Genomic DNA, 55,758 nt, shown 5'->3' with positions numbered 1-55,758 from the left:
AAGCAGATCTTTCCGCAAGCGGTGCTCGACCGCATCGAGCAGGCGATCAAGCGCGGCGAAGCCACCCATTCCGGCCAGGTCCGCTTCGTCGTCGAAGGGGCGCTCGACGGCGGCCCGCTGTTCCGCAACCAGCCGGCCCGCGAGCGCGCGCTCGACGTGTTCTCGCATCTGCGTGTCTGGGACACCGCCCACAACAATGGCGTTCTAATCTATCTCCTGCTCGCGGACCGCGACGTCGAGATCATCGCCGATCGCGGCATCGACGCGAAGGTCGGCGCGGAGGGTTGGGAGACGATCTGTCGCGCGATAGAGGCCGAGTTCAGATCGGGCCGGTTCGAACGCGGCGTGATCAGTGGCATCGAGGCCGTCTCGCGCGAAATGGCAAAGCATTTTCCTAAGCAAGGGCCGCATGCGAACGAGCTGCCGGATGCTCCCGTCGTGATGTGACGGATAGTGATTTGATCGGAGCGCGCGCGGCGCGCTCCGTCATTGCGAGGAGCCCTTGCGACGAAGCAATCCAGACTGCCTCCGCGGAGAGACTCTGGATCGCTTCCGCCCTCGCCAAGGCTTCGGCGGACCAGTCCTGCGCTCGCAATGACGCCATGGGGAGCCATTCCGCCCCCGTTCATCTTCCCCCGATTACGAACTGTTTCACGCCCGCCACACCGGTTCCACTTTCCCGGCCCAATTCGGCCCCGGATGAATTCCTAAAATTTCGGTAAGCGGGTCCCGAGGTAAGGATTTCGCAAGCAATGAAAGTTACCAAAAGGTCAACCGAGACTGGAGTATTTGAGCCGTGAGCGAACCAATGCCCGAGCAGGCTGCCCAGGATTCCGCTGCCATCGACGCGGCAGCGCCGCAGGCCATCGAGGCTGCCGCGGGTATCGAGGCCCCCTCGATCGCCCCCGACCACGAAGCGCCGCCCAAGCCCGATCCGGTCAAGGCGGACGCCCCGAAGATTGAGCCGCCGCGGATCGAAGTGCCGAAGTTTGAAGCCAAGACTGACGCCAAAGCTGAGGCCAAGCCTGAGCCGAAGCACGGCAAGCTCATCGTCATGCCGCCCGCCGACCGCGCCTGGGAGCGCGAGGAGTTCGCCCCGCATGGGAAGGCCGACGAGCCGCGCGAGTCCGGCAGCAAGCGCCGGCTGTCGGCGATGGCCGCGGTGGTGGCGATTGCCGCCAGCGTCGGCGCGATCAGCGGCGCGCTTGCGACCGCCGGCATGATGCGTTTCGCCGCACCCGCCCCGGCTCCGGTCCAGGTCGCCGATACCAGCGCGCTGGATGCGTCCGTGGCGCGGATCGACGCCGACCTCGTCGCCCTGAAGGCCAATGTCGAGCAGAGCTCGAAGACCGGCCTCACCCAGTTCAACCGGGCCAACGACCGCCTGGACAAGCTCGAAAAGGCGCAGGCCGAGCCGTTGGCCAGGATCGCAAAGCTGTCCGAGGCCGTCGACAAGCTCCGCGCCACGCCGCCCGCCGCGCCTGCGCAGGCCGCTGCAGCGGTGCCCAAGGAGACCACCGGCTCGATCGCGCCGACGCAGGTCGCGACCGCGGCGGCCGCACCGGTCCCGGCGCCCGCAGCTCCCAAGACCGAAGTTGGGCGTCTGCCGACGATCGAAGGCTGGCGGCTGCGCAGCGCCGGCAATGGCGGCGCGCTGATCGAGGGCCGCGACGGCCTCTACGAGGTCTATCCCGGCGACCCCATCCCCGGCGTCGGCCGTGTCGATGCGATCCGCCGCCAGGATGGCCGCTGGGTGGTCGTCACCTCGAGGGGGCTGATCACCGGACGCTGAGCGTCCGATATCCGACTTTCGAAGAGGCGCTTCACTGCGATGTGAGGCGCCTTTTTGCTTGAATAGGTGTCCCTGCGCGGTGTTACCTCAGGCATGGGCCGCGCCTTGCGAATTCTCGTTGCTGCCGCCGCATTGCTGGGCGGTGTGGTTTCGCTGTTCGCAGCGGAGAATGCCGCGCTGACGCGCGGCACCGCGATTACCGATCCCGATCTCCTGCGCAAGCTCGACCAGAACAACACGCTGATGATCTCGCGTCTTTTGTCGCCGGAGCGGAATTCGGACGTCCCGCTCACGACCGAGCCGATGTTCGCCTCGCTGCCGCAGCTGAAAGACATTCTGCCCGCGATCGATGCGGAATTCGACCGCTATATCGCATGGTTCAGGGCGACCTATCCGGGCGAGACCATCGGCGTCGGCGAGGGTTTCGACGTACAATTGTTCGATCGGGCCAATCTGAAATCGCGCGAGGCGCGCTTCGTGCTGGCCGGCATCGTCAATCGCATGGATCGTGCCTATGTCTCGGAAGAGTCCTGTGGCGAGATCCGGCTGATCTATCGTCTGGCGCGCTTCGACAGCGGGCCGGATGGCGGCAAGACCGCAACGCGCCTGCCGATGACATTCAACCTCGTGATGAAGGCGCGCGATGGGCGCCAGACGGATGCGAACGGCAAGCCGATCAGCTGCGCCGAGATCGCGCGGCGCTGGCTCGACAATGGCGACTGGCAGGGCTTGATCGGCGGTCGCGCTCCGCCTGACGACGCCATGCTCGACAGCATCGAGACCAACATCCAGGTCTCGGTCGCGCCGAAATCGGCGCTGCACGATTTCCGCTCCGACTATCTTCTCAAGGTGTTCAAGTACAATGCCGCCACCAGGACATTCGTGGAATCGACGCTGGAGAACCAGATCGACCGCGATCGCATTCTTGCCGACGATGCGCTGCGGCGCGACTTCAAGGCGTGGCTGCTCGCGCCGGAGAACTTACGCGCGTTCGATCGCGGCACCGTGTTGATCCCGGAGAAATTTCTGGCCAGGGCCGCAATCGTGCCGACCCCCGCCGGCCTCGACGCCTCGGCGTTGCAGCCGGAGTTCGGCATGATGCAGGGGGAGGGCAAAGGCGATCCCGTCTTTACCGACAATGACGTGGTCGGCGCGCTGAAGCAGGCGGCGGCCCACGGCCTCGACATGCAGAACGTCCGCTCGGTCGCAGGCTTCCAGCGCCGTCTCAACGACGTCACCTGCACCGGCTGTCACCAGACCCGTGGCATCGGCGGCTTCCATTTCCCGGGCGTCGATTGGCTTGCGGACAGACCGTCGAATGCCGCCATCGTGGCGGCCTCGCCACACTTCTTCGGCGACCAGCTCCGCCGCCGCGACATCCTGACCGCGTTCGCGGCCGGAAAGATCCCTGATTTCTCACGCGGATTTGCCAGTCGGCCGCAGACCCGCGGCAGTCGCGAGCTCGCCGGCAGCGAATATCAGGACGGCTGGGGCGCGCATTGTTCCCTGCAAGATCCGGGATCGGGAACGCCGGACAGGAGTTTTACGTCATGGAGCTGTGCTAGCGGTCTGACCTGCCAGGCCGCCGCGGCCTCGCGCCGCATCGGCATGTGCTTCATCAAGACGCGTTAGCGCGTGATCCAGGAAAAGTGTGGAGCGGTTTTCCGAAGGATCACGCGCAAGATAAAGTCTCAAGCGATTTGGATGACCCATGACGGATGCCGGCAACGCCAACAAGGCGCGCAATCGCGAGATCGCGCGGAACGAGGAAGTCAAGCAGGTCACCGGCAGCGCCCGCGTCAGCATCTGGGCCGTTGCGGTGGCCGTCATCGTCGGCGGCATTCTGTTCACGCTCGGCTGGCTGTCGTTGAGGTGAGCTTGCTTACCTCTCCCCGCTTGCGGGGAGAGGTCGAATTCGATCGCAGATCGAATTCGGGTGAGGGGGTACAGGTCTCACGATAATCTCAGGTGTGGAGAGAAGCCCCTCACCCAACCCTCTTCCCGTAAGAACGGGAGAGGGAGAAGAGAGTGTCCTCACCTCGCGTAATTCGTCATCCGTTTTCCCGGCAGCAGCTCGTAGGCCGGCTTCCAGCCCGGCAGCGCCGCCATGCGGCCGAGCCAGGCGTGGATGGCGGGATGGCTCGATGCGAAATCGAAGCCATGCTCGTCGCTGGGATAATGCAGATAGGCCATCATCGAGATGTCCGCGACCGTCGGCCTTGCGCCGATCGCGAATGCATTGTGCTGGAGATGGCCGTCGAGGATACCGAGAAAGTCTTCGAGCCGCCGGCGAAAATGCTTCAGCACCTGCGGATCGTTCTTCTCGGTGAAGGCGCGCATGAAGCGGTAGGTCGCCATGTAGCCGGTGAGCTTGTGGTTGTCCCAGAACAGCCAGCGCAGCAGCTCGAACTTCTCGTCCTCCGTCTCGGCGCCGAAACGGCCGTATTGCTCGGCCAGTTTCAGCAGCAGCGGCGCAGTCTGCGTCATCTTCACGCCGTCGATCTCGAGCACGGGAATCTCGCCCATCTCGTTGACGGCCTTGCGCCATTCCGCCGTGCGCGTGACGCCGCCGGCAAAATCGGTCCAGACCGGCTCAAACGTCTCGCCGCAGAGCGTCAGCATCAGCGCCAGCTTGTAGCTGTTGCCGGATTCGGGGAAGTAGTGCAGGCGGTAGCTGGGCATGGGACCTCGCGGCACTGTGTGTTGCCGATTGTTATAGCGAGATAGTCCGGCATCGTCATTGCGAGCGCAGCGAAGCAATCCAGAATCTTTCCGCGGAGACAGTCTGGATTGCTTCGTCGCAAGGGCTCCTCGCAATGACGGTGTTCGGAGCAACCGACTCGGCCTTACCCCACCGCTCCCGACCCCCGCAGCTGCTTGATCGCCGCCTCGTCAAATCCCGCCTCGCGCAAAATCTCGTCACTGTGCTCGCCGACCGCTGGCGGCTTGCGCGGCTGCACCTTCTTGGCGCCGTCGATCCAGATCGGGCTGTTGATGGTCAGCATGGTGTCGTTCTCGAACGGCACCAGCACTTCATTGTCGAGCATCTGCTTGTCGTTGGGGATGTCCTCCAGGATGGCGACGACGCCGAACACGAGGCCGTTGCCGTCGAGGATTTTGCGCCATTCGGCGAGATCCCTGGTGGCGAAGGTCTCGTCCAGGATCCTGATCAGCTCGACCGAGCGGGCGTGACGGTCGGCCTTGGTGGCGAAGCGGGGATCGTTGATCAGATCCTCGCGGCCCAGGCACTTGGCCAGCGTCGGAAACTGCTTCTCTTCGTTCAGCAGCGACAGGATCAGCCAGCGGCCGTCCTTGCACTGGTAATGATTGGCCACCGCGTTAAGCGCGCGCTCGCGCGGGCGCCGCTCGCCGAACTTGGCGCCGCAGAGCTTGGCCTGCGCCAGCACGCTCGCGGCCCACACCCCGTTCGCCATCAGGTTGGAAGCGACGTGCGAGCCCTTGCCGGTCTTCTCGCGCTGATACAGTGCGGTGACGATCGCGCCGTAGAACGCCATGGCGCAGGGATGGTCGCCCATGCCCGCGACCGAGCGCGCCGGCGTGGTGTCGGTGTCGGCGCGGACGAGATCCATCAGGCCGGACCGCGCCCAATAGGCGTTGCTGTCGAAGCCGGGCTTGTTGGCTTCCTCGCCCTTCTCGCCATAGCCGGTGAAGGAGGCGTAGATCAGCCGGTCGTTGAGATGGGCGAGATGATCATAGGTGATGCCGAGCTTGGCGCGCACCGGCGGCGGCATGTTGGTGATGAAGACGTCGGCCTCCGCCACGAGCTTGTAGAGCACGGCTTGCGCCTCCGGCTTCGACAAGTCGAGCGCGATGCTCTTCTTGTTGCGCGCCTCCAGCAGCCAGGCGAAATTGTGCTCGCCTGAGGGATAGCCCGGCAGGTTCGGCAGGTTGCGATAGGGGTCGCCAGTGCCGGGCGGCTCGATCTTGATAACGTCTGCGCCGAAATCCGACAGCACGGTCGCGGCCGCGGGCGCTGCGATGAAGCTCGCGCAGTCCAGAACCTTCAGGCCTGCAAAAATGCCCTTCTCCATCGCGGCGTCGCTCCCTCGCTTCAATCGTTTCCCGCGCGCTGGAATTGGCGCGGGCGCGTGATGAGAGCATTAGACCGATGTTTTGCCGGGATGCAACGGCGCCTGGCGCAGGGCCTCACTCCTCCCCCGCAAGCAATGCGGCATTGCCGCCTGCCGCAGCCGTGTTGATCGTCACCGTCTGCTCGGTGGCAAAGCGCGCGAGGTAATGCGGGCCGCCGGCCTTGGGGCCGGTTCCGGAAAGGCCGCTGCCGCCGAACGGCTGCACGCCGACCACGGCGCCGATCATGTTGCGGTTGACGTAGATGTTGCCGACCTGGACGCGGTCGACGATGGCCTCGATGGTGTCGTCGATGCGCGAATGGATGCCGAGGGTGAGCCCGTAGCCGGTGCGCGCGATGGATTCCAGCACACGCGCCAGGTTCTCCGCGCGATAGCGCACGACATGCAGGATCGGGCCGAACACCTCTTCGGTGAGCTGACCGGCCTCCTTGAGCTCGAAGATATGCGGCGCGACGAAGCAGCCATCCGGCGCGGTGCCCGCAAAATGCAGCCGCGCCTCGCGCTTCATCCGCGCGATATGCGCATCGAGGCGCTGCTTGGCCTCCTCATCGATCACCGGACCGACATGGGTCGCGACATCCGCGGGATCGCCGATCTTCAGTTCGCGCGCGGCGCCCGCGATCATCTCGACCATGCGGTCGGCGACATCCTCCTGCGCGAACAAAAGCCGCAAGGCCGAGCAGCGCTGGCCTGCGGAGCGGAACGCAGAGGTCACGACGTCGTCGGCGACCTGCTCGGGCAGTGCGGTCGCATCCGCGATCATGGCATTGATGCCGCCGGTCTCCGCGATCAGCGGCACGATCGGCCCGTCCTTGGCGGCCAGCGTCCGGTTGATCTGGCGCGCGACGTCGGTCGAGCCGGTGAAGACTACTCCGGCGACATCAGGATGCGCGGTGAGGACGCCGCCGATGCGGCCGTCGCCGGTGACGAGATGCAGCGCGCTTCTGGGGATGCCGGCCTCGTGCAGCAGGGCTACGGCCTCGCGCGCGATGCGCGGCGTCTGCTCGGCGGGTTTCGCCACCACGCTATTGCCGGCCATCAGCGCCGCGGTCACCTGGCCAAGGAAGATTGCGAGCGGAAAATTCCACGGCGAGATCGCGACGAACACGCCGCGGCCGCGCAGGCTAAGCACATTGCTCTCGCCGGTCGGGCCGGGCATGGCGGCATCGTTTCCGAACAGCTTGCGGCCCTGCGCGGCATAGTAGCGGCAGAAGTCGGCGGCTTCGCGCAGCTCGGACAGAGCGTCGTCGAGCGTCTTGCCGCCCTCGGCTTGCAGCAGCGCGATGAAACGGGCGCCGCGGGTTTCCAGAAGATGCGCGGCCTGCTCCAGCGCCGCCGCGCGCGTGCCTGCAGGCGTCCGGCTCCAGCTGCCAAAGCCGGCGCGCGCAGCCGTCACCGCCGCGTTGGCCTGATCCGGTGTTGCGTCAGCGACAGGCTTAAGCTCGGCCGCCGCGGCCTTCACGTCCGTCAGGAGCCCGTCGAGTGCGGCACGCTCACCGAATTCGACGCCGCGCGAATTGCGCCGATCCGGCGCGAACAGATCTGCCGGCAACGGAATCTTGGCATGAGGTGCCTGTTGCGCCCGGCCGATGGCATCTGCCGGGCGCTGCAGCAGCGCCGAAACCGGCACGCGATAATCGGCCGCCTGCGCCACGAACGAGGAATTGGCGCCGTTCTCCAGAAGCCGCCGCACCAGATAAGCGAGCAGGTCGCGATGGCTGCCGACCGGCGCGTAGGTGCGGTAGGCGATGTCAGGACGATCCTTTGCGAGTTGCTCGTAGAGCGCTTCGCCCATGCCATGCAGGCGCTGGAACTCGAAGCCGCCGCCATCTGCTGCGAGCTCCAGCACGGTCGCGACCGTCAGCGCGTTGTGGGTGGCGAATTGCGGGAAGATGCGCGGCCGCAAGGCGAGAAGCTTCGTCGCGCAGGCGACGAAGTTCAGATCGGTCATCGCCTTGCGCGTGAACACGGGATAGCCGTCGAGCCCGCGCTCCTGGGCGCGCTTGATCTCGGTGTCCCAATAGGCGCCCTTGACCAGGCGCACCATCAGCTTGCGGTCATGCGCGCGGGCGAGTTCATCGACATAGTCGATCACCGCGCTAGCACGCTTCTGATAGGCCTGGATCGCGAGGCCAAATCCGTCCCAGCCGGAAAGCGATGGATCGGCGAGTGTCGCCGCGATCACGTCGAGCGACAGCTCCAGCCGGTCGGCTTCCTCGGCATCGACGGTGAAGTTGAGGTCATGCGCCTTGGCGCGCTGCGCAAGGTCCAGCAATAGCGGCACCAGCTCGGCCATCACGCGGCCGCGGCTGATCGCCTCGAAGCGCGGATGCAGCGCCGAAAGCTTGACCGAGATGCCGGGCCGGTCGGGCAGGGGATGGTTGCCTGCCGCCTTGCCGATCGTGTCAATCGCGCTGGCATAGGCGTCGAAATAGCGCTTGGCATCGGCGGCCGTGCGCGCGCCTTCGCCGAGCATGTCGAAGGAATAGCGCGGCTTCTGGCCCGAGCGCGGCCGAGCCCGCTCCAGCGCCTGCTCGATCGTCTCCCCTAACACGAAATGATTGCCCATCAACCGCATCGCCTGGCGCGTCGCGGTGCGCACCGCCGGTGCGCCGAGCCGCTTCACCAGCCGGCCGATAGTGCCGTCGGGCGTCTCGCCCGGCTGGATCACCCGCGCCGACAGGCCGAGCGCCCAGGCCGAGGCGTTGACCAGGAACGCGGTGGACTTGGTCTCGTGATGGATGAAATCGCCCTCGCCGAGCTTGTCCTCGATGAACTGGTCGGCCGTGCGCGCATCGGGCACGCGCAGCAGCGCCTCAGCCAGCACCATCAGCGCCAGCCCCTCCTTGGTCGAGAGCGCGAACTCCCGCAGCATGTCCTCGACCCCGCCGAGCCGATCGTCGCGCTTGCGGATCGCCTCGATCAGCCGCGTCGCGATGCGGTCGATCCGGGCCTCCCGTGCCGGGATGAGATGCGAGGCCGGCAGAACCTTTGCGGCGATCTCGGAATCATCGGGGGCGTAGGGCGCGGAGAAGGGGGGCGGGATGTTCGGCATGGCGTGTCCTGTGGCTGAAATCCAGGATAAGGCCCGCGTGACCGTAGTTCGATAGACAATTTAGCCAGTTTGCCTTAGAAAATGAAGAGAGTTAGCCATTTGGCCAGATAAGATATGGAACTCGATCGAACAGACCGGAAAATCCTCTCGATCCTGCAGGAGGATGGGCGCATCGCCAATGTCGAGCTCGCCGAGCGCATCGGGCTGTCGCCGACCTCGATCGGCGAGCGGTTGAAGCGCCTGCAGCGCGAGGGCTTTGTCGAAGGCTATGGCGCGCGGCTCAACCCGCACCGGCTCGGCCTTGGGCTCCTGGTGTTCGTCGAGGTGCTGCTCGACAAGACCACGCCCGACAATTTCGAGCGGTTCGCCCGAGCCGTGAGGCTCGCCCCTGAAGTGCTGGAGTGTCACATGGTTGCCGGCGGCTTCGACTATCTTGTGAAGGCGCGGCTTGCAGACATGACCGCCTATCGGCGCTTTCTCGGCGAGACCCTGCTGTCGATGCCGGGCGTGCGCGAGACGCGAACTTATGCGGTGATGGAGGAGATCAAGCGCGACGCACCGCTGCCGGTGGGTTAGCGAAGTGCAGTCGCGATTGTCATTGCTGTGGTTCGATGAGCGGTCTTCGCAAGGAAAAAATAGCTATCCTCGTGCAATCGCAACGCCTGTCGTCGAATGCACCGGCCGTCTTCTTAAATTTTTCTTGGCCCGCTCCCGGACAAATCCGGGAGGCAGCAAAGGCTGGCGCGGGCTTATACTTTGAGGTTTTCCGCGGAGGTCTTGCCCCGGTTTGCGATCTCTTCGTATTCCACCGTCTGTCCCTCGTTGAGGGTCGACAGACCGGCCTTCTGCACCGCCGAGATATGCACGAACACATCCTTGCCACCCGACGCAGGCTGGATGAATCCATAACCCTTCGTCGGGTTGAACCACTTGACCGTACCTTTAGCCATCACGACTTCTCCGCGGGTCTTCCTCCGAGATCTCGAACCGCCAGTCCCCGCCAACCGGCCGGTTCGGTCCTAACAGGATACGCGGAATGTGGCAGGCTTGGTAGCTCAAACCACATCGCCATTTCGCCGAATTCCGCTCAACTTCGCGGCGTTTTTGCCGGTTTTGCCCGTTTCGCGGTCAAATGGCAGGAGCGCGTGATGCCATCCCTCAGTAGGTCGCGGTCAGATAATCGACGATCTTGCCGACATCGGCATCGTCGATCGGTGCGCCATAGACCTTGATCATCTTGGTCACCTCGGCCTGCCAGAACGCCCTCTTGTCCTTCATCGGCGGCTGCGTGGCGACGTAGTCGGACGAATGGCAGGCGCTGCAATTGCCCTGCACGACCTCGAGATTGGGACCGGGCTTGAAGGCGGCGACTTCGTCCGGGGTCTTGTAATTGACGGGCGCTGCAAGTGACGAGCCCATCAATGCGGCGACGGCGAGCGTGATGGCGAGGAGAACGATGCGCTGCATGATCAGTCTCCTTCAGGCCACGCTGACGCGAACGGTTTCGACGACGTTGCGCAAGTAACCCGCCGGGTTCCAGCGCGGCATGTCCGGCTGGGTCTCGCCGCCATTGCCGGTGGCGCGGACCTTGAGCTCGTGGCTGCCGGCCGCGAGCTTCACCGGCAGCTTCCAATTGCGGAAGGCGTACTTGCCGAGGTCCTTGCCGAGCTTGGCGCCGACCCAGGTCTTGCCGCCGTCGGTGGAGACCTCGACCTGCTTGATGCCCTTGCCGCCATCGAACGCGATGCCGCGCAGGGTCACGGCTCCCGCCTTCAGCTTGGCGCCATCGGGGACGCTGGTGATGAAGGAGCGGATGGTGAAGCGGTTGATCGGGATCGTCGCCTTTGGCGCGGTGCCCGGCTCGACCGCATTGTTCGGCGTGTCGGGGATGCGGTAGGCCGACTTCATCCAGAAGCCGTCATAAACGTCGTCGATGACGGTGATCTCGTTGAGGTGCTTGACCCAGTAGGTGCCGAAATAGCCGGGCACGATCAGGCGCAGCGGAAAGCCGTTGAGGAACGGCAGGTCCTCGCCGTTCATGGCATAGGCCAGCATCACCTCGCCGTCGGTGGCGTGATCGATGTCGAGTGCCTTGATGAAATCCGGCGTCTTGTCGTTGACCGGTCCGTCCATGCCGTTGAAGGTGACCTGCCTGGCGCCGCTGTGCACGCCGGCCATCTCCAGCACGTTCTTCAGCGGCACGCCGCGCCAGCGCGCGCAACCCATCGCGCCGTTGGCGAGCTGACCGCCGGCGACGCGCGGCTCGAAGAAGCCGCGGCTGTTGCCGGAGCACTGGTTGACGGCGACGATCTCCGTCGCCTTCATCTTGCGGATGTCCTTCAGCGACAATTTCAGCGGCTTGTCGACCTTGCCCTTGACCTCCAGCGTGAACTTGTCGGGGTTGAGATCGTAGGGCAGGTCGGAGAGGTGGTAGCGCACGAAGAACGCGTTGTTCGGCGTGATCGGGCCGTCGTTGAACACCGCAAACGGGGTCTCGAGCTGCGGCGGCCGGCTGGTCAGGCCGATCATCGGCCGCTTCTGCGGATATTTCACCAGCGGCCGTTCGCCATTGGCGAAGGGCAGGGTCACCGTGTCGAGGGCCAGCGCCTTGGTGGAATTCAGTGTGGCCGCCATGGCGGCAAGGCCTGCTCCCTTGAGCAGGTCGCGTCGATCGAACATTCTTTCTCCTCCCGGAGCTTCTCGTTGGATCGGCGGTCATCACCACGATCCTGCGCTCATCTGTCGCAACCATTTGCGTGAAGTCAATTCGCGCTTTCGCAGCAAGCCCATGCCGCTGCGTTGCAGCAGGCCGGTGTTGTGCTCGTAACGAGATTGACGAGCAGTAGGCCGCGACGACGGTGCGCTCCCTCGCCCCGTTCTTACGGGGAGAGGTAAAGAATCACGCCGCCACGCGCTTGCTGCGATCGACCAGCGCCGCCAGCTCCCTCGCATTCGCCACCACGCGCACTGCGAGCGGCTGGTCGCGGCCGCGGATGGCGACCTCCTGCTGCGGCAGTGCGTCGTCGGAAATATCAGCTGTACGGCGGACTTCATCCGAGACGACGGCCTCGCAGGCCAGCGTCTTGGTCATGTCCTGCAAGCGGGCGGCGACGTTGACGGCATCGCCGAGCGCGGTGAAGACGATGTGATCGCGATAGCCGATGTCGCCGATGATGACCTCGCCGCCGTGGATGCCGATGCCGAAGCGGATCGGCTGGCGCAGATCGTGGCTCAGGAGATCGTTGAGCTCGTCGATATGCGCAGCGATTCCCGCGGCTGCCTTCATCGCCTGCCGGCAGGCGGTTTGCGGGTCGGCCGCGAGTCCGAACAGCGCCAGCATGCCGTCGCCGACGAACTGGTTCGGCTGGCCGCCGTTCTCGATTACCGCTTGCGACACCGCGCCGAGGAAGCGGTTGACGATGAAGACCGTGTCGAACGGCAGGCGCTTCTCGGCCAGCTGCGTCGAGCCGCGCATGTCCACGAACAGGCTGACGAGATAGCGCTCCTGGCCGATACTGGCCGATGTCGAGGCTCCGTCCGTTGCATGCGTGTGAGCTGCGAAGAGTTGGAAGAACGAGAGATCGGAGGTCGGACGCAGCTGACAGGCCAATCTGATCGAGGGATCGGCGGTGCCGACGCGGGTGAGCACGAAAGCCTCGCGCTGCGACGGAGTGGGCAGGGCATCATGATCGCCGATGATACGGATGCGGCAGGTCGAGCAGCGGGCGCGGCCGCCGCAGACGCTGGCGTGCGGCACGTTGTGGCGCAGGCTCGCCTCCAGCACCGACAGGCCCTTGGGGACCCGCACCGTCTTGCCGTTGCCGTAGGACAGCGCGATCATGCCGCCGCGCCGTTCGCGCAGGGCGCGCACGCCGCGCGCCGCCAGCACCAGTCCCAACAGACCGAAATAGCCCATGGTGAGACCGCCCGCGATGCGCTCGAGCGTGTTGCCTTCCGCAACCGTGCCGACCTTGCTGCGGGTGAGATGCTGCTTACGCCATTCGCCGTCGTCACTGTCGGCGGCGACGCTGCGGCCGCCCTGGTAGATGCCGAGCAGCGATAGCGTCGGGATCAGCACGGCGGCCGCGAGCAGATAGGGCGCCGCGCGCGTGAAGAACGGCTTCAGCCGAAGCCAGAAATAGACGCCGATGCAGCCGTGCACCCAGGCGATGAGAAGCAGGATCGTCATCTGCCAGAGCAGGCCCGGCGCCGCGACGAAGAACAAATAGAGCTCCTGCGGATACAGCTTCTCGTGTCCGTACAGCGTCTGCGCGAGCCGCACGCCGATGACATGGCCCATGACGAGGACGGGGATGCTCAAGCCGAGCACGAGCTGGAGCGGCTCGATCGTTCGCCAGCGGAACTGGCGGCGCTGATACAGCGCGTAGACGCCGAGGCCCATATGGGTGAGGGCGGCCGTGTAGAACACGATCGCGACCGGGAGGAACTGCCAGAACAGCGTGTGGTAGTAGACCCCGGTCTCCATGGCATCGACCGAGATGTTGCCGAGCGCGTGGTTGAGGAAATGACTGACCACAAAGGCGAACAGGATGATGCCGCAAACGAGTCGCACCTGCCGCACCCCGGCGGCGCGGACGACTGACATCTGTGTGGGAGCGGTGGCCATGATTCGGTTGTGTCAGGTCCTGGAGGAGACCAGCCAGCGTAACCTTTAATTTCCGATATGGACAGCCAGCAGGATCACAGGGACGACGGCCCCACATTGACTCCCCCTTCCAAGTCGGGGAAAAGCGCCGCCGTGACGATCGCTCCCGACATCTCTGCAAAGCCTGACGGCGCCGAACGGCGTCTGATCCTCATGGCCGCAGCGATCATCGCCGCGATGACGCTGCTCCGCATCGTCTATGCCTCGGCCATCGAGCTGCGCACCGACGAAGCCTATTACTGGACCTGGTCGAAGGAGGCTGCGCTCAGCTTCCTCGATCATCCGCCCGGCATCGCCTGGCTGATCCGCTTCGGAACCGCGATCTTCGGCGACACCAATCTCGGCGTCCGCTTCGGCGGCATCGTCGCGATGCTGGTGACGCAGCTATTGCTCGCTGACATCGTCCGCCGCCTCACCCATGATGCGCGCGCGATCGTGTTCGCGGTGCTGATGCCGGAGGCCGCGCTTTATTACGGCCTGTTGATGGCCAAGGTTGCGCCCGATGTCGCGATGATCCCGTTCGCGGTCGCGATGATGTGGTCGCTGGTGCGGCTGGCGCAAAGCGGCGATGGCCGCTGGTGGTTGGCGGCCGGTCTGTTCGCGGGCCTCGCGATGCTGTCGAAATTTACTGTGATCATGTTCGCGCCGGCCGTTGCCGCCTTTCTGCTGGTGCCGGATTGGCGCTGGCGCTGGCTGCGCAGTCCGTACCCCTATCTCGCCGTCCTGGTCGCGATAGCGGTGTTCTCGCCGGTGCTGATCTGGAACGTGCAGCACGACTGGGCCTCGTTCCGTTTCCAGGGCGTGCGCGCCACCGCCAATTACGGCGTCTCGCTGCGTACGATCGGCGATTACATCGGCCTGCAATTCGGCCTGGTCGGTTTCGTCTTGCTGCCGGTGGTGCTGACGGGCCTGGTGCTGACGGCGTGGCGCGGCTATCGCACGCGCGAGCCAGTCGCGATCCTTTTGTCGACGGCGGTGCTGGTGCCGTTCGCCTACTTCCTCTTCAAGTCGCTGACGCTGCGCGTCGGCGACACCTGGCCGATGTTCATGTGGCCAGTCGGTTTTGCCGCCACCGCGGTCAATCTCGTCACGATGAGGAAAGAGGGATGGTCCGCCCGAATGCTGAGGTCCTCGCTGTTCTGGGCCAGGACAGCGATCGTCTTAGGCATTCCCTTCGTCATCATCGTGTTCCTCTACTACGTTGCCGCGCCCTGGAATCTGCTCGGCAAGATCGACCCGATCGGCGCCGAGGCCGGCTACGAGCAGGTCGCCGCGCGGGCGCAAGCCGCCCTCGACGCGACAGGCGCGACCTGGATCGCAACCACGGACTACCGCACCTACGCCATGATGCGCTGGCTGTTCCGGGGCCGCGTGCCCGTGATCGAGATCAACGAGCGCGGCCGTTTCCAGGATTTCCGCGACCCCGGCATGGACAGGATCAAGGGTCATGCCGGCATCTATGTCGGGCGCGAGCCGGACAACCGCGCATCGCTGTGGGAGCACATTCCGGCGCAGCGCGAGCAACTCGCCACGGTCGAACGCCGCTGGCGCGGCGTCGTGACGGACACCTATGTGATCGAAAAGCTCACCGGCTGGACCCCGCAGCTCTCGCCGCCAAAGGACTCGCCGCTGTTCCAGTGGAAGGTGCTGGCGGACGCCGGCGGGCGCTCGCGTTCTCTCTCCAAGCCTCTCCAGGAGCCTGGAGCGGGAGGGTAAGCGCGAGCCTACTGCACGAGATCGGCGACGGTGGTTGCGGCCTTGAGGCCGGTGCCGGTGAGAACGGCCACCGTGGTCTCGTTCGCATTGATGGCGCCGGTTGCGGCGAGCTTGTCGAGCGCCGCAGCCGCGCTGGCGCTGGTCGGCTCGGCAAACAGGCCCTGGCGCGCGAGGCGGCGCAGGGCGGCGACGATCTCGTCCTCGGTGAGCGCGATGGTGCCGCCGCCGCTCTCGCGCAGGGCGGCGATGATCTCACGCAGGCGGAGGGGAGTCTTGATCGCGGTGCCCTCGGCAACGGTCTTGCTCACCTCGCGCGCGACCGGCGTATCGACACCGGCCTTGAAGCTTGCATCGATCGGCGAGCAATTGAGCGGCTGCGCCGCGAACAGGCGCGGCAGTTTCGAGATCTGCCCGGCCTTCAACAGCTCGCGGAAGCCGAAGGCGCAACCCAGCAGACTGCTGCCGGCGCCGACGGGAACGATGATGTTGTCGGGCGCGCGGAATCCCAGATCTTCCCAGATCTCGTAGGCCAGCGACTTGGTGCCTTCGAGGAAGAATGGCTGCCAATTGTGGCTGGCGTAGAAGGTCTGGTTCGACTGGCGGATGGCCTCGGCTTCGGATTCCTCGCGCGGGCCCTCCACGAGCTGCACGGTCGCGCCGTAGGCGCGCACCTGCGCGATCTTGGCCGGCGACGTCGAGGCCGGCGCCAGAATCTTGACGCGCATGCCGCCGGCCGCACCCAGCCCCGCCATGGATGAGCCGCCGTTGCCGGAGGAATCCTCCAGAATGGCGTCGACGCCGATCTGTCGCAGGAACGACAGCATCACCGCCGAGCCGCGGTCCTTGAAGCTGCCTGTCGGGTTGAACCATTCGAGCTTGAACAGCGGGCGCAACGCGCCCCAGTCCTGCTGGACCAGCGGCGTGCAGCCCTCGCCGAGCGTAATCGGGTTCTCGATCTCGACCGGCAGCGCCGCCCGGTAGCGCCAGAGCGACCGCGTCCGGCCATCGATGTCCTCGCGTGAGATGCCCGCCCCCGGCGTCACCAGCAGCGGCGTGCGCTCGTCCGAGCACCAGCGCGGCTGGTCCAAGGGATAGAGCTTTCCGTTGCGGGGATCGATGTAGCTGGCGGCAGGCATAGCAGTCTCCAGGGCGGGGGCGGCGCAGTGCACCGGACTTGAAGCCGGCCGCACGAAGCAACGCCTCCTTGAAAACACGAAAAACGAAACTATTTCAATTCTTTAAACCGGCCTCACCGGCAGGCGGCGAACGCGATGAGCGGCGTCGGCAGGCCCGATGACGGGAATTTGGCCCCGAACGGCCCCTGCGCCCGGCCACGATTAACTTGTCTGTCGTCGCGGGCCGCTACAATATGTTGGATTGAGCTTGCGCCGCCGGTTCGGCGTCGCAAGTGAGCCAGGCCCGTCCGAGCGGCGGGCCGTTGGCTTTTTGGGAGCCTGGACATGAGCCGTGCCAACCGTACCGACCACATCCGCCTGACCTCCCATCCGGAGCCGGGCAGGAAGGCCGCCTTTCCCATCCATTGGGGCGCCGCTGATGCGCGCGCGCGCGGGCCGATCATCGGTACGGTGTCGCGCGCCGGGGATCGCAACGTGATCGGCAGCCATGGCGGGTCCTACGCGATGTACCGCGCGCTCGCGGTCTCCGCCGGGGCGCTGGACCCGATCAGGCGTCCTGACCTCACCAATACCTTTCCGGCCGCCACCATCGGTCCGTTCGAGCAATGGACCGATCCCACAAAAATCGTCGCGCTCGATCCCTGGGGGCATCTGGTCGCCGAGAATTTTCGCCAGGAGATCGCCGAGGGCGCGGACATCCGCCCGAGCATCGCGGTGACTCGGGCGCGGCTCGACCTGCCGGAGATTCGCGATGCGCTTGCCGCAAAGCGGCTGCGCGCCGATGGCGAGGTCGTGCACGCCAATGGCAGCGTGTCGGTGGTGAAGATCGCGATCGATCCGGTGTGGTACCTGCCGGGCCTTGCGGCGCGCTTCGGCACCGGCGAGACCGAGCTGCGGCGCACGCTGTTCGAGCAGACCGCCGGCATGTTCCCGGAGCTGGTGACGCGCCCGGACATGAAGGTGTTCCTGCCGCCGATCGGCGGCACCACGGTCTACCTGTTCGGCGACGTGACGAAACTGCCGGACCATCGCACCAGGATCACCTGCCGCGTGCATGACGAGTGCAACGGGTCCGATGTGTTCGGCTCCGACATCTGCACCTGCCGGCCCTATCTGATCCACGGCATCGAGGAATCCGCGCGCGGCGCGCAGGAGGGCGGGCTCGGGCTGGTCGTCTACAACCGCAAAGAAGGCCGCGCGCTCGGTGAGGTCACCAAATTCCTGGTCTACAATGCGCGCAAGCGGCAGGAGGACGGCGATGCGGCCGCCGCTTATTTCGAGCGCACCGAGTGCGTGGCTGGCGTCCAGGACGCGCGCTTCCAGCAATTGATGCCGGATACGATCCACTGGCTCGGCCTCAAGCGCATTGACCGCTTCCTGTCGATGAGCGACATGAAATACGACGCGTTGACCTCGCAAGGCATCGACATCGTCGAGCGTGTGCCGATCCCGCTGGAGCTGATTCCCGCCGACGCCCATGTCGAGATCGCCGCCAAGAAGGCCGCGGGCTACTACTCGACCGACATCGCACCGGAAAAGGACGTGAACGGCGTGGTCGGGCGTTCGCTGGAAAAATACTGATCGCGATGGCGGACGCTTTGGAATCGCAGGCACGCGCGCTGCTCACCGCAAAGGCGGTGCGCGCGCGCGCCGGACAGATGCTCGAGCTCGGCCTTGCCGGCGGGCTCACCCATTTCACGGTCGATCTCGACCGCATCGATGGCGTTGCCGATGCCGTGCTCGCGGTGACCCGTAAAGCCTATCCGACACTCGACATTCCCTTTCATGCGCGCTGGCGGCACTTCGTGCTCGGCGGCATCGACCGCTGGTCGTCCTTAGAGGAAGTGGAAGTCGCGTCTTGGCCGGATCGCGCCGCGCGTGCGCGCGCCGAATTCGATCTTGCGATCGTCAGCGTGCTGCTGGATGCCGGCGCCGGCGCTACCTGGCGCTACCGGGACGCCAAGACGAGGATGGATTTCGGTCGATCCGAGGGACTTGCGCTTGCCAGTCTCAACATGTTTGTGGAGGGCGCGTTTTCCGGCGATCCACGCTCTCCCTTCCGCGTCGATGCGGATGTGATCGCGCAGTTGTCCATCGATCGGCTCCGATCAGGGTTTCGTGTAACTGACAACAATCCGCTGCTCGGCCTCGAGGGGCGCACCGATCTGCTGCGTCGCCTGGGCAAGCAAGTTGCAGCGCGCCCTGAAATCTTCGGCCTGCACGATACGCCGCGGCCGGGCGGGCTGTTCGATCATATCGCGGCGCAAGCGAGTGGCGGCGCCATTGCCGCGCCCGCGATTCTGTCGGCCGTCCTGAACCGGCTTGGACCGATCTGGCCCTCGCGACTCGAACTCGGCGGCATTCCGCTCGGCGATTGCTGGCGGCATCCGGCGATCAAGGCGGACGACGGCACGGCAGGCCTCGTGCCGCTGCACAAGCTGTCGCAATGGCTGAGCTATTCGCTGATCGAGCCGCTGCAGCGCGCCGGCTTTGAGGTGACCGATATCGATGGCCTGACCGGGCTCGCCGAATACCGCAACGGCGGTCTGTTCGTCGATCATGACGTGCTGCGCCTGCGCGATGCCGCCGATGCCGCGCGTGCGCATGAAGTGGATTCGCTGCTCGTCGTGGAGTGGCGCGCGCTGACGATTGCATTGCTCGACAGGTTGGCGGAGCGCATTCGCTCCAAGCTCGGCCGCACCCCTCGGACCTTGCCGCTTGCGAGCATCCTCGAAGGCGGCACGTGGGCGGCGGGCCGCGCCATCGCATTTGCACGCCGTCCCGATGGATCGCCGCCGCTCAAGGTGATCAGCGACGGCACGGTGTTTTAAACCCTCTCCCCTAGTGGGAGAGGGTGGCTTCGCGAAGCGAAGCCGGGTGAGGGGTTGTCGCCGCGGGCACATCTCTCAGTTGGAGTTCGCGGAGAGATACCCCTCATCCGGCGCTTCGCGCCACCTTCTCCCACAAGGGGAGAAGGGAAAAGCAAGAGCATCTCATCATGGAAGGCGTCACGATCGTCGATCATCCGCTGGTGCAGCACAAGCTGACGCTGGTGCGGGACAAGTCCATCTCGACCAAGTCGTTCCGCGAGCTGATCAAGGAGATCGGCATGCTGCTGTGCTACGAGGTGACGCGCGACCTGCCGCTCACCGACACCGTGATCGAGACGCCGCTGGCGACGATGCACTCGGCCAAGATCGCCGGCAAGAAGCTGGTATTCGTGCCGATGCTGCGCGCCGGCACCACCTTCGTCGACGGCATGATGGATCTGGTGCCGACCGCGCGCGTCGCCCATATCGGGCTCTACCGCGAGCCGCACAGCTTTGCCGCGGTGGAGTATTTCTTCAAATCGCCGTCTGACCTCAGCGAGCGCCTCGCCATCGTGGTGACGCCGGTGGTCGCCACCGCCAACACCGCCGTCGCCGCCATCGACCGGCTGAAGGAGCGCGGCGCCAGGGACATCCGCCTCGCCTGCCTGATCGCCGCCCCGGAGGGGCTCGAACGGCTGCGCGGATTGCATCCGGACGTGCCGATCTGGACGGCCGCCGTGGATGAAGGGCTCGACGACAACGGGTTCATCCTGCCTGGCCTCGGCGATGCCGGCGACCGCGCCTACGGAACGCGGTAAGTGCTGGGCGCGTTTTAGGAACAGCTTCCACCGCGCGAGGTTCTCCTGCACCAACAGGGAGAGCACGATGACCTATCAGAATGATGACCCCAGGACTGACCGTGCGCGCCGCAACAGCCCGGTGGGCTGGGCGGTCGGCGCGATCTTCGTGATCGCCGTGGTCGCGGCCGTCTTCTTCTACAATGGTCGCGAGTTCGGTCCCCAGACCACGACCTCGAATCCGAACACGGCGCCGAACGTCACCACCGGATCGAATCCCCCTGCTGCGCCGGCGAAGTGATGCGCTAGGAGCGGGCCGTCACACCTTCCCGCTGCCGCAAATGCCCTTCAGTGCCTGCCACTCCTTGTCGGTCAGCAGCGGCGGGCCGCTGGCGGGCCGGTCCTCCTTCGTCATGCGCGCGAGGCGGTCCTCGGTCAGCGGATGGCTGGCGAGGATATTCGTCAGGCCGGAGCCGCCCTCTTTGCCGGTGATGCGGAACATCAGCTGGGCCGCGGGCTTCGGCGACCGGCCGAGCGCATGCATGATCTCGATCGCGAAAGTGTCGGCGCCGGTCTCGGCTTCGCGCGAATAGGACGCTTCGACCAGGCTGCGCGAGGCGAAGATCACGGCCGAGGAGCCGGTGATGTCGCCGAACAAGAGGCCGATCAGGAACGAGGTGCCGCCGTTGTAGATCAGGCCGCGCATGTTGTCGTAATGCTTGAGATGGCCGAGCTCGTGGGCGAGGATGCCGGCGAGCTCGTCGGGACTTTCGGCCTTGTCGAGCAGGCCCTTCAGCACGAACACCTTGCCGCCGGGCAGCGCGAAGGCATTCGGTATCGAGCTCGGCAGCACGCCGGCCGTCATTGTGTCGTCGAGGCCGGCCGCATCGCGCAGGCGGTTGACGAGCTTCGTGAACGCGGCCTTGCCCGCGGGGTCTTCGCACACGCCGCGGCCGAAGATGGTCTTCATCTGCACTTCGGCGGCATCGCCGATGCGCCGTTCCACGGGCTTCGGCACCAGCGGCGCGAGCCGGTCGGCGGCGAGCGGAACGCCGAACAGGACGACGCAGACGATGGAGACGGCGGCGGCAACCGACCAGCCCACGATTTTCGCGACGCCGCTGCGCGTCGTCCGGTGCTCGTCGAGCCGCGTGCAGCGGGCCGCCACCTCCGCGGCAAGCGCGGCATCGCGGATCTCCAGCCGCGCCAGAGGCGGTGCGGACGTCGCAGCCAGGCGCAGGATTCCGGGCGGACTGTCGGCACGGCGAATGTCGGCATAGGGCCAATGAAGGAGCGTTCCGCCCTCTTCGTGGATCTCGAGCGCATCGCCGAGGATCAGCGTCACCTGCCGCCTGCGGCTGGACACGCCGTCGAAGAAGATTGTCGGCTTGCCGGACTGCACAGGGGTATCGGCGAACACATCACTCAAGGCTCAAAATCCTGCAACATCCAGTCCATCGGCAAAGCCTTCGCCGAGCGCGCCGGCAAGCTGACCGCTGCCGCGTACGTCCGCCGCGGCCGCGATGTCGTGCACCTCGACGGTCTCCAGCACCTTGGCCCAAAGATCGCGTTGAAGATAGACCCGCATGACGATGTTGATGGCAAGAGCGAGCGCGAAATAGCCGATCACCATCATCGCCACCATCGGGATGCTCTTCGTCGCATTGTCGCCGGCGAAGATCTCCTCGGCGGAAACGCCGGTGAGCGAGACGACCAGGAAGGCGCTGCCGCCCATATAGGCTGCGAACGCGACCGTGAGCAGCATCCACCAGCCGATCACTTTCCAATACAGGCCGTAGAAGGCATCATGAGGCAATTCCGAGGACAGGCTGACGCCACCGATGCGGATGCCGTCGAGCCACCAGCGCCATTCGCGCGCCTTGAACTCGGCATAGAAGAACGGTGCGAGCGGGAAGATGATCAGCGCGATCGGGCTGAGCAGCCAGAGCCACCAGCCGCGCTTGAAGAAGGTCCAGCCGTCGGCGTCGAAATCGCCGCGGAGATCGCCGTAATGGGTGTGCCGCATCTTGTAGCGTTCGAGCGCCGCCGCGCGCCAGGGCAGCGCGAGACCGAGCGTCAGGAGCACCAGCAAGCCCCATAGCATGGCGCGAAACGCGTAAGCCCAGCCGGAGCCGTCCATCCAGAAGCGGACGCCGCGCCAGACCGTGCGGGTCAGGCGGTAGCGCCGCGCGCGAAAAATCGCGAACTGGCCGAAGGCGTAGAAGGCGATGAATAGCGGCGTCGAGGCAAAGGCCTGCCAGCGCTCGAACTCGATGCCAATGAGAAAATAGGCGAGATAGATCGGCAACAGGATCGCGAGCGCGAACAGGAAGCCGACCAGGAGCTCCTTGGCCCGTCCGGTGTATTCGGCCGCATCGCCATCGATCGCGGTGTGCGTCCACAGATGACGGCGGATGTCGGTGACGAGCCAAAACCGGTAGAAGCCGAAGGTCACGAGCTCGAGCATGGCACCCTTGGTGACCATTTTGCGGAACTCGGAGCGGCTGCCGGAGAAATCGACCCGCGTCGCCGGCAGCGGCGGGGGCAAGGGTTCGGACCCGATCGGGGTCCATTGCATGTCGTTCACGGCGGCAACCTCGGGATGCGGATCTGTTCCGGCCAAACTATAGATCAGAGGTTAGTCGATCCCCAAGATGAGCGGGTTCGATTTAGCTCGATTCCAGCGGGTTTCTCGCACGATTCTCTGTCGTTCGGCGTGCGGGAGGTCACGTTCGCGTGGCGTCGTGACGATCGTGCAACGCGCTCGTGAAGGCTGGATGTGGCAAAACTCTCCCTTGCCCCGGCGCAGACAACCGGCTGTAATTGCAAATCAAATACCGCAGCGCAGAATTCAACGACGCGCGGTTCATATCCAGGGAGAACGGTCATGCATGGGACCATCGAAAGCGCGGCCAAGCTCGACGCCTTGCGCGAGCGCGCCATGTCGCTGCCGCTGGAGCAGTTCGATCCCGGCGACCCCGAATTGTTCAGAACCGATACGTTCTGGCCCTATTTCGACCGGCTGCGCCGCGAGGATCCCGTGCATTACTGCAAGGACTCGATGTTCGGGCCGTACTGGTCGGTGACGCGCTACAACGACATCATGGAGATCGAGACCAACCATGCGGTGTTCTCCTCGGCCTCCGCGCTCGGCGGCATCACCATCCGCGACATCGATCCGGATCTGCGCCGTGAGAGTTTCATCTCGATGGACCCGCCGCGCCATGCCGCCCAGCGCAAGACCGTGGCGCCGATGTTCACGCCGACACACCTGGACAATCTCGCCATCAACATCCGCAAGCGCTCGGCCGAGTGCCTGGACAATCTTCCCCGTGGCGAGGTGTTCGACTGGGTCGATCGCGTCTCGATCGAGCTCACGACGCAGATGCTGGCGGTGCTGTTCGACTTCCCCTGGGAGGATCGCCGCAAGCTGACGCGCTGGTCCGACGTCGCCACCACGATTCCCGGCCCGGACGGTCTCGTCGCCACCGAGGACGAGCGGATGGCCGAACTCGCCGAATGCGCGGCCTATTTCTCGAGGCTGTGGAAGGAGCGCATCGAACAGCCGCCGAAGAGCGACCTATTGTCGATGATGGCGCATGGCACTGCTACGCGCGACATGGATGCGAAGAACTTCCTCGGCAATCTTATCCTCCTGATCGTCGGCGGCAACGACACCACGCGCAACACCATGTCGGGCTCGCTTCTCGCGCTGAGCCAGCATCCGGAGCAATATCGCAAGCTGCGCGAGAACCCTGACCTGCTCGACAGTTTCGTGCCGGAGGTGATCCGCTGGCAGACGCCGCTCGCGCATATGCGCCGCACGGCGCTGTCCGATTTCGAGTTCCGCGGCAAGCAGATCAAGAAGGGTGACAAGGTCGTGATGTGGTACGTCTCGGGCAACCGCGACGAGGACGTGATCGACAGGCCCTACGAGTTCATCATCGACCGCGCCCGCCCGCGTACGCACCTGTCCTTCGGCTTCGGCATCCATCGCTGCGTCGGCCTGCGGCTCGCCGAGCTCCAGCTCAAGATTATTTGGGAGGAAATTCTCAAGCGGTTCGACCATATTGATGTGGTCGGCGAACCCACTCGGGTCTATTCGAGTTTTGTAAAGGGTATCGAAACGCTGCCGGTGAAGATTGCTGCGTGAGTCGAACGCAACGGAGCCACGATCATGAACATCCAAGCGCCGGTTAAAGTGGACAAGGCCGAACGCATGCGGAAGGCGCGCGAGGAGGCCTATGCGACGCCGTTGTCGCAATTCCACCCCGGCGCGCCCCGGCTGTTCCAGGACGACACGCTGTGGCCCTGGTTCGAGCGGCTGCGTAAGGAAGAGCCGGTGCATTACTGCACCAATGCGCCGATCGAGCCGTATTGGTCGGTGGTGAAGTACAACGACATCATGCATGTCGACACCAATCACGGCATCTTCTCCTCGGATTCCAAGCTCGGCGGCATCTCGATCCGCGACGTGCCGGAAGGCTACGACTATCCGAGCTTCATCGCGATGGACCAGCCCCGGCATTCGGCGCAGCGCAAGACGGTGTCGCCGATGTTCACGCCGACACACCTGGACGAGCTGGCAAAGCTGATCCGCCAGCGCTCGCAGACCGTGCTGGACAATCTGCCGCGCAACGAGACGTTCAACTTCGTCGAGCGCGTCTCCATCGAGCTGACCACGCAGATGCTGGCGACCCTGTTCGACTTCCCCTGGGAGGAGCGGCGCAAGTTGACGCGCTGGTCCGATGTTTCCACCGCGCTGCCCAAGAGCGGCATCGTCGCCAGCGCCGAAGAGCGCCGCCGCGAGATGGACGAGTGCTACGCCTACATGTCCAAGCTCTGGAACGAGCGTGTCAACTCCGCGCCGCGCAACGACCTGTTGTCGCTGATGGCCCACAACGAGGCCACGCGCCACATGGACCCCGACAACCTCATGGGCAACATCATCCTGCTCATCGTCGGCGGCAACGACACCACGCGCAACACCATGACCGGCTCGGTGCTGGCGCTGAACGAGAACCCGGAGCAGTACGACAAGCTGCGCGAAAATCCGGAGCTGATCGATTCCATGGTGCCGGAGGTGATCCGCTGGCAGACGCCGCTGGCGCATATGCGGCGTACTGCGCTCCAGGACACCGAGATCGGCGGCAAGCACATCAGGAAGGGCGACCGGGTCGTGATGTGGTACGTCTCCGGCAATCGCGACGAGGAGATGTTCGACAAGCCGGACGAGTTCATCATCGACCGCCCCCGCCCGCGCACGCACCTCTCCTTCGGCTTCGGCATCCACCGCTGCGTCGGCATGCGGCTCGCCGAGCTGCAGCTCAAGATCGTCTGGGAGGAGATGCTGAAGCGCTTCGACCGCATCGAGGTGGTCGGCGAGCCCAAGCGGATCTATTCGAGCTTCATCAAGGGATATGAGACGCTGCCGGTGCGGATTCCGGGCTGAGCTCTCTCCTACCGTCATTGCGAGGAGCGAAGCGACGAAGCAATCCAGACTGTCACCGCGGAGGGATTTCTGGATTGCTTCGCTGCGCTCGCAATGACGGGGTCCTGGACACACCTGCTCGTCACGCCCGCACCTGCAGGCACGGCACTCCCCCGCTATAGAATTCCGGCATGACAGCTCGCGCCAGATGCGAAGGCACGACCGCGCGCGGCTGTTCTACGACACGCCATCTAACTCAACCTGATGTCCCACACGCCTTCCTTGCGGCAGGCGGCGACTTCCTCGCGCAGCAGCGCGGTGATGGCGAGCGAGGCGGTCGAGGCCGGGCGGTCGATTGGAGAGGCAAAAATGAGCTCGCGCGTCATCGGCTTGGATACCGGTGCGGTTTCCAGCCGCCCGTCCGCGACCTCGCCATGGACCGAGGACGGTGGTAGCAGCGCGAAGCCGAGGCCCTCCTCGACCAGGCTCGTCAGCACGCGGAAGGAGTCCGCTTCCAGCTGGACGTCGAGCTTGATCTTGCGCTGGGCCGCAGCGTGCTCGATCAGCGCCCGAAGGCCGTGGGAATGAGAGGGCAGCACCAGCCGTTGCCGCAGCAGCCAGCCGATGTCGACGCTCTTCTTGCGCGCCAAGCCGCAGCCGCGCGGACCGACCGCGACGATGTTGTCGCGCCCCAGGCTCTGCACGTTGAGATGCAGGTCGGCCGAGCGGCCGTAGAGGATGGCGAGATCCATCTCGCCGCGATGCAGCCATTCGACCAGATGCCCGCTGTAGCTCTCGACGATGCGCAGCGAGATGCCGGGAAATTTTTCGACACAGCGCCGTGCAAAGCGCGCCGACAGCACGCAGCTCACGGTCGGAACCAGGCCGAGCACGACCTGGCCGGACGGCGGCCCCTTGGCCGACTGGATGTCGTCGCGGATCTGGTCGATCTGCCGCACGATGCCGGAGGTGCGTGCGAGCAGCAGGCGGCCGGCCTCGGTCAGCACCATGCCGCGGCCGTTGCGCGTGAAGAGTTCGGTGCGCAGCTCGTGTTCCAGGAGCTTGATCTGCCTGGAGAGCGCCGGCTGCGCCACGCGCAAGGTGTCGGAGGCCTTGGACAGGCTGCCGAGCTCCGCCACGCAACTGAAGGTCCTGAGCTGCCGGAAATCCATGCTTGCCAATCCTGGAAGGCTACTCCATACGCTATAACAAATGAGCATAGGGGGCGGGCATTGTTTTCACAACGCCCGTGGGTTGGCCGGCGTTATCTTTAACTGCCGCTGAGAATTGGAAACGCCATGAGTCAAGAACACCACGCCGAAGATTACGCCGACATCCGCGAGGCCGTAGCCAAGCTCTGCGCGCAGTTCCCCGGCGAATATTGGCGCAAGCTCGACCGCGAGATGGCCTACCCCAAGGCGTTCGTCGATGCGCTGACCGAGGCCGGATATCTCTCGGTGCTGATCCCCGAGGAATATGGCGGCGCGGGCCTAAAGCTGTCGGCGGCCGCGGCGATCCTGGAAGAGATCCAGCGCGCGGGCTGCAACGGCGGCGGCTGCCATGCCCAGATGTACACGATGGGCACGGTGCTCAGGCACGGCAATGCCGAGCAGAAGGCAAAATACCTGCCGAAAATCGCGAGCGGCGAGTTGCGCCTGCAGGCGTTCGGCGTCACCGAGCCGACCAGCGGCACCGACACCTCCTCGCTGAAGACGTTCGCGCGCAAGGACGGCAACGACAGCTACATCGTCAACGGCCAGAAGATCTGGACCAGCCGCGCCGAGCATTCCGATCTGATGGTGCTGCTGGCGCGCACCACGCCGAAGGACCAGGTCAAGAAGCGCACCGACGGACTGTCGGTGTTCATCGTCGACATGCGCGAGGCCAAGAACAACGGTCTCGAGATCCGCCCGATCCGCACCATGATGAACCACGCCACCACCGAAGTGTTCTTCACCGACATGAGGGTGCCGGCGGAGAATCTGATCGGCGAGGAAGGCAAGGGCTTTCGCTACATCCTCTCCGGCATGAATGCCGAGCGCATCCTGATCGCGGCCGAATGCGTCGGCGACGCCAAGTGGTTCATCGCGAAGGCGACGAACTACGCCAAGGAGCGCGCCGTGTTCGGCCGGCCGATCGGCCAGAATCAAGGCATCCAGTTTCCGATCGCAAAAGCCTACGCCTCGATGCGCGCGGCCGAGCTGATGGTGAAGGAAGCCACGCGCAAATACGAGGCCGGGCTCGATTGCGGCGCCGAGGCCAACATGGCCAAGATGCTGGCGGCGGATGCGTCCTGGGAAGCGGCGAACGCCTGCATCCAGACCCATGGCGGGTTCGGCTTTGCCGAGGAATACGACGTCGAGCGCAAGTTCCGCGAGACGCGGCTCTACCAGGTGGCGCCGATCTCGACCAACCTCGTGCTGTCCTTCGTCGCCGAGCACGTGCTCGGCATGCCGCGCTCGTACTGAGGTTGCGGCCATGGGAGCATTGGACGGGATCAGGGTGATTGCGGTCGAGCAGGCGGTGGCGGCGCCGTTCTGCTCCTCGCGCCTGGCGGATGCCGGCGCGGACGTGATCAAGATCGAGCGGCCCGAGGGCGATTTCGCCCGCGGCTATGACGCGGCGGCCAAGGGCCAGAGCAGCTATTTCGTCTGGCTCAATCGCGGCAAGCAATCGGCGGTGGTCGATCTCACCACGAAGGAAGGCCGCGCCGAGCTGGAGAAGCTGATCGCGAGTGCCGACGTGCTGATCCAGAACCTGAAACCCGGCTCGATGGACAAGCTCGGCTTCTCGCGCGAGCGGCTCTTGAAGGACTATCCCAAGCTGATCTCGTGCACCATCACCGGTTATGGTGACGAAGGTCCCTACGCCCACCGCAAGGCCTATGATCTCCTGATCCAGGCCGAGAGCGGGCTCGCCTCGATCACCGGCAATCCCGATGGCGCCTCGCGCGTCGGCATGTCGATCGTGGATGTTGCGACCGGCGCCACCGCGCATGCCGCGATCCTGGAGGCGCTGATCGCGCGCGGGCGCACCGGCAAGGGCGCCGACATCCGCATCTCCATGTTCGACGTGATGGCGGATTGGTGCACCGTGCCGCTGCTCAATGCCGAAGCCGGCAATCCGCCCAAGCGCATGGGCCTGCGCCATCCCTCGATCGCGCCCTATGGCGTGTTCACCTCCAAGGACGGCAAGGACATCCTGATCTCGATCCAGAGCGAGCGCGAGTGGAAGACGCTCTGCGCGAAGGTGCTGGATCAGCCGGACCTGCCGGCCGATCCCCGCGTCGCCAACATGGTCGAGCGCGTGCGCAACCGCGACTTCACCGACACGACGGTGGCCGACATCTTCGGCAGGATGACGCGCGACGAGCTGTTGAAGCGGCTCTCGGACGCCGACATCGCATTCGCCGAGGTCAACACCATGGCCGACCTCGCCAACCATCCGCATCTGCGGCGGATCGAGGTCGACACGCCGAACGGCCGCGTCAGCTATCCCGCGCCGGCGCCGATCATCGTCGGCGAGACGCGCAGCTACGGCGCCGTGCCCGCCATTGGCGAAAAGCCCCAATCCAAGACGTGAGAGAGCGAGGCGTCATGACCGAGAAGCTCGACATCGATCATCTCAGGCAATGGATCGGCCGCAGCCAGGAGGCCACCGACATCGTCACCGCGCAGCTCGTGAAGGGCCTGCGCGCGACGCTGTTCCAGGAGATCGGCGAGCCCAAGGCGGGCGACGCTGCGCCGTTCACGGTGCACTGGTGCCTGGCGCAGCCGGTGTTTCCGATGTCGATGCTCGGTCCGGACGGCCACCCGACCCGCGGCGGCTTCCTGCCGCCGGTGCCGCTGCCGCGCCGGATGTGGGCCGGCGGCGAGATCGAGTTCTTGCAGCCCTTGCGCGTCGGCGATGAATCGACGCGGACTTCGCGCATTGCCGACGTGCAGGTGAAATCAGGATCGACCGGCACGCTGTGCTTCGTCTCGGTCGAGCACAGCATCTCCTCGCCGAGGGGCACGGCGATCCGCGAGCGGCAGGACATCGTCTATCGCGAGATGACCGGCGGCGCGCCGGCTGGCGGCAAGGCGTCGCCTCCGCCGCCGCGGGCGCAGCATCGCGAAACGCATGTGTCGGATCCCGTGCTGCTGTTTCGCTATTCCGCGCTGACCTTCAACGGCCACCGCATCCATTACGACCGCGACTACGTCACTGAGGTCGAGGGCTATCCGGGCCTGATCTTCCACGGTCCACTACAGGCAGCGCTGATCGTCGAGATGGCGGCCAAGCTTCGTGGCGGCAAGGCGCCGAAGAAGTTTTCGTATCGCGGCGTGCAGCCGCTATTCGAAGGCACGGAGTTCTCGGTCAACGCCAACGAGACTGAGGCGGGCATGGAGCTGTGGACCGCGAACGCGGAGGGGCAGCCGACGATGAAGGGCACGGCGGTGTGGTGATAGTCTCTCCTCGTCATTGCGAGGAGCGAAGCGACGAAGCAATCCAGACTGCCTCTGCGGAGAGATTCTGGATTGCTTCGCTTCGCTCGCAATGACGGGTGGGGCTGCTACGTTCAATCAATAAACGCAGGGACGGAAACCATGGCCAGGAACGGCAAGACCGGCACCAAGCCCGTCACCGTGAAGCAGGCGACGCTCAACCTTCTGCGCGCCTTCGGCATCGACAGGGTGTTCGGCAACCCTGGTTCGACCGAGCTGCCGTTCCTGAGCGACTGGCCCGACGATCTCGACTACGTGCTGGCGCTGCAGGAAGCTTCCGCCGTCGGCATGGCCGATGGTTATGCGCAGGCGACGCGCAATGCCGGCTTCGTCAACCTGCATTCGGCGGCCGGCGTCGGCAACGCGCTCGGCAACATCTACACCGCGCATCGCAACCAGACCCCGCTAGTGATCACCGCAGGCCAGCAGGCGCGCTCGATCCTGCCCTTGCAGGCGTTTCTCTATGCCGAGCGCGCCTCCGAGTTTCCGCGGCCTTATGTGAAATACAGCGTCGAGCCGGCAAGGCCGGAGGACGTGCCCGCCGCGATCGCGCGGGCCTATTACACCGCGATGCAGCCGCCGTGCGGGCCGACCTTCGTGTCGATCCCGATCGACGACTGGGCCCATGCCTGCGCACCGGTCGAGGCGCGCAGGGTCAGCCGCGAGATCGGCCCTGAGCTGGAGCCGATGAAGGCGCTGATTGCGGCGCTCGCCTCAAGCAAACACCCCGCGCTCGTCGTCGGCCCGGGCGTCGATCGCGCCGGCGCGGTGGATCTGATGGTGCGCGTCGCCGAGAAGAGCAAGGCGAGCGTCTGGGTCAGCCCGTTCTCGGCACGCTGCTCGTTCCCCGAGCGGCATCCGCAATTCGCGGGCTTTCTGCATGCCTCGCCGGCGCAACTGTCCGACGCGCTGCGCGAGCACGATGTCGTCATCGTCATCGGCGCGCCGGTGTTCACCTTCCATGTCGAGGGCCATGCCACGATCTTCGACCGCGGCGCGACCATCTTCCAGATCACGGATGACGCGGATGCCGCCGCGGTGACGCCATCAGGCACCAGCATCATCGCGACGATGGAGCCGGCGCTGAGCCTGCTGCTCGACCTGCTGCCGGAGAGCAAGCGCGCGGCGCCAAAAGGCCGCACGCTGCCGCCGGCGCCGCAGCCCGCCGATCCGCTGCCGGTCGAATTCCTGCTGCATTCGCTGTCGCAGGCAATGCCGGATGATGCATCACTTGTCGAGGAAGTGCCCTCGCACCGGCCGGCGATGCAAAAATTCCTGCCGATGCGCGGCCAGGACAGTTTCTACACCATGTCGAGCGGCGGCCTCGGCTATTCTCTGCCCGCCGCCGTCGGTATGGCGCTCGGCAAGCCGAAGCAGCGCACGGTGTGCCTGATCGGCGACGGCTCGGCGATGTATTCGATCCAGGCGCTCTGGACCGCCGTGCAGCGCAAGCTGCCGCTCACCGTCGTGGTCATCAACAATTCCGGCTACGGCGCGATGCGCTCGTTCAGCCAGGTCATGCAGGTGCGCAACGTGCCGGGGCTGGAGCTGCCGGGGATCGATTTCGTCCGGCTTGCCGAGGGCATGGGCTGCCGTGCGGTGCGGGTGACGAAGGCTGCGGAGCTGGGCGAAGCGCTGAAGCGCGGCATGGCGTATGCGGGCACGAGCCTCGTTGAGGTCGTCGTGGATTCCGCAGTGCCTGTGCTGTACGGGCAGAAGCATTGACCGTGTCGTAGCCCGGATGGAGCGCAGCGTAATCCGGGAATCCTGCCACAGGCGAGTCGGCCCTGGATTGCGCTGAGCTCCATCCAGGCTACGACATCACGACGCCAAAAAACCTCCGTCGGCCGCGAGCACATGCCCGACGACATACGACGACGCATCCGACGACAGCCACACCACGGCCTCGGCGACCTCCTCCGGGCTGCCCATCCGCCGCAGCGGCAGGCCTGCGCTGACCGTCGCCACATCGCCGACGCCGGCGCGCAGCATCATGTCTGTGACGACGCGGCCGGGCGCGATCGCATTGATGCGAATGCCGCGCGGCGCGTTCTCCATCGCCGCCGAGCGCGTCAGCGAGATCGCGGCGGCCTTTGAGGCCGAGTAGAGCGAAAAGCCTGGATTGGGATTGCGCACCCCGCTGACGGAGGTGTTGACGACGATGCTGCCGCGCCCCTGCGCCAGCATCGCCGGCAATTGATGGCGCAGGCAGAGGAACAGCGCGCGGACATTGGTGTCGAACACGCTGTCGTAGATCTCCGTGCCCTGCTCCTCCAGCGGCGCGCGGCGCTCCTGGAAGCCGGCATTGTTGAAGGCAACGTCGAGCCGGCCGCAGCGCCCGACGGCTGTGCCGACGAGGCGCGCGACCTCGTCTTCCTTCGTGATGTCGGTCTGAAGCGCGATCGCCTCCGTGCCGAGCCCGCGGCACGCGGCGGCGGTGGCCTCGATCTCGGCCTCGCGCCGGCCGGCGACGACGATCGCTTCCGCCCCTTCGGCCGCCATCCTCAGCGCCGTTGCGCGCCCGATGCCGCTGCCGCCGCCCGTGATCAGGCAGACCTTGCCGCTCATGCGCTGACCGGTCGGCAAGGCTTCGCTCATGGTCCACTCCAAACACTTGCGCGCGCCGTTGCGCCCATATAGTTGTATGATACAACTATATGGGTCGAGTCAAGCCATGGCCGAGCTTTCGCTGATTGACGACATCCGCGCCGCCTCGCGCCTGATGGTGCGCGAACTCGGCTTCATGGACGCCACGGTGGCGGCCTCGGGCTATCCGCCCTCGGCGGTCCACACCATCCTGGAGATCGGCATTCGTGGCCCCATGACGTCGGGCGAGCTCGGCGATTTCCTGCGGCTGGAGAAATCCAGCGTCAGCCGTCTGGTGCGCAAGCTGATCGATTGCGGCGAGCTCAAGGAGACGCCGGACGAGGCGGATGCGCGCAGCAAGCTGCTGTCGCTGACGGCGAAGGGCCGGCGCACGCTGGAGGCCCTCCACGCGTTCGGCCGGCAGCAGGTCCGCGGCGCGCTGGCGGCGCTGACGCCGGCCGAGCAGCGCACGGTGTGCGAGGGCATGATGCTCTATGCGCAGGCGCTGCGCGCGAGCCGGGTGGGGGAGACGGTGGCGGTGGTGTGATGCGCGAGGTTGCTGAAGCTGCTTCTACACGCTCGGTGTCATCGCCCGCGAAGGCGGGCGATCCAGTACTCTGAGACGGTTGTGGTTGAGCCGACAGGGGCGGCATACTGGATGCCCCGCCTCCGCGGGGCATGACAGCGTCTAGCGTGGGAGCACCTAACGGTCACTTCCCGAACTCCTCCCGCATCTTCGCCTGGATCTTGGCCATGCCGCCGATCCAGCGGTCGTAATTTTCGGTCTTCTTGCGCATGTAGCCGAGCACTTGCGGGTGCGGCAGGATCAGGAACGTCTCCTGCTCGAGGCCGGCGAGCACGTCTTTCGCCACTTGCTCGGGCGTCAGGTCGCCGTCGCCGGATTGCGGGCCCTTGGGAATCGAGCGCAGCATGTTGGTGTCGACACCCTGCGGACACAGGATCGAGACCTTGATGTTGTGGGCCTTGTGCGAGATCGCGAGATTCTCGGCAAAACCGACCGCCGCGTGCTTCGTCGTCGAATAGGCCGGGCTGCCGACCTGCGACAGCAGGCCCGCGGCCGAGATGGTGTTGAGGAAATAGCCGCCGCCGCGCGCCCTCATCCGAGGGACGAGATGCCGCGCCGCATAGACATGCGCCATGACGTGGATCGCCCAGCTGCGCTGCCACGGCTCGTCGGAAGCGCCGCCGGCATTCTCCGACATCGGGTCGAAGCCGCCGCCGATGCCGGCGTTGGAACAGAACAGCGCGATCGGGCCGAACTGCCGCTCGGTCTCCTCGATGACGTGGACGATGTCCTTTTCCTGCGCGACGTCGCATTTGAACGCGGCGCCATCGACCATGGCCGCGACCGCTCGCGCATTGGCCGCGTCCATGTCCGCGACCACGACCTTGGCCGCACCCGCATTGTGAAAGGCCTCGCACAGCGCCTTGCCGATGCCGTTTGCGCCGCCCGTGACGACCACGACCTTGCCGGTCACCTTCATGCGACGTCTCCTCTCGTCTTCTTATACCGCTTCGCGGAAACTTCTCAGCTCAACACGAGGTCGAGCACCGCGGTATAATGACATGCCGCGCCGGCCAAGACAAAGCCGTGCCAGATCGCATTCTGAAAGCGCAGCCGCCGCCAGGCGTGGAAGATCACGCCGAAGCTGTAGAGCAGGCCGCCGGCAAGAATGAAGCCCAGCACCAGCGTGGGCAACGCCCTGACCACGGCATCGTAGAGCATCATGCCGCTCCAGCCCATCGCGAGATAGATGCCGACCGAGACGCGGTCGAACCGGCCGGGATAGAGCAGCTTCAGCACGATGCCGAGGATTGCGACGCACCAGACGCCGGCCAGCAGCACCAACGCGAACACGCTGTCCTTCAGCTCCAGGATGAACGGCGTGTAGGTCGCGGCGATCAAGAGATAGATCGCGGAATGGTCGAAGCGGCGCAGCAGCCATTTGGCCGGCGAGACCGGCCAGAGATTATAGGTCGCCGACAGCACCAGCATCGAGAGCAGGCCGGCGACATAGACGGAGACGCCGACGATGTCGGTGGCGTCGGCATAGACCGCCGTCAGCACCACCAGCACCGTCGCGGCAATGATGCCCGCGAGCACGCCGATCCCGTGGACGATGCCGTCGGCGATCAGCTCGGCGCGATCGTAGTCCCAGCCGATCGCGTCGGCTGCGGCGTGGACGGAAGAGGATGCAAGCTGCTTCAACTGGAAGACGGTCATGGCAATCCGCAAAGGCTCGAGGCAATGCCCTCTAGATGGGTGTTTCAGGACCGGCGGGTCGTTCAAACGGCTGATTTGCCGAGAAAGGCGGTGGAAGTATGAAAGCTTGAATTTCTTCAGGCAATTGCCACTTTTGTGACTAATCCGTTTTGCGTATCCCTCGCCCGAGATCCCCTCACGTTCATATGGCATTCAGTTTCCAGGATATGGTCGAGGAAGCGCGGCTGTCGGCGCGGGCGCTGATCGACTATGGCGAGCACTTCTTCAACCCGACGGTGCGGCTTGGTGTCACCGGTCTGTCGCGCGCCGGTAAGACCGTATTCATCACCGCGCTGATCCATGGACTGACGCGTGGCGGCAGGTTTCCGGTGTTCGAGGCCTACGCCTCGGGCCGGATCGCGCGGGCGCACCTGGCGCCGCAGCCGGACGATGCCGTGCCGCGCTTTGCATATGAGAGCCATCTGCGCGCGCTGATCGAGGAACGGCGCTGGCCGAGCTCGACCATGGACATCAGCGAGCTCAGGCTCGTGATCGACTACCAGCGCCCGAACGGCGCCGACCGCACGCTGACGCTCGACATCGTCGACTATCCCGGCGAATGGCTGCTGGACCTGCCGCTGCTCCACAAGAGCTACGAGCAATGGTCGGCGGAGAGCCTGGCGCTGTCGCGCGAGGCGCCGCGTGCGCATCTCGCGGCCGAGTGGCACAGTCATCTCGCGACGCTCAAGCCCGAAGCGCGCGAGGACGAGCAGGCGACGCTGACGGCCGCAAAGCTCTTCACCGATTATCTGCGCGCCTGCCGCGACGAGCGGTTTGCGATGAGCCTGTTGCCGCCCGGTCGCTTCCTGATGCCCGGCAATCTCGCCGATACGCCGGCGCTGACCTTTGCGCCGCTGGACGTGCCTGCGGGCGGGCAGGCGGGTGAGGGATCGCTGTGGGCGATGATGGTGCGGCGCTTCGAAGCTTACAAGGACGTCGTGGTGCGGCCGTTCTTCCGCGATCATTTCGCGCGGCTCGACCGTCAGATTGTGCTGGCCGATGCGCTCGCCGCGTTCAACTCCGGCCCCGAGGCGCTGCGCGATCTCGAAGCCGCGCTCGCCGGCATTCTCGACTGCTTCAACACCGGCCGCAGCACGATCCTCTCCAGCCTGTTCCGGCCGCGCATCGACCGCATCCTGTTCGCCGCGACCAAGGCGGATCATCTGCATCATTCCAGTCACGACCGGCTCGAGGCGGTGCTGCGCCGCGCCGTCTCGCGCGCGGTCGCGCGCGCGGAAAACACCGGCGCGGCGATCGACGTCGTCGCGCTCGCCGCCGTGCGCGCCACGCGCGAAGCGCAGGTGGCGCATGGCCGTGACAAGCTGCCGTCGATCCTGGGAACACCCGCCGCGGGCGAAAGCGCCGGCGGCGAGTTCTTCGACGGCAACACCGAGGTTGCGACCTTTCCGGGCGATCTTCCGCTCGATCCCGAACCGCTGTTCAATGGGACGGATGCGTTCCGCGGGCTCGCGTCGGAGGCGGCCGGGAACAGCGATTTCCGCTTCCTGCGCTTCCGCCCGCCGAAGCTTGAACGCGAGGGTGCCGACGAGCCGACGCTGCCACACATCCGCCTCGACCGTGCCTTGCAGTTCCTGATCGGAGACAAGCTGTCATGACCGAGCGATCCAAGCCACGGCGGCCGGCGACGTTCCGGCTCGACGATCCCGGCGTCGTCGTCGCCGAGGCCGACGAGACCGGCCGTCTCGGTCGCGCCACCATCCAGATCACGCCGGAGCCCGACCCGGCGATGCTGCCGGTGCCGGTGCACGCCGCAGTCCCGGCGCGGCGCGGCTTTCCCTGGGGCACGCTGTTCTGGTCGGGGCTCGCCGGATTGACGCTGCTCGGTACCGGGCTCGGCGTGGTGCATCTGGTCGAGGATCTGTTCGCGCGCAGCCAGACGCTCGGCTTCGTTGGACTTGCCTTCGCCGCCGTCACCGCGCTGGCGCTTGCGGTGGTGATCGGGCGCGAGGCGTTCGGTCTCGCGCGTCTTGCGACCATCGAGAAGCTGCACCAGCGCGCAGCTTCCGTGCTGGCCAGCGACGATCGCAAGGAGAGCCGGGTCATCGTCCAGGACCTGCTCAAGATCGCGCACCAGAACCCGCAGCTGGCGCGCGCCCGCGCGACGCTGGAGAGCCACGCCGGCGAGATCATCGACGGCGCCGACATGATCCGCCTCGCCGAGCGCGAGCTGATGTCGCCGCTGGACGCCGAGGCGCGGCGGCTGGTGTCGTCAGCGGCGCAAAAGGTCTCGATCGTGACGGCGGTGAGCCCGCGCGCCGCCATCGACGTGCTGTTCGTGTTCGTGGCGGCGCTGCGCCTGATCCGCCAGCTCGCTTATCTCTATGGCGGCCGTCCCGGCGCGCTCGGCATGATCCGCCTGCTTCGCCACGTCATCGCTCATCTCGCCATCACCGGCGGCATGGCCGCGAGCGACAGCCTGGTGCAGCAGATGCTCGGCCACGGCATCGCGGCGAAGCTGTCGCAGCGCCTGGGTGAAGGCGTGCTGAACGGGCTGCTGACGGCACGGCTGGGATTGGCCGCGATCGATGTGACGCGGCCGCTGCCGTTCGCGGCCCTGCCGCCGCCGAAGCTGTCGGATCTGGCGACGGATCTGCTGCGGAAGAAGGACGCCGACGAGTAGATCGCTCCCTTGGACCGCCTCACTCCTTCAGATTATTCGCCCGCTTCACCCAGGCGCGCACGTCCTTGAGGACGGCGGGAAGCACGGCCTTGACCTCCGCCACGGTCATGCCCGCCTTGATCCGGGGATCGTACAGCAGGTTGAGGATGTACTGGTCGTAGACGTCGAAATAGCCCATCGAGACGTTGTCGTTGAACATGGTCCAGGGCACGCTCGTGGTGTCGTTGATCGGTCCGAGCGATTGCAGCAGCTCCTCATAGGCGCAGTCGAGGAAGGTGAAATCGCCGTTGTCGACGGTGAGGATGACGTCGGAATGCTCGATCTCGAAATTGTCGTTCTTGCGGAAGCCGGACAGGCATTGCGGATCGAGCGAGGAGCGGATCTCGCGCGCCTTCTCGGCGCCGTAGAAGCTCGAGATGGTGCGGAAGAGATCGCGGTCGCGCACCAGCTTCACGCGCACATTCGCCGCTTCGTTGGTGTCGATCATGGCGATGTCGAGATGCTGCACGCGCTTGCCGATGTCAGCCACGACCTTGGCGAGCTGCGTCTTGCGATCCTCGCGGTCGCTCTCGGCGTAGACGCGTACCGGCCCGTCGAACTTGCGGATGCGGTCGACGCGGCCGGCAAGATGGTATTCGGCGCCGAATGCCGTCTTCAGGAAGCCTTCAATGATCTCGCCGTCGGTGAAGCTCTTCTTCTCGGCGCGCTGGCGCGAGGACACCGCGGGCAGCTCGGCGGCGGCAGCCATGGGTGCGATGTCAGGCGCGCAGGCGAGCGTCGCGAGGGCCAGCAGGGCGAAGCGAAAGCCGGGCGAGGGCGGGACGAATGCGCTCATCGTGCTGTGACGCTGCCGCATTCGCCCCGCGTGCACAAGAGCGCAAATTCACGCGCCGCGCGGGTTCCTGGTCAGTTGTTCAGCACCACCACCGGGGTGCCGATCGAGACGCGGCTATAGAGGTCGGTGACGTCGTCGTTGGTCATGCGGAAGCAGCCCGAGGAGACGGCCTGACCGATCGTCTCCGGCTCGTTGGAGCCGTGGATGCGGTACAGCGTCGAGCCCAGATACATGGCGCGGGCGCCGAGCGGGTTGTCGATGCCGCCCTTCATGTGGCGCGGCAGGTCCGGCCGGCGCGCCAGCATCTGCGAGGGCGGCGTCCAGTCCGGCCATTCCCTCTTGGCGGTGATCCTGTGCACCCCGGCCCAGCGGAAGCCGTCGCGGCCGACGCCGATGCCGTAGCGCAGCGCCTGCCCGTTCCCGAGCACCAAATAGAGCCGCCGCTCGGCGGTGTTCACCACGACGGTGCCCGGGGCGTAGCTGCCGTTATACATGACGGTGGTGCGGGGGATCGGGCTCGCGCCGCCGCGGCCGATATAGCTGGTGGAACTGGTGCCCGTGAAGTCTATCATCCCCGTCGCGGACGCGTCGGCTGCGCCAGCCAGCAGCAGCGCCATTGCGGCCATCGGTGCGGCAAAAAACCGGATCATCATCTCCCCCAGAAAAAAAATCGATTCAACCGGACCCAGAGGCCATATTTGCGCGCGTTTCGCAAGCCACGGGCCCGTGAGGGTCGCATCGTTAACGACTGACGTTACCAAATCGCAACTGCGCCAATTTGCTGGAAAGCGTTAGCCAAACCGGCGTCTCACCACGCGGGGCAGGGCCGCAATGCCCGCTATTGCTTTGACGCGCCGCGCGAACAATGATTGACCGAATGGATCACTGGCAGGTTGCGGGAGCAGACAGAATGAACGGTGCGGAAAGCCTGGTGCGGACGATGGTCAAGGGCGGGGTGGACGTCTGCTTCACCAACCCCGGCACCTCCGAGATGCATTTCGTCGCGGCGCTCGACCGTGTCCCCGGCATGCGCTGCGTGCTCGGCCTGTTCGAAGGCGTGGTGACGGGCGCGGCCGACGGCTATTTCCGCATGAAGGGCACGCCGGCCTCGACCCTGCTGCATCTCGGCCCCGGCCTCGCCAACGGCCTTGCCAATCTGCACAATGCCAAGAAGGCCAATTCCGGCATCGTCAACATCGTCGGCCAGCACGCCGTCTACCACATCGGCTACAACGCGCCGCTGACCTCCGACATCGAGGGCCTGGCCCGGCCGATGTCGTCCTGGGTCCGCACCTCGCCGGATGCCAAATCGGTCGCCGCGGACGGCGCCGCCGCCATTGCCGCCGCGAAAAGTGCGCCGCCGCAGATCGCCACCCTGATCCTGCCCGCCGACACCGCCTGGAACGAGGCCGACGGCATCGCCGAGGTTCCGGCCGAGCAGCAGCGCGCCAGCTATTCGCCGCAGGCGGTCGAGCAGGCCGCAAAGATCCTGCATGGCGACGGCGAAGGCACGCTGCTCCTGATGACCGGCAGCGCGCTGAGCGCGCAGGGTCTGGCGCTGGCCGAGCGCATCGCCGGCAAGACCGGCTGCACCGTGATGGGCCCGACCTTCCGTCCGAAGATGGCGCGCGGCCGTGGCCGTTTCTCGATCGACCGCATCCACTACGTCATCGATCAAGCCCTGCCGATGCTGGCGAAATTCCGTCACATCGTGCTGGTCGAGTCCGACGACCCCGTGGCGTTCTTCGCCTATCCGAACAAGCCGAGCATGCTCAAGCCGCAGGGCTGCGAGGTGCATCGCATGACCTCCTGGGGCGAGAATTCGGTCGCCGCGCTCGAGGCACTCGCCGGCGCCGTGAAGGCCAGCGCCAGGGACGTCAAGCCGCAGGCTCTGGCTGAGCTGGTCAAGCCGACCGGCGCGCTCACCTTCGCCTCGATCGCGCAGGCCATTGCCTGTGCGATCCCCGAGAACGCGATCATGGTCGACGAATCCCTCACCACCGGCCGCGGCTTCTTCCCGCCGACGGCGGCGGCCGCCCCGCACGACTGGCTGCAGAACATGGGCGGCTCGATCGGCTTCTCGACGCCGCTGTCGATCGGTGCCGCGATCGCCTGCCCGGACCGCAAGGTGATCACCATGGTCGGCGACGGCAGCGCGATGTACACGATCCAGTCGCTGTGGACCCACGCACGCGAGAACCTCGATATCGTCACCATCGTGTTCGCCAACCGCATCTACCAGATCCTGCGCGGCGAGTTCGACAATGTCGGCGCCGGCGAGCCCGGCCAGCGCGCCAACGACATGCTCCGCCTCGACCGCCCGACCCTGGACTTCGTGGCGCTGGCCAAGGGCATGGGCGTTCCCGGCCGCGCCGTCACCAATGCCGACGAGTTCAACAAGGCACTGGCAGAGGCCGTCGCCGAGCCCGGCCCGCGCCTGATCGAAGTTCAGATGTAGACCGGACCGATTGCGCCGCGAATTCCGGTCTCATGTAGCCCGGATGGAGCGTAGCGTAATCCGGGGCTGGTGTGTTTTGCGAGAGTCCCGGATTGCGCTACGCTTCATCCGGGCTACCAACTTTGGCGCGCACGTGATGGGCCCGGAGGCACGATGCAGACCGAGCTGAACAAGGTGATCGCGGCTGTCAGGGACTTCTACGCCCACGAGGGCTTCCTGTTCGAGAAGGACGTCGGCGAGCGGGCGGTCACGCACCGTTTCGCCGTGCATCTGGAGAAGCAGTTTTCGGGCTGGTCGGTCGACTGCAATTACGACCGGCTCGGCGAGCGCACGCTGCATCTGCCGCACGGCACCATCATCTCGACCGACGACCATCTCGGTAAGTCGATCTACCCCGATGTCGTCGTGCATCAGCGCGAGATCCCGAACAATTTGCTCGCCGTGGAGATCCGCAAGGCGAGCAACCACACGCCGCTCGATCACGACCAGCACAAGCTGCGGGCGCTGACCGACGTCCATGTCTGGTTTCCCTATTGGATCGGCCTGCTCCTGGTGCTGGACAGGCAACATGTGACGATGTCGGAGGTCTATGTCAGCGGTGCCGTCGACGAGCCGCTGTCACGCTGGTTCGCCTCGCGACTGGAGGAGACCGGCCGCGCAGCTCGCGCATAGCCGAGCGCGCCATTGCGCACCTGCGCACGCTGCGAGGTCGTGAGGCAGACCATGCCGGGAGTGTGACCCCCACCACAGTTCCGGCGTGCGATCGGGCCTATCGTGGGCGGACTTGCACGCGTCGATGCCGGAGGCCTACGCTGGCTCATTCGGATCAGGTACTTTGGAGGTTCTGATGCAGAAATCATATTTGCTGGCTGCGACGGCAGCGCTGATGCTCATGATGCAATCGCCGCTCGCGCTGGCGCAGGGCGCGCCGGCCGCGGGCGGAACCGCTGCGCCTGCCGCGACAAGCACTGCGCCGGCTGCGACGACCACAGCGCCAAGCGCGACCACCGACACGTCCAGCCAGCCCACTGACGGCAAGAAGAGCGCGTCGAAGAAGCCGGCGAAGAAGAAGATGACCCGCCAGCAGGAGATCGATCATTCGGTCGACACCGGCACCGTGCCGGCGCGCTATCGCAGCTCGGTGCCCAAGCGGTACCACCAATACATTCCGTTCGCTAAGCAGTAACGGATCGCACCGTGGCGCGACGTGATCGAACGTGGTGCCGCCGATCATTCGGCGGCGTCCGGCCCTCCATTGCGCCACATCGCCGGTGGCGGTCTGCGCGAGCGGTGCTAGAGTAGGCCGAAGCCCGGGGGGAATGATGAGCGATGAGGTGAAGGATGCCGGCCTTGTGGCCATGATCAGCAGCATCCTGGGAGGCAACAAGCGCGCAGACCCTGTTGCACCGCCTCCGCTCGCCGAGGTCCCGCCGATCGTGCCGGCGGATCCCGTAGAGCCGGCCGCGACGTCCAGGTCCGAGTCCAAGCCCGAGTTCAGGTCCGATGCGGCCGAAGCCGAGAGCGCGCCCGATGCCGCAGCGGCGGCCGCCGAGCCGGCCGAGCCGCCCGCGCAAATCGCAACCACGCGGGACGGCAAGCGGCTGCTGCCGGCGGAGGCGATCGCCGATCTCGTGCTCGGCGAGCTGCGCAAGCTGGACAACTTCCCGAGTTCCGGCGTCTCGGTCACGGTCTATGGTTACCGGCACTGGAACGCGATGCTCACTTTCGCGCCGTTCTCCACCAGTTTCCAGAACGCAACCCGGTTCCGCCAGGCCGTGCCGGACCTCGTCTTCAAGCTCCGCCGTTTCGTCGAACTTGAGATATAATCTCGGTCGTCGGCGCCATGGCGTCGCAAGCGAAACAGTTCGACAGGATCTTCAATTGAGCGTCGCCTTCACCAAGGAAGAGAGCGCCGAAACCGCGTCCGAGACGCTGTTGCCGGACCGCCCGATCTCGCCGCATCCGAACCTCGTGACGGAAGCAGGCTTCAACGCATTGCAGGCGCAGCTCGCCGAAGCGCGGGCGGCCTATGAAGCCGCGCAAGCCATCGAGGACGTCAACGAGAAGCGACGGCAGTCCGCCGTGCCCCTGCGCGATCTCCGCTATCTCACGGAACGCTTGCGTACGGCGCAGGTGATGCCCGATCCTGTCGCGACCGAAATCGTTGCGTTCGGCAGCACCGTGAGCTTCAGCCGCGCTGACGGCCGCGTCCAGACCTACCGCATCGTCGGCGAGGACGAAGCCGATCCCAAGGCCGGCTCGATCTCGTTCGTCGCGCCCGTCGCGAGGTCGCTGATGGGCAAGGCGGTCGGCGACGTCGTCGGTTCAGGTGCGCAGGAGATCGAGATCCTGTCGATTGCGTAGGGGTGCGCAAGCCGAGGTGAGTTGCGTGGCAAAGAGCGCCATCGACAGCCTCAATCCCATTCGCCTAAAGCAGATCCGGAACAGCGCGAGGCCGTCGTCTCCGCCAAACGAAGTTGATGATTGGATGAGACGGTTTTTGTCTGGAGCCTTGCCGTTCTATGCGCTGGCGGGCCTCGCCATGTGCATGTACCTCGTTCTCTACAGGACGAGCCTGTTCGACCTGAACGCCATCGTCCATGGCGCGGCCGGGTCGGCATGGTTTCTAGCCTTCATGTTCGCCTGCGTGCTGGTGGAAGCGGTCTTCCCGTATTTCGGCTATTTTCCCGGCACCGCCCTCATCCTGATGTCCGTGGCGCTCAGTCCGAAGGCCGTGGACGGCTCCGTCTTCCTCGCGGCGTGGCTCGCCATCATCCTGGGCGCCGTTCTCAGCTATGGACAAGCGCGTTTCTTCAGGCCGTTTCTGCAGCGGGTGGCCTCGAAGGCGGCCTTGCGCCGATGCGAGTCCCTGTTCGACGCCTATGGCCGCTATGCGCGCATTGCCTTGTTCGTTCATCCCAACGCCTGTTCGATGTATTTCACGGCCCTCGGACTGCTCGGCCGCAGCCTGACGCGCGAGCTCGCTTATCTCTGCGTGGGTGCCGCGGCCGCAGTGGGCATTCTGTTCGTCATCGTATCCCGGCTGGTGTCGTCCATCGGCCCCACCGACAACGGCGAATTGCAGGTGCTGCTGGCAGCCGCGCTGGTCGCCATGGGGACACTGATCGGTCTCTACACGGCCTGGCGGCCGAAGGCCGCCTGAAGCCTGCTTCGTCATTGCGAGTCTGCAATGACAACGAATCGTTGTGCGTCACTCCTCCGGCAGCTCGACGCCCGTCAGCTCGGTCAATTTGCCGATGAGCCGGTCCTGAAACCTCGGATCGGTCGCCTCACGGGCCGGCGCTTGCTGCTCGAGGCGATGCCAGTAGCGCCCGCTCACGAGGGCCGCGGGATCCTCGCTGACTGCCAGCCAGGTCTGGGTCCGTTGCCCGGTGTCTATATCGACCGGGGCGCCCGCGCCGCCCATCTTCGTGCGCACCCAACCGGGATCGACGGCGTTGCAGAGGACGTCGGGCCACCGCCGCGCCAGCGCGTAGGCGAGCGCGACGACGTGCAGCTTGCTCTCGGCATAGGCCGTGGCGGCGTTCCAGGCCCGCTTGGTCCAATCGAGGTCGTCGAGCGAGCCCTCTCCGCCGCGGTGCAATCCGCTGCTGAGATAAATCAATCGAGCGGGCCGCGCGATCAGAGCCGTCAGCATGAACGGCGCAAGCGTGTTGATGGCCAGCGTCTCGGCATGGCCTTCCGGCGTCGCGCCGCGGCTCGGCCGCGTGTAGACGCCGGCATTGTGAATGACCGCATCCATGCGCCCGATCGCGTTGATCTGGTCCGCGATGCTCCGCGTCTCCCCCGCGCTCCTGAGATCGCCGATCACCAATCCCTTCGCACGCGAAGTGAGGCCGCCGAGAGCCGCGGCACGATCGGCTGAACGCGCGTGCAGCACCACGCGGTGCCCCTGATCGAGCAGCGATTGGGCCGCCGCCCGGCCGAGGCCATCGGTGCTGCCGGTGATGAATATGGTCGCCATGGGGCTCTCCTAGGTGTTTCGGGACGCAATCTACGGCGCTCGCGGCACGTGGGTCCCGCGATCCCCCTGGCGCCAGCACCAGGCGGACCCGAGGTAATCGGCCTCCAGCGGCATTGTGTGAAACTTGCCGCTTCGGTCGATCACGAGGACGAATTGACGCGTAGTCGATCGAAAATCAACTCACGGTATGTCTGGTCGGAAGCACCTGATGGTGAAATAATTCCCGGCGCTTTCTTGATTAAATTTTGACGTCGGCCGCGAACCGGCTGCCGACACGGATTTTCATCATGGCCGCGCTTCCTCAGGGCGTTGTGGCGGAATTGCAGCAGGAGAACGCGCGGCTCCTGGCCGAGTTGCGCGCCGCACAAGATCGCGAGACCGCCACCGCGGACATTCTCAAGATCATTGCCAGCTCGCCATCGGAGGTGAAGCCGGTATTCGATGCAATCGCGAGGCGCGCAAATGCCTTGCTTGGCGGCTTTTCGACGACCGTATTCCGCTTCATCGACGGCAATGCCCACTTGGCGGCGTTCACGCCGACGAATTCTGCCGCCGATGAAGCTTTGAAGAAGATGTTTCCGCGTCCGATCACCGATTTCGAGAGTTTTGCGAGGACACAGGCGGGCAAGGTGGTGCCGACCCCCGATACGGAAGCGTTGACGAACGAGATCAAATTCATCGCGCGCGCCCGCGGCTTTCGCAGCATGTTGTTCGTTCCGCTCGCGACTGGCGGCGTGGTGATCGGCATGATCAGCGTCACGCGGGCAGAGCCGGGGGCCTTCGCTCCGCATCACGTGCAGCTTCTGCAGACCTTCGCCGACCAGGCCGTCATCGCCATAGAGAACGTGCGGCTGTTCGACGAGGTGCAGGCGCGTACCGACGACTTGCGGGAATCGCTGCAGCAGCAGACCGCGACCGCCGATGTGTTGAAAGTCATCAGTCGCTCCGCGTTCGATTTGCAAACGGTTCTCGACACGCTGACGGAATCGGCGGCGTCGCTGTGTGGGGCCGACATGGCGGCAATCCTCCGGCAGGACGCCGATGGCTCCTTCTATCACGCAACTCGGTACAATTTCTCGCCGGAGTGGGCCAAGGTCTCGGCGGGCGTTCGGCTCAATGCTGGACGCGGTAGCCTCGTTGGGCGCGTCCTGCTGTGCGGCAAGGCTGTTCAGATTCCGGATGTCCTGGTCGATCCCGACTATGCCTATCCCGAGCAACAGAGGGCCGGCGGTTACCGCACCCTTCTGGGCGTACCCCTGCTGCGGTCCGGAGAAGTGATCGGCGTGCTATTCCTAGGCCGCAAGACCGCGAACTCGTTCACGGACAAGCAGATCGACCTGGTCTCCACTTTCGCTGATCAGGCCGTGATCGCGATTGAGAATGTGCGGCTGTTCGATGAGGTACAGGCGAAGACGCGCGATCTCGCCGAATCGCTCCAGCAGCAAACTGCGACCGCCGACGTGCTGAAGGTGATCAGCCGCTCGACCTTCGACCTGCAAACCGTGCTCGACACGCTGGTCGATTCGGCGGCACGGCTGTGCGAGGCGGAGATGGCCTTCATCATGCGCCGCGAGGGCGATGAATATCAGGCCGGAGCAGCGGTCGGGTTTTCCGAGGACTACATTGCCTTTCTGCGGGCTCATCCGATCGCTCCCGGCCGGGGCACGGTCACGGGTCGAGCCGTCCTCGAACGCCGTCCGGTGCAAATCCTCGACGTCGCTGCCGATCCCGAATACGGCCTGGAGGCGTCGATCACGATCGCTGGTCAGCGCACGGCGCTCGGTGTTCCCCTTCTCCGCGAAAATGAGCCGATCGGCGCGATCGTGGTCGCCCGCAAGCGCGTGCAGCCCTTCACCGAAAAGCAGATCGAACTCGTCGCCACCTTTGCCGACCAGGCGGTGATCGCCATTGGCAATGTGCGTCTGTTCGAGCAATTGAATGAATCGCTGGCGCGGCAGACGGCAACGTCGGAGGTGCTGGAGATCATAAGCGCTTCATCGGGCGCGCTCGCTCCGGTCTTCCACAAGATGCTGGAGAATGCGACGCGAATTTGCGGCGCCGGCTTTGGCACCATGAATCTGTACGAGGAGGGCGGCTTTCGCACGGTCGCATTGCACAACGCGCCGCAAGCTTATGTCGATACCCGGCTCTACCAGAACATTCGCCCACATCCCGCGAGCGGGCTCGGCACCGTCGAGAAGAGTCATCAGACCGTTCATATCGACGACATCAGGACGCAGCCGCCCTATATCGAAGGCAACCCCAATGTTCGCGCGCTCGCTGACCTTGCCGGCGCAAGGACCCTCGTCATCGTTCCCATGCTCAAGGAAGATGAGCTGATTGGCACGATCACGATCTTCCGTCAGGAAGTGAAACCCTTCACAGACAAGCAGATCGAGCTCGTGTCCAACTTCGCACACCAGGGCGTGATCGCGATCGAGAATGCACGCCTGCTGAATGAACTGCGCGAGCGCACCATGGAATTGTCGCAATCGCTCGAGGAATTGCGAAATACGCAGGATCGGCTGGTCCAGACCGAGAAGCTTGCCTCGCTCGGGCAACTCACCGCCGGCATTGCGCACGAGATCAAGAACCCGCTCAATTTCGTCAACAATTTTGCTGCGCTATCCTCCGAACTGACCGACGAGCTCGGCGACGCGCTGCGCTCAGCCGGCCTCGGCGAGGTGGAAAGGCAGGACATCGACGCGCTGATCCACATGCTGCAAGGTAACCTGGAAAAGATCGTGCAGCACGGAACGCGCGCCGATTCCATCGTCAAGAATATGCTTCTGCACTCCCGCGAGGGGTCCGGCGAACGCCGCGCGGCGGAGATCAACGCCATCCTCGAAGAAAGTCTCAACCTGGCCTATCACGGAGCCCGCGCTGAAAGAGCCGGCTTCAATATCACGCTTGAAAGAAAACTCGATCCGTCTGCGGGAGCCCTCGAGCTGTATCCGCAGGAAATCACGCGGGTGTTCCTCAATCTGGTTTCAAACGGTTTCTACGCGGCCAGCAAACAAAAGGAGGTCGTCGGTGACGGCTTCGAGCCAAGGCTGCGTGCGACGACCACAGACCTCGGCGGCGCCGTCGAAATTCGCATTCGCGACAATGGCACCGGCATCCCGGCCGACGTCAGAGAGAAGATATTCAATCCATTCTTCACGACCAAGCCGGCCGGCGAAGGAACTGGCCTTGGGCTTTCGATCTGCCACGACATCATCGTGAAGCAGCACGGCGGCAGCATCGAGGTCGATACCGAGCCGGGCGAATATACCGAGTTCATCATTACGCTGCCGCGTACGCGGGCGGCACCATTGTAGAGCGGAGGCAGAAATTGAGCGTCTATATCATGGTGGTCGACGACGAGCCCGATGTCGAGGCGCTGTTCCGCCAGCAGTTTCGGCGCGATCTGCGCGCCGGTCGTTTTCTGATGGAGTTTGTATCCTCGGCGCCCCTGGCATTGCAGCGCGCGGCCGAGATAGCGGATGCCACCCTGATTCTGATCCTGTCCGACATCAACATGCCCGGAATGAGCGGACTGGAGATGCTGCCTATCGTGCGCTCGGCCCGCCCCGATGTACCGGTTATCATGATCACGGCCTACGGTGATGCCGAGACCAAGCGCAAGGCGCTGGAGAAGGGCGCCGCCGACCTGTTGACCAAGCCAATCGACTTCGCCGCGCTGCGCCAGGAGATCGATGCGAGGCTTGAGCAGGCCGCATGATTGCAACCGTTGCCGGTGGCAAACGAGAGCGGCTCGCAAAGTGAAGCTGTTGCAGACGCCGCCCCAATTGAGAGCATGCATCCACCGTCAATCTTCGTCAGAAAATCGGAGATTCGAAATGAAGACGCTCCTGGTCCCGCTTCAGAATATTCCGATGATGACAGCTACGCTCGCTGTGGCCGTAGGCCTAGCGCGTCGCACCGGCGCCTATATCGAAGGCTTTCCACTCCGGTTCGGCATCCCTCAATATGCGGCCGCCGAATTGGCCACCGGCATTCTCCTGGACACGTATCAAGTGAAGAGCGAAGCCGAACTGAACGACATGCGGAACTTTTTCGAAGCATTCATGCTGAAGCATGATGTTCCCCGCGCCACCGCAGGGTCGAACCCGCCTTGCTTCGGCTGGCTGGAGACCGCGCCTGAGGGCGAAGACTTTGTCGGAAGTTATGGGCGCGCTTTCGATCTGATCGTGATGGCGCGGTCTGACATTGATGCGGTGGGCCCTCACCGCCGCGCGATTGAGTCCGCGCTGTTTGAGAGCGGCAGGCCCGTTCTACTGGCGCCGTCGAATGGACCAAGAAGCGTCGCAACGAACATTATGATCCACTGGAACGGGAGTACCGAGCAAGCTCGGGCAAACGCATTTGCCATGCCGTTGCTTCGTCTGGCCGAAAGGGTATCGGTCCTAACCGTTGTCGGCGGCCAAGCGGTGCCAGGACCGTCTGCCGGTCAGATCGCTCGGCAACTCCAATACAATGGCATTGCGGCCAGCTTGATCAGCGTTGAGCTGGACGGGCGCGAAACTGGTGAGGCGGTCCTCGATGCCGCCAGGGCACACGGTTGCGATCTATTGATCAAAGGAGCCTTCACCCGCACGCGGCTACGGCAGATGATATTCGGTGGAGCGACCAGCTATATCATGGAGCACGCGGATATCTCCGTCCTTATGGCTCACTAGCGCGCAAAAGGCCTGGTTTTATCGCCATTGGTGAGGCAAAAATCCATTGCTTTACAGAGCGACCGGCGCATGGCTTTGGCTATCAACATTCGGTCCGACCATTCCTCCGCAGAGCGCATCGAAGCCTTGTGGGATGAAGTTGCCGCGTTTGAGAGCCAGCCTTCGATGAGGGGGCTCGGTTATCGGCCGCATTTCACATTCGCCATTTATGATGCGCCCGAGATTACCGCGAAGACCGCGTGGGAGACCATGCTCCGCGCAGTTGGAGGCGAAGGGCCATTGCAGGTCGCGTTCAGGCGAATTTGTTGGTTCGCAGGTCCGCCGCTCGTGCTCTGGGCGGAGCCGGAGTTCGATGAAACGCTCGTCCGGTGGCACGCTTCCATCAGCGCTGCAATCGATCCAGCCTTGTGTCGGCTGCATTATCGGCCGGAAAACTGGCGACCTCATTGCACGCTCGGCACACAAATCGCCGACGCAAAGCGCGATGACGCGATCGCTTTCGCGCAGTCATTCAGCGGCAGCATCAGCGTGCTGTTCGACGTCGTGGATTGCGTTTCTTTTCCGCCAGTGCGCGTGGTTGCGGAGCAGAGATTGCCGGTTCGGGCTCCATGAAGTGGTGATCATTCGTCGAGCCCGCAGATCATTTGTAATCGATCCGGATCGAGCCGACCTTCTCATCGTGCCGGATGAAGCCTCCCTCGACCCCTGGCATCATCGCAATTTCGACGACGTTGCTCCCGCGCCAGCTGGGTAGTATCTCCGCGTGACCGGCGAAGCCAAGGAATGCGTGGTTGCGATCAGGTGAAAAGGTCCGGTCCATCGGTGCGATGCTCGCATATGTGGAATCCGGAACCGTTGCGTTGCATTCCTGCCTGAAGACGAACACGGCCTTGGTGCCGTCGGGCGACCACGTCGAGCTCAGGACCACGTTGCGGCAGCTGGCAAATCCTTCGAGTGCGAACCAGATGAGACCAACCATGGCCGCGATTCCGATGCCGGCCACAGCAAGCACCGCGATCGCGATTCGTACCCAGAGTTTCGAAGGAGGGCGAGGGAGCGTCATCCAGCTCATCCATGAATCTCTAAGCCGGCGATGCCGTGCGGGCCCTCAGGCGCAGCATGCTCATCAAGCGTGCGCCCCTCCCGATGATGCCATCATGCCCCTGTTTTGCCCGACGGAGCAAGGAAAATTCGGAAAAGTCGCAACCCTTTGATCCGACTGAGGTCGGCTACTGTGCATGGGGTTGTTTTCGAATTTTTGACAGAGCGGAAGCAAGACCCCCGGTCCGTCTACGCTCTTTGAGCTACGCCGGACACGCTTCGCTGCCATTGGGGGTGGCTGCGCCACGCGAAGCCTTTTGGCGAAGCGTGGTGGGCGCACAAGGGATCGAACCTTGGACCTCTCCCGTGTGAAGGGAACGCTCTCCCGCTGAGCTATGCGCCCGGGACCATCATGCAGGCGGCCGCAACCTTGGGCCGGCCGGCACATCGGAGCCCGCGATTTAGAAGTGCCGGCCCAAGGTGTCAAGTTTTCAAGCCGTCGCCGGGGCGGAAAACCTTCGTCAGGTCGCGCCTTCCGCAGGGGAAGCCGGATTTTGGCCGGTTACGCGCCCTGCTGGCGGGCGCGGGAGGCGTGGGCCTGGAGCGCGCGGATGCGCTCGGCCAGCGTTCCACCGCCTTCGGGCAGGCGGGGCGCAGAACCGCTGCTGGTCGCGGCGCCGCCCGTCGCGGCGTCGTTGGCCGGGCGCGGCGCCGGCTTCGGCGGCTGGCCGGCCTCGGCCGCGAGCAGCGCCTCGATCGGCGAGTTCGGGCCTTCGAGCTGCATCGCGAGTTTTGCCACCTCGGCCGCGATGTCGTTGATGCGCTCGCGCAGAAGCGCGTTCTCCATGCGCTCGGTCGCCCAGGAACTCTCGGCCTGCTGCTGAATCGCGTTGATGTCGCGCTGGAGTTTCGCGCGTTCGTCGCGTGCGCTGCGCAGCTGCTCCTCCAGCGCGGCCTTTTCCGCGCGCAGCTGCTCCATCGCAGCCGACGACTTGCCGCCGCTGAGGCCCGCGATCTCGACGCGCAGCTCCTTGATGGTGCGCTCGTTGGCCTCGTTGGCCTGGCGCAGCTGGTTGTTCTCGTAGTCGCGCTCGGCGAGCAGCTTGCCCTGCGTGGCAAGGCGTCCTTCGAGATCGGCGACGCGGCTCGACAGCATCTCGGCCTCCTTGACCTGCACGATGAGCTGGCGGTCGAGCTCGGTGACGCGCTGGCTCAGATTCTCGACGCGGCCGCGCGCCTCGCCGAGCTCGCGCGAGGCGGTCTCGGATTCGGTGCGCTCCTGTGCGAGGCGCGCTTGCGTCGCGGCAAATTCCTTCTCGGCATCGCCGACCCGGTGCTTCAATTCCTCGATCTGCGCGCGCACTGCGACCAGCTCGACCTGGCGGCTCTCCGCCATCATCGAGCGGTCGGACAGTTCGGAGTTGATCTTGGCGAGCTCGGCCTGCTTGTCCGTCAACGCGATCTCGGCTTCGCGCAAGGACGCCGTCTTGGCGGCGAATTCCTCCTCGGTGGCGCGGAGCTGCTCTTTCACCGCCTTCTCGCGCGCCTCCAGCGCGAAGATGGTGGCGTTCTTCTCGCCGAGCTCGATCTTCATGCGGTTGATGGCGTCGCTCTTCTTGCCGAGCTCGGCGAGCTGGCTCGTGGTCTTGTTCTTGAGCTGCTCGACGCTCATCTCGAGCCGCCGCGCGGACATCGCGAATTCGGCGCGGAGCTGGTCCTTGTCGGCCTGGATCTCGGCCATCGATAGCGGGGTGGCGGCCTCGAGCCGGCGCGTGGTCAGGCGCACCGCGCGGTTATGCACCAGCGGCACGATCGCAAGCCCGCACAGCATCGAGAGCAGGAAACCGATCGCCAGGTACATGATCGGTTCGACCATGGGCCAGAACTCCCAAGCTTAAGGAAAAATTCACCAACGACAATGCCATGGCGGGCCGGCAGAAAGCCAGCCCCGCTCTGTCGTTAACCTTGATCGGTGGGCAGTGGGGAGGACGTGGGCCTAGAACGGGTTCCAGGTCGCCCGCGGGGTGTATTTGAGATAGCCGATATTGGCGCCGAGGCGCAGGCCGAGCCCGGAGCGGATCGGCACCAGCACGATGTTGTTGGAGGTCAGCGCGGTCATGCCGAAGCCGCCGATGATGTAGGCCGAGCCGTCGATGCCGGCGAAGCGCTGGTAGATCGCGTTGGTGGCCGGCAGGTTGTAGACCAGCGTCATGGTGCGGGCGCCGTCGCCGCCCCAGTCGAAGCCGAGCGAGGGGCCCTGCCAATAGACGCGCAAATCGCCGGCGTTCTTGGTGTAGAGCGTGCCCTCGCCATAGCGCAGGCCGGCGACGAAGGCGCCGGAGCCTTCCTCACCCAGGATGTAGCCGTTCGGCAGGCCCCATTGGCTGACCGCCTTCTCGATGATCGAGGCGAGCCCGCGCGAGACGTTGCCGAAGAAGCGATGGCCGGCGGTGACGAGCTCGTCCGGCCCATAGGTATTGGGCGTCGGGGTCCGCTGCGGCGGCGGCAGGTCAGGCGGCGGCGCCTGCTGGGCGGAGGCCGGCACGATCCAGCCGATCATCGCGGCAAGCGCGAGCGCAGCAAGGCGTGATGCGAAAGTCATAAAAGAACCCCTGGTACCGAATCCGGTCGCTTCCTTAACCTCACGCCAACAGGCATGGCCCTAGGTTGCGCCGGATGTCCCCTCGACTCGGATGTTATCCGCAGCAACTATGACGGCACAACGGCAGGAAGATAGCCCTTTGCGCCCCGGAATTGCCTTGATCGCCCGCCGCCTCTGCCTGCTGGCGGGCATTTGGATCCTCGGTGCCGGCGGACCGACAGGGGCCGCCACCACCGAGCGGATCGTCGTCAACCGCTTCAGCGGCGTCGCCATCGAGGGCTTCGACCCCGTCGCTTATTTCGTCGCCGGCGCGGCCGTGCAGGGGACGGCGGAGTTCGAGGCGAACCTCTGGGGGGCCGTCTGGCGCTTCCGGAACGAGGGCAACCGCGCCTCTTTCCAGGCCCATCCCGAAATCTACGGACCGCAATTCGGCGGCTATGATCCGGTCGATATCGCCCGCGGCGTCACCGTCCCCGCCAATCCGCATTTCTTCGCGATCGTGGCGCAGCGGCTCTATTTGTTCAGCCGGGAAGACAATCGCGACGCCTTCGTCGCCGATCCCGAGCGCTTCCTCTATGAGGTGGGCAAGCGCTGGCCGGCCCTGCAGGAGAAGCTCGGGCAGTAACGAGCCCTGGTCAGTCGCAGCCTACCGCCTGCGGGTCGCCCCACGCGATGAATTCCGGGATGATGAAGCCGGTATCGCGGCGCTGGCCAAATCGGAGCTCGCCGCCCTTGCCGTCGGTCACCTTGCCGCCGGCCGCGGTCACGACCGCGCAGCCGGCTCCGACGTCCCATTCCGAGGTCGGCCCGAAACGGGGATAGATGTCGGCGCCGCCTTCCGCGATGCGGCCGAATTTCACGGCCGAGCCGCACGTCATCCTGACGGCATTGGGCCTGTCGGCGATGAACGCCTCGCTTCTGGCATCGCCGTGCGAACGGCTCACTGTGGCGATCCAAGGCTCCCCGCGCGCCGGCAGCTTGCGGGTGCGGATCGGCTCGGCGGCGGCGATCGTCGCGCCGTTGAACCTCACGCGCTCGGCGCCGCGGCTGACGATGCCGCGCCAGAGCAGGCCGAGTGCGGGTGCGGAGACGATGCCGAGCAGCGGCCCGCCGTCCGTCACCAAGGCGAGGTTGACGGTGAACTCGTCGCGGCCGGCGACGAACTCCTTGGTCCCGTCGAGCGGATCGATCAGGAAGAAGCTGCCCTGGAACGGCGGGGAGGCGAGCTGGGTCCGCTCCTCCGACAGCGTCGGAACGTCGCCCGCGAGCTGCGCGAGTCCGTCCGCGATGATGCGGTCGGCGGCAAGGTCGGCCTCGGTCACCGGCGAGCCATCCTGCTTGCCGTCGATCCGCATGGCCGCGCGGTTGACGGCGAGGATCGCCTCGCCCGCCTTCACCACCAGCGCAGTCAGCGGCTCCATCAGGCCGGCAGCGGCCGCTCCGTCAATGATCCGTTTCACCTGCATGCCTCATCTGTCGGCAATATCGTTCCTCGTCCACTGATTCGCCCCGATCGATTCGCTTGGGGCTTATGGCCGCCTCGAACCGATCGCAAGCTAGCTGCCGCGGGGTTGCGAATGTTAGAACCCGCAGCATCCGTCAAGCATGCGTGATTCGCGGCGTCCAGCGCCGTGCAATTCCAGGAACCCTCCAGGACCCCATTATATGTCTGACGCTTCGTCGCCCGCGACCACTGCCGCTCCCGATATGCTCGAACTCGCCGCGCTGCTTTGCTCGCGGGTCTGCCACGATCTCATCAGCCCCGTCGGCGCCATCGTCAACGGGCTCGAAGTGCTCGACGACGATCCCAAGCCCGAGGACCGCGAGTTCGCGCTCGACCTGATTCGCAAAAGCGCCAAGACGGCCTCCGCCCGGCTGCAGTTCTGCCGCCTTGCCTTCGGCGCGGCCGGCTCCTCCGGCGCGCAGATCGATCTCGGCGATGCCCACACCATGGCGAAGGGCCATATCGAGGACGGCAAGTGCTCGATCACCTGGAATCTGCCGCGGCTGCTGCTGCCGAAGAACCGCGTCAAGCTGCTGCTCAACATGCTGGTCGTCGCCCAGCACACGATCCCGCGCGGCGGCATGCTGACGGTCGATCCGGTCGGCGAGGGCGAGGTGATGAGCTTTCGCATCACCGCGACCGGACACAATGCACGCCTGCCGCAGAACATCTCCGAACTCCTGAGCGGCGAGCGCGGGCCGGCTGCCGATGCGCATGCGATCCAGCCTTATTATACGCGGCTGCTCGCGCAGGCCTGCGGGCTCACCGTGACGCTCAAGCCGGAAGGCGAAGCCATCATCGTTACCGCTTCGTAAACGCGAAGCGTCGTTTCCGACGCGTTAATGCAATCTTTACGAGGCGCTTCGGCTTGTCCGGAGCGCCTTATCTCTTTGTTGGTGCCGTTCTTTTGCACATACTCAACCAATATTAAACGCTTTGCGGTGAAGCTGGCCCCATTCCGAAATGGCGCATCACGCCTCGTGCGCGCCCTTCCTGTATGAAGGCCTGTTTTCATGGATGATCTGTTGCGGGAGTTTCTGACGGAGACCAGCGAGAGCCTGGACACCGTGGACAATCAGCTGGTGAAGTTCGAGCAGGAGCCGAACAACGCCAAGATCCTGGATAACATCTTCCGCCT

The 55,758-nt window shown here is 65.2% G+C and carries 52 protein-coding genes and 1 tRNA gene (1 of these 53 only partly in view); 31 read left to right on the top strand and 22 right to left on the bottom strand.

Annotated features, from left to right (window positions below):
* From I6F28_RS27480 to I6F28_RS27465, 4 genes are all read left to right on the top strand, one after another.
* Positions 1-447, top strand: partial view of a TPM domain-containing protein gene (locus I6F28_RS27480; RefSeq protein WP_036009684.1) — the 3' portion only. Its footprint begins 51 nt before the window's first position; the window shows 447 of its 498 coding nt (coding positions 52-498); its start codon lies off the left edge, out of view; it ends in the stop codon at positions 445-447.
* Positions 448-808: 361 nt separating this feature from the next.
* On the top strand, positions 809-1,792 hold the full coding sequence (locus I6F28_RS27475; protein ID WP_036009685.1) for a hypothetical protein: 984 nt from the start codon (positions 809-811) through the stop codon (positions 1,790-1,792).
* Positions 1,793-1,885: 93 nt separating this feature from the next.
* Positions 1,886-3,424 carry a hypothetical protein gene (locus I6F28_RS27470; protein WP_225142131.1) on the top strand — a complete coding sequence of 513 codons (1,539 nt, stop codon included), beginning with the start codon at positions 1,886-1,888 and terminating at the stop codon, positions 3,422-3,424.
* A gap of 79 nt (positions 3,425-3,503) precedes the next feature.
* The gene (locus tag I6F28_RS27465) at positions 3,504-3,668 is read left to right on the top strand and encodes a hypothetical protein (RefSeq protein ID WP_225142129.1); all 165 of its coding nucleotides are present in this window, start codon (positions 3,504-3,506) and stop codon (positions 3,666-3,668) included.
* Between the two features lie 158 nt (positions 3,669-3,826).
* Here I6F28_RS27465 and I6F28_RS27460 read toward each other — a convergent pair whose 3' ends face one another.
* The 3 genes from I6F28_RS27460 to putA form a co-directional block, all read right to left on the bottom strand.
* On the bottom strand, positions 3,827-4,474 hold the full coding sequence (locus I6F28_RS27460) for a glutathione S-transferase family protein (protein WP_225142127.1): 648 nt from the start codon (positions 4,472-4,474) through the stop codon (positions 3,827-3,829).
* Positions 4,475-4,638: 164 nt separating this feature from the next.
* Positions 4,639-5,844: a CaiB/BaiF CoA transferase family protein gene (locus I6F28_RS27455; protein WP_225142125.1), complete on the bottom strand. Its 1,206-nt coding sequence runs from the start codon at positions 5,842-5,844 to the stop codon at positions 4,639-4,641.
* A 115-nt stretch (positions 5,845-5,959) separates the two neighbouring features.
* Positions 5,960-8,959 (bottom strand): bifunctional proline dehydrogenase/L-glutamate gamma-semialdehyde dehydrogenase PutA, encoded by a 3,000-nt coding sequence (gene putA, locus I6F28_RS27450; protein WP_225142122.1) that lies wholly within the window; start codon positions 8,957-8,959, stop codon positions 5,960-5,962.
* Positions 8,960-9,073: 114 nt separating this feature from the next.
* Between putA and I6F28_RS27445 the strand changes: the two genes are divergently transcribed.
* A complete protein-coding gene (locus I6F28_RS27445; RefSeq protein WP_036009699.1) occupies positions 9,074-9,535 on the top strand; it encodes an Lrp/AsnC ligand binding domain-containing protein in 462 nt (153 codons plus the stop codon).
* Positions 9,536-9,708: 173 nt separating this feature from the next.
* On the opposite strand, the gene I6F28_RS27440 is transcribed toward I6F28_RS27445, so the two are convergent.
* From I6F28_RS27440 to I6F28_RS27425, 4 genes are all read right to left on the bottom strand, one after another.
* A complete protein-coding gene (locus I6F28_RS27440; RefSeq protein WP_008563500.1) occupies positions 9,709-9,909 on the bottom strand; it encodes a cold-shock protein in 201 nt (66 codons plus the stop codon).
* Between the two features lie 208 nt (positions 9,910-10,117).
* Positions 10,118-10,426, bottom strand: coding sequence for a SorB family sulfite dehydrogenase c-type cytochrome subunit (gene sorB / locus I6F28_RS27435; protein WP_036009702.1), 309 nt, complete (start codon positions 10,424-10,426; stop codon positions 10,118-10,120).
* A gap of 12 nt (positions 10,427-10,438) precedes the next feature.
* On the bottom strand, positions 10,439-11,638 hold the full coding sequence (gene sorA / locus I6F28_RS27430) for a SorA family sulfite dehydrogenase catalytic subunit (RefSeq protein ID WP_225142120.1): 1,200 nt from the start codon (positions 11,636-11,638) through the stop codon (positions 10,439-10,441).
* Positions 11,639-11,858: 220 nt separating this feature from the next.
* Positions 11,859-13,586 (bottom strand): adenylate/guanylate cyclase domain-containing protein, encoded by a 1,728-nt coding sequence (locus I6F28_RS27425; protein ID WP_225142118.1) that lies wholly within the window; start codon positions 13,584-13,586, stop codon positions 11,859-11,861.
* Positions 13,587-13,778: 192 nt separating this feature from the next.
* Here I6F28_RS27425 and I6F28_RS27420 point away from each other — a divergent pair, with 192 nt between their 5' ends.
* Positions 13,779-15,341, top strand: a complete 1,563-nt coding sequence (locus I6F28_RS27420) for a glycosyltransferase family 39 protein (RefSeq protein WP_225142241.1) — start codon at positions 13,779-13,781, stop codon at positions 15,339-15,341.
* 8 nt (positions 15,342-15,349) lie between these two features.
* On the opposite strand, the gene I6F28_RS27415 is transcribed toward I6F28_RS27420, so the two are convergent.
* On the bottom strand, positions 15,350-16,477 hold the full coding sequence (locus I6F28_RS27415) for a threonine synthase (RefSeq protein ID WP_225142106.1): 1,128 nt from the start codon (positions 16,475-16,477) through the stop codon (positions 15,350-15,352).
* Positions 16,478-16,801: 324 nt separating this feature from the next.
* On the opposite strand from I6F28_RS27415, the gene I6F28_RS27410 reads away from it, so the two are divergent.
* The 4 genes from I6F28_RS27410 to I6F28_RS27395 all read left to right on the top strand — a co-directional run bounded on the left by I6F28_RS27410 (position 16,802) and on the right by I6F28_RS27395 (position 20,385).
* Positions 16,802-18,058 (top strand): GTP cyclohydrolase II, encoded by a 1,257-nt coding sequence (locus I6F28_RS27410; protein ID WP_036009713.1) that lies wholly within the window; start codon positions 16,802-16,804, stop codon positions 18,056-18,058.
* Between the two features lie 5 nt (positions 18,059-18,063).
* The gene (locus I6F28_RS27405) at positions 18,064-19,308 is read left to right on the top strand and encodes a URC4/urg3 family protein (protein ID WP_036009714.1); all 1,245 of its coding nucleotides are present in this window, start codon (positions 18,064-18,066) and stop codon (positions 19,306-19,308) included.
* Between the two features lie 167 nt (positions 19,309-19,475).
* Positions 19,476-20,105, top strand: a complete 630-nt coding sequence (upp, locus tag I6F28_RS27400; RefSeq protein ID WP_036009715.1) for a uracil phosphoribosyltransferase — start codon at positions 19,476-19,478, stop codon at positions 20,103-20,105.
* Between the two features lie 67 nt (positions 20,106-20,172).
* Positions 20,173-20,385 (top strand): hypothetical protein, encoded by a 213-nt coding sequence (locus I6F28_RS27395; protein ID WP_036009716.1) that lies wholly within the window; start codon positions 20,173-20,175, stop codon positions 20,383-20,385.
* A gap of 18 nt (positions 20,386-20,403) precedes the next feature.
* Here I6F28_RS27395 and I6F28_RS27390 read toward each other — a convergent pair whose 3' ends face one another.
* Together I6F28_RS27390 and I6F28_RS27385 are read right to left on the bottom strand one after the other, a co-directional pair.
* Positions 20,404-21,513: a M48 family metallopeptidase gene (locus I6F28_RS27390; protein ID WP_225142104.1), complete on the bottom strand. Its 1,110-nt coding sequence runs from the start codon at positions 21,511-21,513 to the stop codon at positions 20,404-20,406.
* A 3-nt stretch (positions 21,514-21,516) separates the two neighbouring features.
* Positions 21,517-22,662 carry a DUF898 family protein gene (locus tag I6F28_RS27385; protein ID WP_225142239.1) on the bottom strand — a complete coding sequence of 382 codons (1,146 nt, stop codon included), beginning with the start codon at positions 22,660-22,662 and terminating at the stop codon, positions 21,517-21,519.
* A 309-nt stretch (positions 22,663-22,971) separates the two neighbouring features.
* On the opposite strand from I6F28_RS27385, the gene I6F28_RS27380 reads away from it, so the two are divergent.
* Both I6F28_RS27380 and I6F28_RS27375 read left to right on the top strand, forming a co-directional pair.
* Complete coding sequence (locus I6F28_RS27380) at positions 22,972-24,237, top strand: cytochrome P450 (protein WP_036009721.1); 1,266 nt, start codon at positions 22,972-22,974, stop codon at positions 24,235-24,237.
* Positions 24,238-24,261: 24 nt separating this feature from the next.
* The gene (locus I6F28_RS27375) at positions 24,262-25,536 is read left to right on the top strand and encodes a cytochrome P450 (protein WP_225142102.1); all 1,275 of its coding nucleotides are present in this window, start codon (positions 24,262-24,264) and stop codon (positions 25,534-25,536) included.
* A 230-nt stretch (positions 25,537-25,766) separates the two neighbouring features.
* On the opposite strand, the gene I6F28_RS27370 is transcribed toward I6F28_RS27375, so the two are convergent.
* Positions 25,767-26,687: a LysR substrate-binding domain-containing protein gene (locus I6F28_RS27370; RefSeq protein WP_225129195.1), complete on the bottom strand. Its 921-nt coding sequence runs from the start codon at positions 26,685-26,687 to the stop codon at positions 25,767-25,769.
* 126 nt (positions 26,688-26,813) lie between these two features.
* On the opposite strand from I6F28_RS27370, the gene I6F28_RS27365 reads away from it, so the two are divergent.
* The 4 genes from I6F28_RS27365 (at position 26,814) to mdlC (ending at position 31,727) form a co-directional block, all read left to right on the top strand.
* Positions 26,814-27,983, top strand: a complete 1,170-nt coding sequence (locus I6F28_RS27365; protein ID WP_036028627.1) for an acyl-CoA dehydrogenase family protein — start codon at positions 26,814-26,816, stop codon at positions 27,981-27,983.
* A gap of 10 nt (positions 27,984-27,993) precedes the next feature.
* Positions 27,994-29,097, top strand: a complete 1,104-nt coding sequence (locus I6F28_RS27360) for a CaiB/BaiF CoA transferase family protein (RefSeq protein ID WP_225142100.1) — start codon at positions 27,994-27,996, stop codon at positions 29,095-29,097.
* A gap of 14 nt (positions 29,098-29,111) precedes the next feature.
* Positions 29,112-29,963 carry an HTD2 family dehydratase gene (locus I6F28_RS27355; RefSeq protein WP_225142097.1) on the top strand — a complete coding sequence of 284 codons (852 nt, stop codon included), beginning with the start codon at positions 29,112-29,114 and terminating at the stop codon, positions 29,961-29,963.
* Positions 29,964-30,104: 141 nt separating this feature from the next.
* Positions 30,105-31,727: a benzoylformate decarboxylase gene (gene mdlC / locus I6F28_RS27350; RefSeq protein WP_225142096.1), complete on the top strand. Its 1,623-nt coding sequence runs from the start codon at positions 30,105-30,107 to the stop codon at positions 31,725-31,727.
* Between the two features lie 96 nt (positions 31,728-31,823).
* Here the strand turns inward: mdlC and I6F28_RS27345 are convergent, their stop codons facing one another.
* Complete coding sequence (locus tag I6F28_RS27345) at positions 31,824-32,600, bottom strand: SDR family NAD(P)-dependent oxidoreductase (protein WP_225113922.1); 777 nt, start codon at positions 32,598-32,600, stop codon at positions 31,824-31,826.
* 76 nt (positions 32,601-32,676) lie between these two features.
* Here I6F28_RS27345 and I6F28_RS27340 point away from each other — a divergent pair, with 76 nt between their 5' ends.
* Positions 32,677-33,135, top strand: coding sequence for a MarR family winged helix-turn-helix transcriptional regulator (locus I6F28_RS27340; RefSeq protein ID WP_109145220.1), 459 nt, complete (start codon positions 32,677-32,679; stop codon positions 33,133-33,135).
* Positions 33,136-33,298: 163 nt separating this feature from the next.
* On the opposite strand, the gene I6F28_RS27335 is transcribed toward I6F28_RS27340, so the two are convergent.
* Positions 33,299-34,093: an SDR family oxidoreductase gene (locus I6F28_RS27335; RefSeq protein WP_225142095.1), complete on the bottom strand. Its 795-nt coding sequence runs from the start codon at positions 34,091-34,093 to the stop codon at positions 33,299-33,301.
* A 44-nt stretch (positions 34,094-34,137) separates the two neighbouring features.
* Entirely contained in the window at positions 34,138-34,833 is a 696-nt protein-coding gene (gene trhA, locus I6F28_RS27330) for a PAQR family membrane homeostasis protein TrhA (protein ID WP_036009743.1), read from the bottom strand.
* A gap of 185 nt (positions 34,834-35,018) precedes the next feature.
* On the opposite strand from trhA, the gene I6F28_RS27325 reads away from it, so the two are divergent.
* Positions 35,019-36,488 carry a YcjX family GTP-binding protein gene (locus tag I6F28_RS27325; RefSeq protein ID WP_036028602.1) on the top strand — a complete coding sequence of 490 codons (1,470 nt, stop codon included), beginning with the start codon at positions 35,019-35,021 and terminating at the stop codon, positions 36,486-36,488.
* Positions 36,485-37,513, top strand: coding sequence for a YcjF family protein (locus I6F28_RS27320; protein WP_225142092.1), 1,029 nt, complete (start codon positions 36,485-36,487; stop codon positions 37,511-37,513). Before I6F28_RS27325 ends, I6F28_RS27320 begins: the two co-directional genes overlap by 4 nt.
* A gap of 19 nt (positions 37,514-37,532) precedes the next feature.
* On the opposite strand, the gene I6F28_RS27315 is transcribed toward I6F28_RS27320, so the two are convergent.
* Both I6F28_RS27315 and I6F28_RS27310 read right to left on the bottom strand, forming a co-directional pair.
* Entirely contained in the window at positions 37,533-38,348 is an 816-nt protein-coding gene (locus tag I6F28_RS27315; RefSeq protein WP_192893341.1) for a DUF2927 domain-containing protein, read from the bottom strand.
* A gap of 71 nt (positions 38,349-38,419) precedes the next feature.
* Entirely contained in the window at positions 38,420-38,998 is a 579-nt protein-coding gene (locus I6F28_RS27310; RefSeq protein WP_036009766.1) for a L,D-transpeptidase, read from the bottom strand.
* Between the two features lie 260 nt (positions 38,999-39,258).
* On the opposite strand from I6F28_RS27310, the gene I6F28_RS27305 reads away from it, so the two are divergent.
* The 6 genes from I6F28_RS27305 (at position 39,259) to I6F28_RS27280 (ending at position 43,969) form a co-directional block, all read left to right on the top strand.
* A complete protein-coding gene (locus I6F28_RS27305; protein ID WP_225142090.1) occupies positions 39,259-40,806 on the top strand; it encodes an acetolactate synthase large subunit in 1,548 nt (515 codons plus the stop codon).
* A 153-nt stretch (positions 40,807-40,959) separates the two neighbouring features.
* Positions 40,960-41,478, top strand: coding sequence for a hypothetical protein (locus I6F28_RS27300; protein WP_036009755.1), 519 nt, complete (start codon positions 40,960-40,962; stop codon positions 41,476-41,478).
* 175 nt (positions 41,479-41,653) lie between these two features.
* On the top strand, positions 41,654-41,992 hold the full coding sequence (locus tag I6F28_RS27295) for a hypothetical protein (RefSeq protein ID WP_128266570.1): 339 nt from the start codon (positions 41,654-41,656) through the stop codon (positions 41,990-41,992).
* Between the two features lie 136 nt (positions 41,993-42,128).
* Positions 42,129-42,632 carry a hypothetical protein gene (locus I6F28_RS27290; protein WP_109145964.1) on the top strand — a complete coding sequence of 168 codons (504 nt, stop codon included), beginning with the start codon at positions 42,129-42,131 and terminating at the stop codon, positions 42,630-42,632.
* Positions 42,633-42,687: 55 nt separating this feature from the next.
* A complete protein-coding gene (gene greA / locus I6F28_RS27285) occupies positions 42,688-43,170 on the top strand; it encodes a transcription elongation factor GreA (RefSeq protein ID WP_036009784.1) in 483 nt (160 codons plus the stop codon).
* 124 nt (positions 43,171-43,294) lie between these two features.
* The gene (locus I6F28_RS27280; RefSeq protein WP_225142088.1) at positions 43,295-43,969 is read left to right on the top strand and encodes an SNARE-associated domain-containing protein; all 675 of its coding nucleotides are present in this window, start codon (positions 43,295-43,297) and stop codon (positions 43,967-43,969) included.
* 48 nt (positions 43,970-44,017) lie between these two features.
* Here I6F28_RS27280 and I6F28_RS27275 read toward each other — a convergent pair whose 3' ends face one another.
* Positions 44,018-44,791, bottom strand: a complete 774-nt coding sequence (locus tag I6F28_RS27275) for an SDR family NAD(P)-dependent oxidoreductase (RefSeq protein ID WP_225142087.1) — start codon at positions 44,789-44,791, stop codon at positions 44,018-44,020.
* Between the two features lie 287 nt (positions 44,792-45,078).
* Here I6F28_RS27275 and I6F28_RS27270 point away from each other — a divergent pair, with 287 nt between their 5' ends.
* From I6F28_RS27270 to I6F28_RS27255, 4 genes are all read left to right on the top strand, one after another.
* Positions 45,079-48,111: a GAF domain-containing protein gene (locus tag I6F28_RS27270; protein WP_225142086.1), complete on the top strand. Its 3,033-nt coding sequence runs from the start codon at positions 45,079-45,081 to the stop codon at positions 48,109-48,111.
* Positions 48,112-48,125: 14 nt separating this feature from the next.
* The gene (locus I6F28_RS27265) at positions 48,126-48,515 is read left to right on the top strand and encodes a response regulator (RefSeq protein ID WP_036009791.1); all 390 of its coding nucleotides are present in this window, start codon (positions 48,126-48,128) and stop codon (positions 48,513-48,515) included.
* Between the two features lie 118 nt (positions 48,516-48,633).
* On the top strand, positions 48,634-49,473 hold the full coding sequence (locus I6F28_RS27260) for a universal stress protein (protein ID WP_225126679.1): 840 nt from the start codon (positions 48,634-48,636) through the stop codon (positions 49,471-49,473).
* A 69-nt stretch (positions 49,474-49,542) separates the two neighbouring features.
* Positions 49,543-50,085: a 2'-5' RNA ligase family protein gene (locus tag I6F28_RS27255; RefSeq protein ID WP_225126678.1), complete on the top strand. Its 543-nt coding sequence runs from the start codon at positions 49,543-49,545 to the stop codon at positions 50,083-50,085.
* A gap of 28 nt (positions 50,086-50,113) precedes the next feature.
* Here I6F28_RS27255 and I6F28_RS27250 read toward each other — a convergent pair whose 3' ends face one another.
* The 4 genes from I6F28_RS27250 to I6F28_RS27235 all read right to left on the bottom strand — a co-directional run bounded on the left by I6F28_RS27250 (position 50,114) and on the right by I6F28_RS27235 (position 53,116).
* The gene (locus I6F28_RS27250) at positions 50,114-50,545 is read right to left on the bottom strand and encodes a hypothetical protein (protein WP_225126677.1); all 432 of its coding nucleotides are present in this window, start codon (positions 50,543-50,545) and stop codon (positions 50,114-50,116) included.
* Positions 50,546-50,842: 297 nt separating this feature from the next.
* A tRNA-Val gene (locus tag I6F28_RS27245) sits at positions 50,843-50,917 on the bottom strand.
* A gap of 159 nt (positions 50,918-51,076) precedes the next feature.
* Positions 51,077-52,390, bottom strand: coding sequence for a coiled-coil domain-containing protein (locus tag I6F28_RS27240; RefSeq protein ID WP_225126676.1), 1,314 nt, complete (start codon positions 52,388-52,390; stop codon positions 51,077-51,079).
* A gap of 120 nt (positions 52,391-52,510) precedes the next feature.
* Positions 52,511-53,116, bottom strand: coding sequence for a DUF1134 domain-containing protein (locus I6F28_RS27235; RefSeq protein WP_036009799.1), 606 nt, complete (start codon positions 53,114-53,116; stop codon positions 52,511-52,513).
* A gap of 139 nt (positions 53,117-53,255) precedes the next feature.
* On the opposite strand from I6F28_RS27235, the gene I6F28_RS27230 reads away from it, so the two are divergent.
* Complete coding sequence (locus tag I6F28_RS27230) at positions 53,256-53,741, top strand: YHS domain-containing (seleno)protein (protein ID WP_036009801.1); 486 nt, start codon at positions 53,256-53,258, stop codon at positions 53,739-53,741.
* Between the two features lie 10 nt (positions 53,742-53,751).
* On the opposite strand, the gene I6F28_RS27225 is transcribed toward I6F28_RS27230, so the two are convergent.
* The gene (locus I6F28_RS27225) at positions 53,752-54,582 is read right to left on the bottom strand and encodes a 3'(2'),5'-bisphosphate nucleotidase CysQ family protein (protein ID WP_225142085.1); all 831 of its coding nucleotides are present in this window, start codon (positions 54,580-54,582) and stop codon (positions 53,752-53,754) included.
* 199 nt (positions 54,583-54,781) lie between these two features.
* Between I6F28_RS27225 and chpT the strand changes: the two genes are divergently transcribed.
* A complete protein-coding gene (gene chpT, locus I6F28_RS27220) occupies positions 54,782-55,435 on the top strand; it encodes a histidine phosphotransferase ChpT (RefSeq protein ID WP_036009803.1) in 654 nt (217 codons plus the stop codon).
* The last annotated feature ends 323 nt before the right edge of the window (positions 55,436-55,758 follow it).

Source organism: Bradyrhizobium sp. NBAIM14 (assembly GCF_020193895.1).
GTDB lineage: Bacteria > Pseudomonadota > Alphaproteobacteria > Rhizobiales > Xanthobacteraceae > Bradyrhizobium > Bradyrhizobium yuanmingense.
The sequence above is the reverse complement of the archived record's forward strand: the minus strand, read 5'-3'. Positions and strand labels throughout refer to the sequence as shown.

Excerpts from the sequence above, each read along its gene's own strand:
- I6F28_RS27475 (WP_036009685.1), top strand. The coding sequence starts at position 809 with ATGCCCGAGCAGGCTGCCCAGGATTCCGCTGCCATCGACGCGGCAGCG.
- I6F28_RS27470 (WP_225142131.1), top strand. The coding sequence starts at position 1,886 with ATGGGCCGCGCCTTGCGAATTCTCGTTGCTGCCGCCGCATTGCTGGGC.
- I6F28_RS27465 (WP_225142129.1), top strand. The coding sequence starts at position 3,504 with ATGACGGATGCCGGCAACGCCAACAAGGCGCGCAATCGCGAGATCGCG.
- I6F28_RS27460 (WP_225142127.1), bottom strand. The coding sequence starts at position 4,474 with ATGCCCAGCTACCGCCTGCACTACTTCCCCGAATCCGGCAACAGCTAC.
- I6F28_RS27455 (WP_225142125.1), bottom strand. The coding sequence starts at position 5,844 with ATGGAGAAGGGCATTTTTGCAGGCCTGAAGGTTCTGGACTGCGCGAGC.
- putA (WP_225142122.1), bottom strand. The coding sequence starts at position 8,959 with ATGCCGAACATCCCGCCCCCCTTCTCCGCGCCCTACGCCCCCGATGAT.
- I6F28_RS27445 (WP_036009699.1), top strand. The coding sequence starts at position 9,074 with ATGGAACTCGATCGAACAGACCGGAAAATCCTCTCGATCCTGCAGGAG.
- I6F28_RS27440 (WP_008563500.1), bottom strand. The coding sequence starts at position 9,909 with ATGGCTAAAGGTACGGTCAAGTGGTTCAACCCGACGAAGGGTTATGGA.
- sorB (WP_036009702.1), bottom strand. The coding sequence starts at position 10,426 with ATGCAGCGCATCGTTCTCCTCGCCATCACGCTCGCCGTCGCCGCATTG.
- sorA (WP_225142120.1), bottom strand. The coding sequence starts at position 11,638 with ATGTTCGATCGACGCGACCTGCTCAAGGGAGCAGGCCTTGCCGCCATG.
- I6F28_RS27425 (WP_225142118.1), bottom strand. The coding sequence starts at position 13,586 with ATGGCCACCGCTCCCACACAGATGTCAGTCGTCCGCGCCGCCGGGGTG.
- I6F28_RS27420 (WP_225142241.1), top strand. The coding sequence starts at position 13,779 with ATGGCCGCAGCGATCATCGCCGCGATGACGCTGCTCCGCATCGTCTAT.
- I6F28_RS27415 (WP_225142106.1), bottom strand. The coding sequence starts at position 16,477 with ATGCCTGCCGCCAGCTACATCGATCCCCGCAACGGAAAGCTCTATCCC.
- I6F28_RS27410 (WP_036009713.1), top strand. The coding sequence starts at position 16,802 with ATGAGCCGTGCCAACCGTACCGACCACATCCGCCTGACCTCCCATCCG.
- I6F28_RS27405 (WP_036009714.1), top strand. The coding sequence starts at position 18,064 with ATGGCGGACGCTTTGGAATCGCAGGCACGCGCGCTGCTCACCGCAAAG.
- upp (WP_036009715.1), top strand. The coding sequence starts at position 19,476 with ATGGAAGGCGTCACGATCGTCGATCATCCGCTGGTGCAGCACAAGCTG.
- I6F28_RS27395 (WP_036009716.1), top strand. The coding sequence starts at position 20,173 with ATGACCTATCAGAATGATGACCCCAGGACTGACCGTGCGCGCCGCAAC.
- I6F28_RS27385 (WP_225142239.1), bottom strand. The coding sequence starts at position 22,662 with ATGCAATGGACCCCGATCGGGTCCGAACCCTTGCCCCCGCCGCTGCCG.
- I6F28_RS27380 (WP_036009721.1), top strand. The coding sequence starts at position 22,972 with ATGCATGGGACCATCGAAAGCGCGGCCAAGCTCGACGCCTTGCGCGAG.
- I6F28_RS27375 (WP_225142102.1), top strand. The coding sequence starts at position 24,262 with ATGAACATCCAAGCGCCGGTTAAAGTGGACAAGGCCGAACGCATGCGG.
- I6F28_RS27370 (WP_225129195.1), bottom strand. The coding sequence starts at position 26,687 with ATGGATTTCCGGCAGCTCAGGACCTTCAGTTGCGTGGCGGAGCTCGGC.
- I6F28_RS27365 (WP_036028627.1), top strand. The coding sequence starts at position 26,814 with ATGAGTCAAGAACACCACGCCGAAGATTACGCCGACATCCGCGAGGCC.
- I6F28_RS27360 (WP_225142100.1), top strand. The coding sequence starts at position 27,994 with ATGGGAGCATTGGACGGGATCAGGGTGATTGCGGTCGAGCAGGCGGTG.
- I6F28_RS27355 (WP_225142097.1), top strand. The coding sequence starts at position 29,112 with ATGACCGAGAAGCTCGACATCGATCATCTCAGGCAATGGATCGGCCGC.
- mdlC (WP_225142096.1), top strand. The coding sequence starts at position 30,105 with ATGGCCAGGAACGGCAAGACCGGCACCAAGCCCGTCACCGTGAAGCAG.
- I6F28_RS27345 (WP_225113922.1), bottom strand. The coding sequence starts at position 32,600 with ATGAGCGAAGCCTTGCCGACCGGTCAGCGCATGAGCGGCAAGGTCTGC.
- I6F28_RS27340 (WP_109145220.1), top strand. The coding sequence starts at position 32,677 with ATGGCCGAGCTTTCGCTGATTGACGACATCCGCGCCGCCTCGCGCCTG.
- I6F28_RS27335 (WP_225142095.1), bottom strand. The coding sequence starts at position 34,093 with ATGAAGGTGACCGGCAAGGTCGTGGTCGTCACGGGCGGCGCAAACGGC.
- trhA (WP_036009743.1), bottom strand. The coding sequence starts at position 34,833 with ATGACCGTCTTCCAGTTGAAGCAGCTTGCATCCTCTTCCGTCCACGCC.
- I6F28_RS27325 (WP_036028602.1), top strand. The coding sequence starts at position 35,019 with ATGGCATTCAGTTTCCAGGATATGGTCGAGGAAGCGCGGCTGTCGGCG.
- I6F28_RS27320 (WP_225142092.1), top strand. The coding sequence starts at position 36,485 with ATGACCGAGCGATCCAAGCCACGGCGGCCGGCGACGTTCCGGCTCGAC.
- I6F28_RS27315 (WP_192893341.1), bottom strand. The coding sequence starts at position 38,348 with ATGAGCGCATTCGTCCCGCCCTCGCCCGGCTTTCGCTTCGCCCTGCTG.
- I6F28_RS27310 (WP_036009766.1), bottom strand. The coding sequence starts at position 38,998 with ATGATCCGGTTTTTTGCCGCACCGATGGCCGCAATGGCGCTGCTGCTG.
- I6F28_RS27305 (WP_225142090.1), top strand. The coding sequence starts at position 39,259 with ATGAACGGTGCGGAAAGCCTGGTGCGGACGATGGTCAAGGGCGGGGTG.
- I6F28_RS27300 (WP_036009755.1), top strand. The coding sequence starts at position 40,960 with ATGCAGACCGAGCTGAACAAGGTGATCGCGGCTGTCAGGGACTTCTAC.
- I6F28_RS27295 (WP_128266570.1), top strand. The coding sequence starts at position 41,654 with ATGCAGAAATCATATTTGCTGGCTGCGACGGCAGCGCTGATGCTCATG.
- I6F28_RS27290 (WP_109145964.1), top strand. The coding sequence starts at position 42,129 with ATGAGCGATGAGGTGAAGGATGCCGGCCTTGTGGCCATGATCAGCAGC.
- I6F28_RS27280 (WP_225142088.1), top strand. The coding sequence starts at position 43,295 with ATGAGACGGTTTTTGTCTGGAGCCTTGCCGTTCTATGCGCTGGCGGGC.
- I6F28_RS27275 (WP_225142087.1), bottom strand. The coding sequence starts at position 44,791 with ATGGCGACCATATTCATCACCGGCAGCACCGATGGCCTCGGCCGGGCG.
- I6F28_RS27270 (WP_225142086.1), top strand. The coding sequence starts at position 45,079 with ATGGCCGCGCTTCCTCAGGGCGTTGTGGCGGAATTGCAGCAGGAGAAC.
- I6F28_RS27260 (WP_225126679.1), top strand. The coding sequence starts at position 48,634 with ATGAAGACGCTCCTGGTCCCGCTTCAGAATATTCCGATGATGACAGCT.
- I6F28_RS27255 (WP_225126678.1), top strand. The coding sequence starts at position 49,543 with ATGGCTTTGGCTATCAACATTCGGTCCGACCATTCCTCCGCAGAGCGC.
- I6F28_RS27250 (WP_225126677.1), bottom strand. The coding sequence starts at position 50,545 with ATGAGCTGGATGACGCTCCCTCGCCCTCCTTCGAAACTCTGGGTACGA.
- I6F28_RS27240 (WP_225126676.1), bottom strand. The coding sequence starts at position 52,390 with ATGGTCGAACCGATCATGTACCTGGCGATCGGTTTCCTGCTCTCGATG.
- I6F28_RS27235 (WP_036009799.1), bottom strand. The coding sequence starts at position 53,116 with ATGACTTTCGCATCACGCCTTGCTGCGCTCGCGCTTGCCGCGATGATC.
- I6F28_RS27225 (WP_225142085.1), bottom strand. The coding sequence starts at position 54,582 with ATGCAGGTGAAACGGATCATTGACGGAGCGGCCGCTGCCGGCCTGATG.
- chpT (WP_036009803.1), top strand. The coding sequence starts at position 54,782 with ATGTCTGACGCTTCGTCGCCCGCGACCACTGCCGCTCCCGATATGCTC.